This window comes from Leifsonia sp. Leaf336 (assembly GCF_001423695.1).
Classification (GTDB): domain Bacteria; phylum Actinomycetota; class Actinomycetes; order Actinomycetales; family Microbacteriaceae; genus Leifsonia.
Window position 1 is genome coordinate 1,074,790 of the sequence record NZ_LMOZ01000002.1, and the last position, 53,942, is coordinate 1,128,731.

The following is a 53,942-nucleotide window of genomic DNA, read 5'->3' on the forward strand; positions in this document are numbered from 1 at the left end:
CGGCAGGCCGGGGTGCGTCGAGCTCCTCCGGCGACTCGACGCACAGCACGCTGCGGTCGCGCACCAGCTCGTCGTGCAGCCAGCCCCAGTACGGGCTGGCCTCGTCGAAGTGCAGCAGTGCGGGAACGGTCCGGTCGATCGGGTCGAGTTCGGGCGCGAGTCCTGCCACGGCGGGAACCAGCACGACCCGGCCGCGCATGTCGCCGTCGTTGACGAACCGGCGCACGGCGGAGAAGCTGCGCTCGTCCACGATCAGATGGGTGGCGGTCTCGCCGAGCACGGCCTCGACGGCGCGGCTCCAGTCTCGGCGGCCCGGCGCAACCTCGAACAGCTCGCCCGCGTACGGGAGGCTCTCCGCCGGGAGACCGACCGCCGCGGCGATCCGGCGGCGTCGCTCGTCGGCGTCCGCTGGCACGTTGCTGCGGCGCTGCTCGTACGATCGCTTCTCGGCCGAGACGGCGGCGATGGCCTTCTTGGCCGCGTCCACTCGGCCGGCGAGCTCGTAGCGCTCGGCCTTCAGCTCGTCGTCGGCAGCGAGGGCCGCCAGCGCGGCCTCCGCCTGCGCCTGTGCACCGGCCAGCTGCTCGGCGGAGGCGGGAGCGTCCAGCCCGGCCCGGGCGAAGAGCGCGTCGGCGGACGCCCGTTCCCTGGCTTGAGCCGCGAGGATCCGCTCGGCCAGCTCGAGCTCGCGCCGCAGAGCGACGGACGGGTCGCCGCCGAGCGCGGCCAGGCGCGCCTGGGCGTCCTGCTGCGCGCGATGCGCCGCATGCTCGTCGGCCTCGGCGGTGCGTCGCAGCGTCTCCTGCTCCCGCTTGCGCCCGCGCACGGCGTCCACCTGGCCGGACACCCAGTCGCGGACGTGCTCGGCCAGCCAGACCCGCAGGCGCGGGTCGCTCTCGCCGTCGGCCGCGGTCAGCAGCTTGCGCTTGCCCGTGGCGTCGTCGGCCGCAGCGGAGAGCTGCTCGGCCCGGGCCGGGACGTCGGCCAGGATCTCCAGTTTGCGACGCGTGGTCTCGAAGACGTCGTAGAGGGCGGAGGCCTCCCGGTAGCTGCTGAGGGTCGTCTCCCAGCGCGACAGCGCGCGCGGCTCGGTGAGCACGAAGGACTTGAACAGCTCGTCGATCGAGAACACGCCCTTCGACGCCTGAGCGCGGCGCAGCAGAGTGAGCGCCTTCAACTGCGACTCGTCGCTGCCGCCGATGCCGAGCTCTTCGCAGAGCCGCACGCGCAGCTCGGGCTGCGAGGAGGTCACGAGGTCGCGTTCGGGGTGCACCAGTCGGCCGAGCGAGGCGCGGGTCAGCGGCGAGGAGCTGCCCGGCTCCTGCACGAGCTCGTTGAGGCGGCCGAGCGGGAACTCCCCGTGCGCCAGGAGGTAGACCGTCGCTGTGGTGACTTCGTCCTGCGTGGAGGTGTCCGGTCCGATCCAGGCGAGGCGGGCGGCGGTGATCGTCTCGCCGAGCTCGGTGCGCCAGGTGATCGCCGCACCGCTCGGGAACGCGGTGCCCAGCGGACGGAGGAAATGCGTCGTCGTCGTGTCGGAACCGGCGTCCTTCACTTCGTCGGTCTTGCCGCGCGCGTAGCTGTAGACCGTGCGCTCGGAGCGCTGCCGGGAGTCGTCGCGCGCCGCGCGGTTGAACTCCTGAGGGTTGGGCATGATGACCGCCGACATGGCGTCGAGCACGGTCGACTTGCCGCGGCCGGTCGGACCGAGGATGGCGATGCCGCCACGACCGACGGGCATGCGGTGGAGGCCGTCGTAGCCTCCCCAGTTCAGCAGCTGGACGAGCTCGATGCGGAACTGGCCACGGCGGACCAGGCCGTCGTCTTCGGGCAGGTCGTTCACTCGCCGTCCTCCTCGGGGGTGTCGTCGGCCGCGTCGTCATCGTCCTCGTCCGGCGCATCCTCGCCGGCGGCGGCGAGGAACATCCGCTCCAGGTGCAGCAGCTCGTCGGTGCCGATCAGCGGCACCACCGCCGGGGAGACCACGTACACGTCGGGATCCTCCGGAGTGGGCGTCAGCAGCTCGAGCCGGTCGAGGGCCGCGATCGCGGCGCGGATCCGCCGGTCGACCCGAACCTCGTCGTGCGAGGAGTCGCCCTGGAAGCGGCCGAGGAACTCGGCGACGTGGTCGCGGGTCACCGTGACGGGCTCGTCCTGCGCGTCGGCGTAGGCGTGCTCCTGGCGGAGCAGCACGAGCAGGAGGGACGCGTCGCGCGACAGCGGCTTCTCGCGGCGCAGCAGCACGGGGACGCCGTCTTCGCCGTTCTGCCGTTTGAAGGCGACCTCGTGCGCGAGGTCGAGGTGCAGGGTGAGGAAGAGCTCGTCGAGCCGGGCGCGGATGTCCGCCTCGTGGTCGAGCAGACCGCGCCACGCCTCCGGGTGCTTGGCGCGCGTGATGAACCGGCTGGTCAGCAGTGTGACGAGAGCGATCCGCGCCTCGCGGGGGAGGGCGTCGCCCGCCATCCGGTCGCCGAAGGCGTCCGCACCGGTGGTGTCAGCCTCCTCACGGCCTTCCGTCATCGTCTCCGTGGCGCTCACAGTCCGTCCGCCTCCTGGTCGGCCGCGTCCCGTCCGAAGACGAGGAGCGGCATGGTCACTTCGCGTGCGCCGGCCGTGATGTCGAGCGGCACGGTCTGCACACCCTCCGCCACGGCGCCGTTCTCGGCGCCGAGCTCGATGAGGCTGACCGCGAGACCGAGCCGGCGGTACTCCGCGGGCGTCGCCGCGTAGACGTCGGCGCCGGTCACGGTCTCCGCCCCGGCGAGCAGGGAGTCGATGGTCTCGCGCACGGCCGCCGTGCTGGTCGCGACGGCCAGCCGCAGCGCCTCGCGCTCGTCGTCGGGCAGCGGATCGTCGTTCTCGGTGATCGCGACGCCGACCTCCGGACGCCCCCGGTCGCGCCAGAGCTGGGCCTGGGTCACGTCGACGAGGTCCCAGCCGCCGATGCCGAGCAGCTCGCCGTCGATGAGCGCGGGCCCCGGTCGGCGCTCCGTCCAGAGCGCTCCGGCGTCCAGTGCGCGGGCCGCCAGTGCGAGGAGGCGGGCGTGCCGGTCCGAACCGGTGCGGCTGAGGAAGCGCCGCAGCGACGACGTCCAGCGCACGTAGGTCTCCTGCACGCTCTGCTCCTCGGCGAGCAGGGAGGTGATCAGGGTCTCCAGCTGTGCGCGCTGGCGTTCGGTCAGGTCGGTGATCTCGCCCGGCCGCGCGAGGACGCGCTCGATGTCGGCGCGCATCGTCTCCAGCTCGCGGGAGGACAGCATGGCGGCGAAGCCGCGGTAGGCGCGGCCCTCCGGCGTCTGCTCGAGCAGGTCGTTGTCGCGCAGGAACCGATCGACGAGCGCGCCCTTTCCGACCGTCTGGGAGGATGCCGCCCTGGCGACGTCGCGGTGCCGCTGCTCGACCATCGCCCCCAGCTGGCGGAAGTCCTCCGGGAGGGTCGCCGTCAGCCGCAGCACCTCGCGCACCTGTCGCGACACGGCCTCCGGTGTCGCCACCGACGCCCCGTGCCGCGCGATGTCGTCCCGGCGCCGCTGCAATTCCGCGATCTCCCGGTCGAGCCGGTCGAGCTGGGACTCGGCCGTGGGATCGGTCAGCGCGGCCAGCTGGTGGACGGCGTTCGCGATGCTCGCGAAGCGCGCCTCCGAGACGGCGCTGTCGGGCTCGGCCAGCTCGCGCACGATCCGCAGCGCCTGCAGCGAGAACTGCGAGAGGCGGTAGCGCGCGCGTCCCTCGCCGGCGCCCGCGCGGGTGCGGACCAGCCAGCGGCTGTCCACCCAGCTGCGGCAGTACTCGGCGGGGGAGGTGCGGGTCGTCTCCGGCTCGGCCGGCTCGCGATCGTAGTCGAGCTCCTCGAGGGCGTCGGCGACCTTCTGGTGGAACCAGTCGGCCGAGACCGTGCCGTCCGCGTATTCCAGGTGACGCGAGAAGAGAGGAAGCACCCAACGGCCGTTATAGCTGCGCAGCAGAGCCCAGGTGGGATGGTCCTCCCAGACTGCGGCGACGCGTGCGCCGTCGAGGGCCTCGTCCATCATCCTCCGCCTGGAAAGATCCGCCTGGAAAGAAAAATCGGCCCGGACCTGGGGATTTCTCCTCAAGTCCGGGCCATCTGGTTGCGGGGGCAGGATTTGAACCTACGACCTCTGGGTTATGAGCCCAGCGAGCTACCGAGCTGCTCCACCCCGCGGCACAAGAAATGACTCTAGCACGGCCGGAGGGCGGTGTGAAATCCGCTGTCGGCCCGGGCGCGTCCGGGGGGCCTAGACCGCGCGTCCCACTAGAGTCGACGCAGGACCCAGGAGAAGCGTATGGCGAATTCGGCACAGAAGTACCGCGTGTGCGTGATCGAGGACGACCCCGATGTCGCCTTTTACATGAAGACCGTGCTCGAAAAGCGCGCAGACGCGCAGGTCGTCGCCGTCACCGATCCCTCCATCGCTCTCGACACCATCGCCTCGTTCGACCCGGACGTCGTCATCACCGACATCGAGATGCCCGGGATCTCGGGCATCGACCTCCTGAGGGAGGTGCGCAGCCGGCATCCCGGCCTGCCCGTCGTGGTCATGACGGCGCACGTCTCGGTCGACTACGCGGTCTCCGCGCTGCGCGCGCAGGCCGACGAGTTCCTGACCAAGCCGATCGCGTCCTCCGAGCTCGTCGCCATCGTGAACCGGCTCGCGGAGGAGGGGCGCACCAAGCGCGCTGCGAACCAGCAGCAGGTGGTCCTCGCCATCGGCGCGCACCCCGACGACGTCGAGATCGGCGTGGGCGGCATCCTCTCGGCCCACCGCGACGCCGGCAACCAGGTCGTGATCCTCACCCTCTCGCGCGGCGCGCGCGGCGGCGACGCCGACGACCGGCAGCACGAGTCCCTCGCCGCGGCCGAACTGCTCGGAGCGCGGCTCTTCCTCGAAGACCTCGAGGACACCCGCATCTCGGCCGCCGACCCCACCGTGAGCATCATCGAGCGCGTCGTCGCCGAGGTGCAGCCGGACATCGTCTACACGCACTCCGCGCACGACCGGCACCAGGACCACCGCGCGGTGCACGCGGCCGTCAACGTCGCCACGCGCAACGTCCGCACGGTGTGCTGCTTCCAGAGCCCGTCGGCGACGATCGACTTCCGTCCCACCCGGTTCGTGCCGATCGACGGGTTCACCGAGGCCAAGCTGCGCCTCATCGACTGCTTCCGCTCCCAGACCGAGCTGCGCACGTACCTCGACCACGACTTCGTCCTCGCTACCGCCCGCTACTGGTCGCGGTTCGGCGGCGGCACGAACTGCGAGCCGTTGGAGGTGATGCGCGACACCGCGGACATCTCCGTCCCGGCGTCCGCCATCCAGACCGACGCCCGAATCCGAAGGAACCAGGAATGACCGCATCCCTCACCCGCGTACTCGTCACGGGCGCAGGAGGCCCGGCCGGCATCGCCGTCATCCGCTCGCTGCTCAAGCGCGACGACGTGGAGGTGCTCGCCGCCGACATGGACGGCTGGGCGAGCGGGCTGTACCTGGTGCCGGAGTCGGCCAGGCGGATCGTCCCGCCCGGACGCGCTCCGTCCTTCGTCGACGAGGTGATCGCGATGTGCGCCGCCGACGGCATCGACGTGCTGTTCTCCACGGTCGACGTGGAGCTGCCCGGCCTCGCCGCCCGGCGCGGCGAGCTCTCCGCCGCGGGCACCGCGCTGGCGGCGCCCAGCCACGCCACCCTCGTGACCTGCCTCGACAAGTACCGATTGGCGCAGGCGGTGGAGGGCAAAGCGCGGATCCCGGAGACACGGCTGCTCGACCGTGACGGCGTCGGCGCGGAGTGGGTGTTCCCCGTGATCATCAAGCCGCGCAGCGGAGCCGGGTCGCGCGGAGTGCGCCTGATCGCCGACCGTGCCGCCCTGGAGGCGCTGGGGGAGGACCAGAGCGTCCTCATCCAGGAGAACCTGCCGGGCGAAGAGTTCTCGGTCGACGTCCTCGCGGGCCTCGACGGCTCCGTGATCGCGGCCGTGCCGCGCTCTCGCGAGCGCGTCGACTCCGGCGTCTCGATCGCCGGACGCACGGTTCGCAGGCCCGAGCTGTCGCAGACCGCCGCCGACGTCGCCAGGGCCATCGGCCTGACCGGGGTCGCCAACGTCCAGCTCCGCTACAGCAGCGACGGCGTTCCCGCCCTGCTGGAGGTCAACCCGCGTTTCCCCGGAGCGATGCCGTTGACGATCGCCGCCGGTGTCGACATGCCCTCGCTGCTCCTCGACCTCGTGCTCGGGCGTCCCGTCCCCTCCGCCGTCGACTTCGCGGAGCTCGCCAACGTGCGCTACCTCGAAGACGTCTTCCTCGACCCGGCAGACGTGCTCGTCTCCGAGAACGCGGCCCATTCGGAGGGACCGGAGGAGTGACCGACCGTCTGCATGCGCTGCTGCGCGGCGACTTCCACGTGCACTCGACCTTCTCGGACGACGCCAGGAGCACGCTCGCGGAGAACATCGCGGCCGCATCGGCGGCGGGCCTCACCCGGGTGCGCCTGACCGACCACGTGCGCGCCTCCACCACCTGGGTGCCCGAGTTCCTCGCGGCGGTGGCAGCCGCGCCCGTGCCAGAAGGCCTCACCGTGCTCACGGGCGTGGAGGCCAAGCTGCTGGACGCGTCCGGCGCGGTCGACACTCCGGCGGACCTCGTCGTCGGCGCGGGCGGTGTCGATGCGGTCGTGATCGGCGACCACCAGTTCCCCGGCACCGACGGGCCGTGGTCGCCCGACGAGACGCGTCGCCGGATCGCCGACGGCCTGTCGGCCGATGACGCGCTCGACCTGCTGATCGAGGCGAGCATCCGGGCCATGGAGCGCACCAGGCACGCGCAGCTGGCGCACTGGTTCTCGATCCTCCCCAAGGTGGGGCTCGCCGAGGATCAGCTCGGAGCGGATCGCCTCGCGGCCTGGGCGTCCGCCGCCGCGGCGACAGGCACCCTCGTCGAGGTGAACGAGAAGTGGGCCTGCCCCGGGACGGAGGCCGTGCTGGCCCTCCGGGACGCCGGAGCGCGTATCGTGGCGTCCACCGACAGTCACGACGCGGCCGATGTGGGCCGCTACGACCGTGTGACCGCGGTGCTCGACGCCGTGGAGGCCGCCGAACGGGAGGAGCGCCGATGAGCCCCGTCGACCTGACCCGCGTGCAGCGGGAGGAGCTGCAGCGCGAGATCGACCGCAACCGGCGGTGGGAGCTGCGCCTGCCGCTCTACGGAGGCATCGCCCTCGTCGTGATCGCCGCCGTCATCGTGGTGCGACTGGTGTTCTTCTCGTGACCGCCGCCGCCACCGACGCCAAGCGCATCGTCATCGCGGACGACGACGCCGACATCCGCCAGCTGATGGTCATCGCCGCCAACCGTGCCGGTGTCGAGATCGTCGCCGCCGTCGACAACGGCCGGTCCGCGCTCGACGCGGTCGTCGGGGGCGGGATCGACCTCGCCGTCCTCGACATCTCGATGCCCGGGCTCAACGGCGTGGAGGTCGCCGAAGCGATCCGCGGCGACGACGCGACCAAGGGCACGCTCATCCTGATGGTGTCCGCCTCCGTGCAGCTGCTCACCGATCACGGCGTCGTCGCCGACCGGTCCGACAGCTTCATCATCAAACCGTTCAGCCCGCGGGCGCTCTCGGAGCGCATCCGCTCGATGCTCGGCCTGGGAGAGCCCGCATGACCATCGATCGCTGGCTGGGGCGGATCCCGCTGGACTCGCCCTCCGTCCTGCTCAAGCTCGTGCCGACGCTCGTCGGCTTCACGATCGCCCTGGCGCTGACTTTCATCCCCGGTGTCGTGACCGCGCACCTCCCGGTCTTCATCGTCGGCGCGAGTCTCGTGATGATCGGGGCGCTCCTGCTGTCGGTGCTGGTGCCCTGGCCGCGGCTCGACGCCAGGTGGGCGGTCGCCGTGCCGCTGGTCGCGATGATCGCGATCGGGCTGATGCGCATCGGGACGGGCGGCTCGACCTCCTCCATCGGCGTGATCCTGCTGCTCCCGTTCGTGTGGATCGCGACGGAGGAGGGCCGGCGGAACATCGTCATCGCCGCCATCGGCATCTTCGCCGTGCTCCTCGGCCCGATCGTGATCGATCACGCCGCGACGAGTCCCGCGGATCTCCTCCGTGCCTTCTTCTCACCGGTCATCTACCTCATCGTCGCCGCCGTGGTCAACGAGATCGCCCACCGGTCCCGCGTGCAGCTGGCGGCCTCCCGTGCGGTCGCCGCCCAGCGCGAGGAGCTGCTGGAGCAGGCGCAGCGCAGCCAGGACGAGCTCCTCCTCAACGAGGCGCGCCTGAAGACCGCGAACCGGCTCATCCAGAGCATCTGGAACGCCGTGACCGAGCAGTCGGTGATCGGCACCGACCTCGACGGCGTGATCGACGTGTGGAACCCCGGCGCCGAGAAGATGCTCAGCCTGACCGAGAACCAGGTCGTCGGGCACGACCGGCGGGTCATCGAGTTCCATCTCGTGAGCGAGCTGGAGGACCGGCTGCGCGACATGGACGCGCGGTTCACGACGGTCACCAGCGTCGACGACTTCTCCGCCCTCGTCGACACGGTGCGGGCCGGCTACGCGGACGTGCGCGACTGGACGTACGTGCGGGCGGACGGCAAGCACGTGCCCGTCCAGGTCGCGGCCACCCCGCGGATCGACGAGAACGGTCACCGGGTCGGGTTCATCTTCGTTGCAACAGATATGACCCAGGCCCGCGAGTTCGCGCGCCTGAAGGACGAGTTCGTCGGACTGATCTCGCACGAGCTGCGCACGCCGCTCAGCTCGATCCTCGGCTACCTCGAACTCATGCGCGACGACGACGAGGCACCGCTCTCGGACGAGCAGTTGCAGTACCTCGGTGTCGCCGAGCGCAACGCGCACCGCCTGCTCCGCCTGGTCGGCGACCTCCTCTTCACCGCGCAGGTCGAGTCGGGGAGGTTCCCCATCGACATCAAGGATGCGGAACTGCGGTCCGTCGTCTCGGCCTCGGTGGAATCGGCGAGGCCCGGTGCGGCCGCCGCCGGCGTCGCACTGGTGATGGAGGTGCCCGACGAGCCCGTCGAGGTCCGCGGCGACACCGTCCGCCTCGGCCAGGCGGTCGACAACCTGGTCTCCAACGCCCTCAAGTTCACCCCCTCGGGCGGAAGCGTGACGGTGTCGCTGCGTCGCGACGGCCACGATGCGGTGGTGGCGGTGACCGACACCGGTATCGGCATCCCCGCTGTGGAGCTGAGCCAGCTCTCCCAGCGGTTCTTCCGCGCGTCGACGGCCACCCGCAACGCTGTTCCCGGCGTCGGCCTGGGCCTGACCATCACCAAGGCGATCGTCACCGCGCACGGTGGCCGGCTCGACATCGCGAGCGAGGAGGGCGTCGGAACGTCGATCAGCCTCCACCTCCCGATCGAGACTCCCGCTCCGGTGGCAGAGGCGGTGCCGGGCGCGGAGGCCGCGTCGTGAGCGCCGTCGGCATCGCGGTCGCCCAGTTCACGCCGGGCGACGATCGCGTGCACAACCGCGACCTGGTCGCCGGCCTGATCGCCGTCGCCGCGGCGCGCGGAGCACGTCTGGTCGTCTTCCCGGAGTACGCGTCGTACTTCACGGACCCGCTCGGGCCGTCGTTCGCTCGCAACGCCGAGTCGCTCGACGGCGAGTTCGTGCAAGCGCTGGGCACGGCCGCGCGCGAGCACGAGGTCTTCGTGATCGCCGGGCTGGTAGAGCAGACCGGGATCCGAGACAAGTTCGCCAACACCCTGGTCGCCGTCGGCCCCGACGGAACCACGCTGGCCGTCTACCGCAAGCAGCACCTCTACGACGCATTCGGCTCCACGGAGTCGGACTGGGTCGTGCCCGGCGACCTCGCACTTCCGCAGGTGTTCGAGGTCGACGGCCTCCGGGTCGGGATGCAGACCTGCTACGACCTGCGCTTCCCGGAGGTCACCCGCCGGCTGGCCGACGCCGGCGCGGAGCTGGTCGCCGTTCCCGCGGAGTGGGTGCGCGGCCCGCTCAAAGAGCACCACTGGTCGACGCTGCTGGCGGCGCGCGCCATCGAGAACACCCTCTATGTCGCGGCCGCGGACCACACCCCGCCGATCGGCGTGGGCGACAGCGCGATCATCGATCCGATGGGCGTAACGCTCGCGGGCTTGGGCGAGACGACAGGTGTCGCCGTCGCCGAGGCGTCGACGGAGCGCGTGGCGGAGGTGCGCCGCCGCAATCCGGCGTTGCAGCTTCGGCGCTACCGGGTGGAGCCGAACGACTGACCCTCCGCCTCGCGCCGGCAGCTCAGGACCGCAGGGCGCCGAGGCGAGCTGCGGCTTCCTCGAGGACCTCCACGCGCTTGCAGAACGCGAACCGCACCAGCGACGCCGTGCGGGCGGCGTAGTCGTCGCGGCAGAAGGCCGCCAGCGGCACTGCCACGACGCCGGCCAGCTCGGGAAGCCGACGGCAGAACTCGACCGCGTCGGAGTGACCGAGCGGCGCAGCGTCGGCGACGACGAAGTAGGTCCCGTCGCTCGGGAAGACGTCGAACCCGGCGGCGCGCAGGCCGGCCGACAGCACGTCACGCTTGTGGGCCAGCGCGGCCGCGATCCCGGTGAAGAACGTGTCCGGCAGCGCGAGCCCGGCCGCCATCGCCGGCTGGAAGGGCGCTCCGTTCACATAGGTGAGGAACTGCTTCACCGCCAGGATCGCCGTCACCAGCTCGGAGGGGGCGGTGAGCCAGCCCACCTTCCAGCCGGTCGTGTTGAACGTCTTGCCGCCCGAGGAGATCGTCACCGTCCGATCGCTCGCGCCGTCGAGCGTGGCGATCGGGATGTGCCGGGGGCCGAAGGTGAGGTGCTCGTAGACCTCGTCCGTGACGATGATCGCGTCGTGGCGCACGGCGAGTTCGACGACGGTCTGCAGCGTCTCGCGGTCCAGCACTGCACCCGTCGGATTGTGCGGCGTGTTCACCAAGATGACGCGGGTGCGGTCGGTGACCGTGCTGCGCAGGCGGTCGAGATCGGGACGGAACGAGGGAGGGTCGAGCGGAACCGTCCGGTGGACGCCGCCCGCGAGCGCGATCACGGCGCCGTACTCGTCGTAGAAGGGCTCGAAGGTGACCACCTCGTCGCCCGGCTCCAGCAGCGCGAGGAGCGTCGCCGCGATGGCCTCGGTCGCGCCCGCGGTCACGAGGACTTCGCGGTCGGGGTCGACCTCCAGCCCGTAGAACCGCCGCTGGTGGTCGGCGACGGCCTGGCGCAGCAGCGGGATGCCGATCCCGGGCGGGTACTGATTGGCGCCATCGCGGATGGCCGAGACCGCGGCGTCGAGCACTTCGCGCGGGCCGTCCTCGTCGGGGAAGCCCTGTCCGAGGTTGATCGCGCCGGTGCGCACCGCGAGCGCACTCATCTCGGCGAAGATCGTCGGGCGCACCGCGCCGTCGGCTCCCAGCAGTCCCGCCCCGCGGGCTGCCGCCCGCCACGCTCCGGATACCGTCATCGTCGCCCTCCCGTCGTTGCTGCGAATCTCAGGCTATGGCAGGCGCGGGCCTCCCTCACAACGCTTCCATTCGGTACGTTGTGGAGAGTCATCGGGAGGCAGAAGGTCGCCCACAGGACCCGCAAATAGAACGCTCAGGTTGGCCGCCCAAGCTGTCTAGTGCTTGGAAGGAGCACCACACCATGACCGACACCCCGATCACCCCGGACCCCGCGAAGCACCAGAACGACGCCGAGACCGAAGCGGTCGTGGATGCCGGTGCGGCGCAGGCCCCGGCACAGCCCGCGCAGCCCGAGACTCCCGCGCAGCCGCAGGCCCCGGCCGGCGACCACGGCTGGACCGCTCCGGCCGCGCAGGGCGCCGCCCCCGCGGAGGCGCAGCCCACCGCCGAGCAGCCGACGGCGCAGCAGCCGACCGCGCAGCAGCCGACCGCGCAGCAGCCGACCGTTCCGCAGCCCGCTTTCCCGCAGCAGGCCGCCCACCAGGCTCAGCCGGCCCACCAGACGCAGCCCACGCAGCCGGTCGGTCCGCAGCCGCCGTACGGCCAGACCGCGGCCCCGCAGCCGAACTACGGCAACGGAGCGTTCGGCCAGCCGAGCGCCTACGCGCAGGCTCCGTATGCCCAGGCGCACGCCGGTCAGCAGCCCCCGTACGCCACAGCTCCCGGCACGGCCACCGCCGAGAAGCCGGCGCGCAAGCGCAACACCGGTTTGATCATCGCGACGCTCGCCATCGGCGCGCTCATCGGCGGTGTCGCCGGCGCCGGCGCCGGAATCGGCCTGTACTCCGCCACCGGCAACAACGCCACCATCAAGACCGTGTCCGGTCCGCAGAACATCACCGTCAACGACGCCAACAACGCCTCGACGGTCACCGCGGTCGCCGCCAAGGCCTCGCCGAGCGTCGTCACCATCTCGGTCACGGCCTCCAGCGAGGGCGGCACCGGCTCCGGCGTGGTCCTCTCTTCCGACGGCTACATCCTCACGAACACGCACGTCGTCACCCTCGACGGCGCCGCCTCCGACGTCAGCATCAGCGTCACCGACAACGACGGCAAGATCTACACCGCCAAGATCGTCGGCACCGACCCGACCACCGACCTCGCGGTGATCAAGCTCGACGGCGCGAGCGGGATGACCCCGATCACGTGGGGCGACTCCAGCAAGCTCAACGTCGGCGACACCACCGTTGCCATCGGCGCGCCCCTCGGCCTCTCCGGCACCGTGACCGACGGCATCGTCAGCGCGCTCAACCGGTCGATCAGCATCGCGTCCTCCGCAGCGCCCAAGTCGAGCGACGGAAACGGCGGCGGAAGCACGCAGAACCCGTTCAACTTCGACTTCCCCAACCAGGGTGGAGGCTCGCAGCAGCAGGGCTCGAGCCAGAGCACGATCTCGCTCCCCGTCATCCAGACGGACGCTTCGATCAACCCGGGCAACTCGGGCGGTGCGCTGCTCGACAGCAAGGGCGAGCTGATCGGCATCAACGTCGCCATCGCGAGCGCCGGCGGCAGCAGCTCGAGCGGCAGCCAGTCCGGCAGCATCGGCGTCGGCTTCTCGATCCCGTCGAACGTCGCCAAGCGCATCTCCGAGGAGCTGATCAAGAACGGTTCCGCGAGTCACGGCCTCCTCGGAGCCTCGGTCGGCGACGCCAGCAGTGACACCAAGGCGACCACGGTCGGCGCGGCGATCTCCTCCGTCGTCTCCGGCGGCGCCGCCGCGAGCGCCGGGCTGCAGAAGGGCGACATCATCGTCAACTTCAACGGCCTGCCGATCACCGACGCCACCGACCTGACCGCCCAGGTCCGGGCCCTGGCCGCCGGCTCCAAGGCGGATGTCACCTACATCCGCAACGGTCAGACCAAGACCACGAGCGTGACGCTCGGCTCGCTCCCCGCCAGCTGAGCCGCTCGCCACGAGGAAGGCCGTCCCGCATCGCGGGGCGGCCTTCCTCCGTACCGGCCCGGGAGCTCGTCCCGGGGCCATGCCATCCCCGGCTGATAAGCTCTGCGAGGCCCGATCGACGAATGGAACAGATGCCGGACGACAGCGTGAACACCCTCCCCGGTGTGTCCTACGTGATGCCCGTCCTCAACGAGGCCACCCACGTGCGGGCCGCCGTGGACAGCCTCCTCGCCCAGGACTACACCGGGCCTTTCGAGGTCACCATCGCCCTCGGCCCCAGCATCGACGGCACCACCGAGCTCGTCGCAGAGCTCGCCGCCGTCGACAGCCGCATCCGCGTCGTCGACAACGTGGTCGGCTCGACGCCGGCCGGCCTGAACCTCGCGATCCGCGAGTCGCAGTATCCGGTCGTGGTCCGGGTCGACGCCCACAGCGTCCTCCCGCCCGACTACGCGCGCGTCGCGGTCGAGACCATCCTCGAGACCGGAGCCGACAACGTCGGCGGCCTGATGGACGCCCAGGGCACCACCCCGTTCGAGCGGGCGGTGGCGCGCGCCTACGGCAGCCGCGTCGGCCTCGGTGGCACCAAGCTGCACGTGGGAGGCGCTGCCGGCCCTGCAGAGACGGTGTACCTCGGCGTCTTCGATCGCGACCGGCTCCTGGAGGTCGGGCTCTTCGATGAGGAGATCAAGCGCGGTCAAGACTGGGAGCTCAACCGCCGCATCCGGCAGGCCGGAGGAACCGTCTGGTTCACTCCGCGGTTGCGCGTGGTCTACCGTCCGCGCCCCAACCTGTACCGGCTGGCGCGCCAGTTCTTCTCCACCGGGATCTGGCGCGGCGAGCTGGCGCGACGGTTCCCCGCCTCCAACGGCCTGCGCTACTTCGCGCCTCCGGTGATGGTGCTGGGCGTCGCCCTCGGCGTGCTGCTCGGGCTCGGCGGTGTGCTGCAAGCCCTGCTCGGTGCGAGTCCGTGGCTGCTCTGGGCGTTCGCCGTCCCCGTCGCGTATCTGCTCATCGTCATCGCCTCGGCCCTGGTCTGGGGTCGCCGCGACGGCTTTTCGTCGTTCCTCTGGTTTCTCGTAGTCTTGCCGTGCATCCATTTCAGCTGGGGGACCGGGTTCATCCTCGGATATCTCTCCCTCACCAGGAACATCACGGCACACACCGGAAGGTAGGCATGTCAGCAGCCGGACCCGCAGCGCACGGAGCGCGGCCGACGTCGATCGCAGAGCTCAAGGCGGTCGCGCAGCCGCCCGAGGTGCGCGGACGCCGCAACGCGGAGCACTGGACGGCGTCGCTGTACCTGCGCAACCTGTCGCCGTACCTCACCTGGTTCCTGCTGAAGACCTCCATCTCGGCCAACGGCGTCACCGGGCTGATGATCCTCACCGGCTGGGCCACCGCGGCCAGCCTGCTGATCCCCGGTATCGGCGGCGCCGCTCTCGCGCTGGTGCTCGGCCAGCTCCAGATGCTCGTCGACTGCTGCGACGGCGAGGTCGCGCGCTGGCGCAAGACGTCGTCCCCGGCCGGCATCTTCCTCGACAACGTCGGCCACTACACGACCGAGACGCTCATCGCGATCGCGCTGGGCGTGCGGGCGGCAGGGTATCCGTTCGAGGCGCCGCAGGACTTTCTGTGGACCAACCTCGGCACGCTCCTCGCTCTGGTCATCGTGCTCAATAAGGCGCTCAACGACATGGTGCGCGTGGCGCGCGCCAACGCCGGCCTGCCCAAGCTCGCCGACACGCAGGCCGCGTATGCGCCGACGCATGGGGTCGTCGCCAGGCTGCGCAAGGCCGCCCGCTTCGTTCCGTTCCACCGCCTTTACCACTCGGTCGAACTGACGATCCTGATCTTCCTCTTCTCGATCGTCGGCCTCTTCATCGGGGCGACGCTCGCCGACCGCATCCTGCTGTCGGTGCTGGTGCCGCTGTCCATCCTGGCCGCCATCGGCCATTTCGTCGCGATCATGACCTCCAAGCGAGTCCGTGGCTGACCCGACGGTCGGCGTCGTGGTGCTCACGCAGGGCACCCGGCCTGGCGATCTCGTGCGCGGCGTGGAGTCCGTCCTCCGCCAGGAGGGCGTGACCACCGAGGTCGTCGTCGTGGGCAACGGCTGGGATCCCGCCACGGCCGAGCCCGCTCTCCCGACTGGTGTGCGCTCGCTCGCGCTTCCCGAGAACCTCGGCATCCCCGCCGGGCGCAATCGGGGCGTTCCGCTGGTGGCGGGGGAGTACCTCCTGTTCCTCGACGACGACGCGGACATCCCGTCGCCGGGCTTCCTGCGCGACGCGATCGCCCTGCTGCGCCACGATCCGTCCATCGGGATGATCCAGCCGCGGCTGCGGGCCCGCGACGGCAAGCCGTCTCCGCGCCGCTGGATCCCGCGCATCCGCAAGGGCGAGCCCGAGCGCTCGTCGGCGGTGTTCTCGGTCCTGGAGGCCGTGATCGTGCTGCCGCGGGACGTGTTCGAGCGAGCGGGAGGCTGGGCGGATCCGTTCTTCTACGCGCACGAGGGCATCGAACTGGCGTGGCGCGTCTGGGACCAGGGCAAGCGGGTCTGGTACGCGGGCGATCTCGTCGCCGAGCATCCGGCCGTCTCGCCGACCCGGCACTCGTACTACTACCGTCTGAACGCCCGCAACCGGGTGTGGCTGGCCCGCCGCAACCTCCCGGCGCTGCTCGTGCCGCTCTACGTCGGGTCGTGGACGGGCATCCAGCTTCTGCGGTGGTTCCGCAAGCCGGCAGTGCTGAACGCGTGGTTCGGCGGCTGGCGCGAGGGCTGGGCCGCCGATCCGGGCGAGCGCCGTCCCATCCGGTGGCGGACCGTGGGGCGCATGACCGCGGCCGGGCGGCCGCCGATCGTCTAGTTCTCGGGCGCTGTGCGGCTCTCGGGCGTGGTCCAGTTCTCGGGCTGGGCAGGCGCCGCCGGACCTTCGATCGCGGCCTGACCGCCATCGGTTCGCGCGGACCGGTCGCGCCGGACGATCCTCCCCGGTAGAGCGCCCAGAGCCGTCCCGGCGCGGACCACGCGGCGGTTGGTGCTGCTGCCGAGCCGGTGCAGGGCGCCGGGCCCTTCGGCGGGCGTGAGCGCGACCGGGATCATCATCGGCGCGGGGCCGAACGCCAGCCGGGAGTTCGCGACGACCCGTCGGCCCAGGATGTTGTTGCCAGTACCGCCGATGACCGCGCCGATCCCGAACGGGATCGCACGGGCCACGATGGAGGCGCCGCCGCGCACCGCGAACTGCCGGATGAAGACGCCGCGGAGGCGGTCCACCAGAGGGCCGACGACCATCGACGGGAGCGTGGTCGTGACCAGCTCGCCCCAGTAGGCCGTGCGGGTCACTCCTGCGCCGGTGACCTGACCGGCCAGCTGACGCACCAGGTCGGAGCCCTCGCGTCCGAGCATCATGGTGAGCACCAACGCGCGGGCGCGCGCGGGGTCGTCCACCGCGATGCCATGCAGCTCGCTGAGCGACTGCGCGTAGAGGGCTGTGGCCTCCAGGAAACCGGCGGTTTCGAGCCCCGACAGCGCGAGAGTGATCCCGGTGCCGATGGCGGGGATGACCGCTGTCGCTCCGACCGCCGCGCCTCCCGTGGTCACCGCGGCGAGGTAGCGCCGCTCGAGGATCCTGGCCAGTTCGGCGGCGGAGGCGTCGGGGTGCCGGCGGCGGAGGCTCCGCAGGTGCGCGAGCACCACGGGCCGCTGGATCCCGAGGAAGCGGTCGAGCGTCGTGTCGACGGCGCGGGGAGTGTCGCCGCCGCGGGGCGGGCCGCCGGTCGGGGACACGAGGGGCTGGGGTCGCTTGGCCATCTTTACCGAGTGTAGGCCTCTGCGCGAGCGTCTCCAGGGCACTGGGCCGCTTCACAGGTGGGTCACCGCCTCCGGTTGCGTTCGCGTAGGAATTCCGCTGCCGGGAGCACCTCGAACCCCGCCGGGAGGTCGTCACGGGACAGCCCTCCCGTCAGGGCAGCCACGTCGACGCCGAGCACGCTGGCGATCCGAAGGATGGTCACCAGACTGGGGTTGGCGATGCCGCGCTCGATCTTGCCGTAGTTGGTCACGTGCATCTGGGCGAGCTCGGCGACGTTCTCCTGGCTGAGGCCCAGCTCGATCCGTGCCCTGCGTACTCTCTCGCCGAAGTGCGTTGCGGCAGGTGACGTGGAGTGTTTCATGATTCATGACTATCCGGTTGCGTATTCCTGAGCCAGAGCGATCGATACGTCGGTGCGAGTGCCTGAGGCCGAGACGTCGGAAAATGCTGGCACAGCGCCGGCGCCGGCCGCTCCGCGCGGCCGGCGCCGGCACGTCAGAAGCTCACCTGCCAGAGGTACTCGCGGCCGTCAGGCGGGAACCAGCGCACGACGAGGAGCGTGTCGCGCGCGGGGTCGCCGCCGTGCAGACTCGCGCGAACCGCTTCACCCGGCCTGACGGAGGAGGGCGAGCTCACCCGCAGGGAAGCGCTGCCCGAGATGCTCACGGTGACGCCGCGCAGTTCGTCGGAGCTCGTGTTGACGAGCCGGAAGTGGGGCGCGCCGCTGCGATCGACGGCCCAGGGCACGCGGTACGCGTAGCGGCGGGGACGGAGCGGGGGGAGAGGGCTGCGAAGGTTCCGAAGGTGTTTCATGCGGCAAAGTTAGCCACCCCCTCCGACGCTCGAAGCGCGAAATCGGGCCTAGAGACCCTTTCCGGGGACAACTCGCCGAAATTCTTTCTGTGGAGGACTTTCCTCGACGCAGAAAAGAGGCTCTGACCGGGTATTCGTCAGCTGCCGTAATCCTGGTTGTAGAGGTCGAGGACCTCCTCGATCGGGCCGTCCAGCACCAGGGAGCCCTTGTCGAGGTAGAGGCCCCTGGCGCAGAACCGGCGCAGGTCCTTCTCGTTGTGCGAGACGAAGAACATGGTGCGCCCCTCCGCCAGCAACTCCTCGATCTTCGCGTAGCACTTCTCGCGGAACGATCGGTCACCGACCGCGAGCACTTCGTCGACGAGCAGCACAGGCTCCTCCAGCTGCGAGATGACCGAGAAGGCGATGCGCACCTTCATCCCGCTGGAGAGATGCTTGTACGGGGTGTCGATGAAGTCGCCGATCTCGGCGAACTCGATGATCTCGTCGAAGCGCGACTCGATCTGCGCCTTGGTCATGCCGTGCAGTCCGGCGGTCAGGAAGACATTGTCGCGGACCGTGAGATCGTCGACGAACCCGCCGGTGATCTCGATCAGCGGGGCGACGCCCTCCGTCACCCGCACGCTGCCCTCGTCGGGGAGCAGCACGCCGGCGACGAGCTTCAACAGCGTCGACTTGCCCTGGCCGTTGCGCCCGACCACGCCGATGGCCTCGCCGGCCTCGACGCGGAACGTGACGTTCCGCAGCGGCCAGAAATCGTCGGGCCGCGAGCGGCGCTGGCGGGAGCCGAACAGGTCTTTGAACGACCGTCGCGCTCCGCGGTTGCGCTTGAACCGCACGCCGAGGCCGGTGACATCGATGACGGGCGCCACCTAGATCTCCTTCAGGATGTCGCGCTCGAAGCGCTTGAACACCAGCCAGCCGACGCCGAGCAGGATCAGGGACATCAGCGTCGCGACGATCACCAGGTACCAGTCCAGCTCCTCCGGGAAGAAGGCCGAACGGTACAGGCTGAAGATGCCGGTGAGCGGGTTGAACGCCGACCAGAAGTGGAGGGAGAACAGCGTCTCTGTCTGCGCCCCGGGGTGCGCGGCGACGTACGCTGCGCAGTGCTTGGCCGCGACTCCGGCGCCGCAGCCGCCGGGGAGGTCGCGCGCGCTGTAGATGATCGGCGACGCGTAGAAGAGGAACCGCAGCGCGAGCTTGACCGCCCGCTCGAGGTCGCGGAAGAAGACCACCAGGGGAGCGACGATCAGCCCCACGCCGACCGTCAGAACGATCTGGATGAGGATCGCGAGCGGGAACAGCAGGATGTCGACGTTGACCTTGGCGCCCGTCGCGATCGCGAAGATCGCCAGAACGGGCAGCGACAGCAGGAACTCGATGCCCTTGGAGGCCACGATCCGGTTCACCCAGATCGTCCGGGGGATCATCGTCGAGCGGATGAGCTTCGCCTCGCGGATGAACGCCCTGGTGCTGTCGGAGACCGCGCCGTTGAACCACATCCACGGCAGGAGGGCCGCGAGCAGGAAGACGATGTACGGGTTCTCACCGACGCTGCGGTGGAAGATGACCGTGAAGACAAACCAGTAGATCGCGCTCATCACGAGCGGATCGAGGATCGACCACAGGTAACCCAGCGCGCTGGTCGAGTAGCGGACGCGGAGATCGCGGCGCGTCAGCAGCCACAGGGAGTGGCGATAGCGCGCGAAGCGCGTCCGCTGCGCGGGGCGCACGTCGACGGAGGTACTGGTCACGGGAACCTATCGTATTGATCGCAGGCTGCGTGTTCGCATCACGCCGCCATGACGACTCTACGAGAAGTCGACTAGACGAACAGGTTCGCGCGCTCCAGGTCCTCCTGGAAGTCCACCTCGACGGCGTACAGGTCGGAGATGTCGACCGGCTCGACGAGCATGCGGTCCTGGCCGATGGCCAGCTCGATGCCGCGCTCGAAGTAGTCCTGGTCGGCGACGCGCTGCAGCTGACGCAGCAGGGCCGGCTTGTCGGCGCTCGAGACGTAGTTGATGCCGACCGCTTCTCCGAGGCCGCCCTTGACGGTCTTCGACAGCTCGTGGATGTAGCCCTCGGGCCCGGTCGTGTACTTGACCTCCTCGTCGGCGACCGACGAGGTGTTGACGGTCACGAAGGTCTGGTCGCGGGCGACCGTTGCCGCGGCGCGCACGAGCACGGCCGGGTCGAAGACGACGTCGCCGTTCATCCAGAGCACGCCGCCGGGGCCGGACGCCTGGAGGGCGCGCATGAGGCTCTTGGAGGTGTTGGTCTGGTCGTACTGCTCGTTGTAGACGAACTCGGCGTCCGGGAACGCCTCGATGATGTGCTCCAGCTTGTAGCCGACGACGATCGTGACCGTGACGTCTTTGCCGAAGGCCGCGTGGATGTTGTCGAACTGCTGCTGCATGATGGTGCGGCCGTCGCTCAGCTCGGTCAGCGGCTTCGGAAGGCTCCGGCCGAGCCGGCTACCCATGCCTGCTGCGAGGATCACTACCTGGGTCGTCACAATCATCTCCTTGAGTCTGCGCGAAAACTTCGGTGTAGTTGCAGCGAGCGGAGGCATCCGGCGCCAGACCGCTCCTCCCGGGATCGTTCTCCGGGAGTTTATTCGCGCTTTACGTGAATCGACACGCCTTCATGCCTCCGCCAGAATACCGGCGGCCCTCTTCCGGGGGCAGGGGTTGACGGTTGTTGTTGTGGGGTCGTTATGTTCCTCACAGGTGATTCCTAGGCGTCGAGATGTCCCCCTGAGACCGGGCGGGGGGTACGCAACCTCGACTGTCTTGGTACGGTGGCGTGGTGAGTTCCGAGCGCGTACAACCCGGCCCTATCGAACCGGAGACCGACGTGCCCGAACCGCGGGGGGACGACGAGGGGGAGTCGATGGCGGAGGCCACGGAGAGCGGGATCGAGAAGGCGTCGCCTGCTGCGCGACCCGTCCGCAAACGGACGCAACCGAAGACGGCAGCGGCGTCCGCGGCGCCGAGCACGCGCACACCGACACCGCGCAAGCGCGCCGCGCCGGCCAAGCCCCGTGCGCCCAAGGCGACCCCTGAAGCAGGCGGCGCACCGGGTGCGGAGCGGCCCCCCGCCGTCGAGCCTACTGCAGCACCCGTGCCCGTCGTCGACGCACGCCCGAGCGTGCTCACCGTCCACGGGCTCAGCAAGCACTACGGGGCGACCGTGGCCGTCGACGACATCTCGCTCGATGTGCGCGAGGGCTCGTTCTACGGCATCGTCGGCCCCAACGGAGCGGGCAAGACCACCACCCTGTCGATGATCACGGGCCTCCTGCGCCCCGACGAGGGCCGCATCGTGGTCCACGGCGTCGACGTCTGGACCGAGCCGGTGCGCGCGAAGCACGTGATCGGCGTGCTGCCCGACAAGCTGCGCCTCTTCGACCGCCTCACCGGTGCGCAGTTCCTCCATTACGCCGGAACACTGCGCGGGCTGTCCGCGAAGACGGTGCGCACCCGCACGGCCGACCTCGCCGTCGCCTTCGGGATCGAAGACGCCCTCGACCGCCTGGTGGCCGACTACTCGGCGGGCATGACGAAGAAGATCGCCCTGGCCGCTGCCATGATCCACTCGCCCCGCCTGCTCGTGCTCGACGAGCCGTTCGAGTCCGTCGACCCGGTCTCGGCCGCCAACGTCATCGACATCCTGCAGCGCTACACCGCCGCCGGTGGAACCGTCGTGCTGTCCAGCCACGGCATGGACATGATCCAGCGCGTCTGCGACAGCGTGGCGATCATCGTGCGCGGAAGGGTCCTGGCGGCGGGCACCATCGACGAGGTCCGCGGCGAGCAGACGCTCGAGGAGCGGTTCGTGGAGCTCGCGGGCGGGCGCAAGGCAGCGGAAGGCATGGAGTGGTTGCACAGCTTCTCGGACTGAAACTCCGTCTGATGGGCAACGCCTTCCGGCGCAGCCCCTGGCAGGTCTTCGGCCTGGTGCTGGGGGTCGCCTACGGCGTCGTGACGGTCGTACTGGTCATCGGAGCACTCGTGGCCGCACGCCTCGCACCCGTCGTCGCCGATGTGCACAGCGTTCTGGTCGTGATCGGCTCGATCGTCGTGGCGGGCTTCCTGCTGCTGCCGCTGGTGTTCGGGATCGACGACACGCTCGACCCGCGGAAGTTCGCTCTGTTCGGTATCCAGGACCGCGCCCTCGCTCTCGCCCTCGGGCTGTCCGGTTTGATCGGCATCCCGGCCATCGTGCTGTTCATCTGCGCCCTCGCGACGGTGATCACGTGGTCGCGCGATCCCGGCGCGGCGATCCTGGCGGTGCTGTCGGCGATCATCGTCGTGCCGACGTGCGTGCTCGCCTCGCGGATCTCCACGGCGATCGCTTCGCTGTTCGTCTCGCCGCGGAGGTCGAAGGAGGCCGGCGGCGTCGTGGCGATCCTCGTCCTGGTGCTGATCGCGCCGGTGCTCGCCCTGCTGCTGACCGTCGACTGGGGCCGCGACGGCCTCGGCACACTGAGCGCTTTCGCCGGCTGGCTGCAGTGGACGCCGCTGGGGGCCGTCTGGAGCATGCCGGGCGCCGCGGCGGACGGTGCCGGGGGAGCGGCTTTCGTGCAGTTCCTCATCGCGGTCGCGACCGTCGGCGTGCTCTGGCTCGTCTGGCGCGCGCTGGTCTCGCTGGTGGTAGTCGCGCCCGAGCGCGAGACCCACGTGCGCGAGCACCACGGCCTCGGCTGGTTCGGCCGGCTGCCGGGAGGCCCGACGGCCGCGATCGCCGCGCGGTCGATGACGTACTGGGGTCGTGACTCGCGCTACTGGGTCGCGCTGGTGACCGTGCCGGTCATCCCGATCTGCGTCATCGTGGCCCTCACCCTGGCCGGAAACCCGCTCCACTTGGCCGCACTCGTCCCGCTGCCGCTGGTGTGCCTGTTCCTCGGCTGGACCATCCACAACGATGTGGCGTTCGACAGCACCGCGATCTGGCTGCACCTGGTGTCCGGCACGCGCGGGTTCGCCGACCGCCTCGGGAGGATGTTCCCGCCGGTCCTCGTCGGCATCCCGGTGATCGCCGTCGGTTCGGTGGTCACCGCCGCGGTCTACGGCGACTGGGCCGTGCTCCCCGCCATCGCAGCGCTGTGCGGCTCGATCCTGGTCATCGGGCTGGGGCTCTCGAGCATGTTCTCCGTGCTCTTCCCCTATCCGGCGACCAAACCGGGCGACAGCGCCTTCACGCAGCCCCAGACCTCCGGCGCCTCGTCGGCGATCGCCCAGGCGCTGAGCTTCTTCGCCATCATCATCCTCGCCTCGCCCGCCATCGTCTTCCTGACGCTCGGCCTGATGGTGAATCCCTTCTGGCTGGGCGTCTCGCCCGTGGCCTCGGTCCTGGTCGGCTTCGCCGCACTCGGCGGAGGCGTCTGGGCGGGCGCCCGGCTCTTCGACAAGCGCGGTCCCGAGCTCATGGCGTTCGCCAACCGCAACGACTGACCGCGCCGCGGTCGAGCCCGCGTCGAGCCGGCGCGCGTTTAGACTGGAACGATGAACGACGCCAGCATCCTCGAGCCGGGCGGCGAGCCCGGAGGCGGCGGCCTCACCACGCTGGAACGCGACCTCCAGGAGACTCCGCAGATCTCCGAGCCGGGCGATCACGAGCGCTTCTCGCACTACGTCAAGAAGGAGCAGATCCTCGAGTCGGCGATGACCGGCAAGCCGGTCAAGGCCTTGTGCGGCAAGATGTGGACTCCCGGTCGCGACCCGGAGAAGTTCCCGGTCTGCCCGACCTGCAAAGAGATCTACGAGAAGTTGCGCGACGAGTAGGCGCCGGCGCTCGCAGCGCCCGCCTCACGCGAAGATGGTCGGCAGCACCGGGTCGCCGCGCCCCAGCCGGAACGCCTGATCGGGAAGCTCCCGCATCGCGCTCTCGCGGTGCTCGCGCGCGCGCTTCGTGCCCTCCGGCCCGAGGTGCTCGCGGTGGACCTCGCCGTCGGTGATCAGCGGCACGAGCAGGTCGCGCCCGGTGTCGTCGGGCGCGTCACCTGCCTCGACGATGTGCACCACCTCGGCGACGGCGCGCCCGGAGGGGTCCAGCCGGCGCACCGGGTGCTTGCGGCCGCCGATGCTCGGCTTGCCGTCGGACTTCTTGGCCACCGCCACCCAATCGCCGGCGTCGTCGCGGTGCGCGACCAGCTTGTAGACCATCCCGGAGGCCGGTGAGCCCGAGCCGGTCACGACCGAGGTTCCGACGCCGTAGCTGTCGACGGGGGAGGAGGACAGCGCGGCGATGGTGAACTCGTCCAGGTCGTTCGTCACGGTGATGCGCGTGTTCGTCGCGCCCAGCCGGTCGAGCTGTTCGCGCACCCGGCGCACCAGTTTCGGGAGGTCGCCGGAGTCGAGCCGGATCGCCCCGAGCTCCGGCCCTGCGACTCTTACGGCGGTCTCGATGGCCCGCTCCACGTCGAAGGTGTCGACGAGCAGCGTCGTCCCGGGCCCCATCGCGGCGACCTGCGCGCGGAAGGCGTCCTCCTCATCGTCGTGCAGCAGCGTGAAGGCGTGAGCGGCCGTCCCCATCGTGGGAACACCCCAGGTGCGGCCGGCCTCCAGGTTCGAGGTCGCGCTGAAACCGGCCAGGTAGGCCGCGCGGGCCGCCGCCACGGCGCTGCGCTCGTTGGCCCGGCGCGAGCCCATCTCGGCGAGCGGCCGGCCTGCGGCGGCGGTGACCATCCGGGCCGCGGCGGAGGCGACGGCCGAGTCGTAGTTGAACACGCTGAGGATGAGGGTCTCGAGGATCACTCCCTCGGCGAAGGGGGCATCGACGATCAGGAACGGTGACCCGGGGAAGAACACCTCGCCCTCGCGGTAACCCCGGATCGTGCCGGAGAACCGGTAGTCGGCCAGCCAGTCCAGCGTCTCCTGGCGCACGACCTGGTTGTCGCGGAGGAATTCCAGCTCGGCGTCGCCGAAGCGGAACCGCTCGATGAGCTCCAGGAGCCGGCCCGTTCCCGCCAGGATCCCGTACCGTCGCCCCGCGGGGAGATGCCGGGTGAACGCCTCGAAGACGCATTCACGGTCGTGCGTGCCCTTCAGGAGGGCGGCGTCGAGCATCGTGAGCTCGTAACGGTCGGTCAGGAGCGCTGAGGACTCGGTCACGCCTCCACCTTAGCTTCGGGCGCGGGCGGGTAGGCTGGGGTGCTGTGACGGATGCGCCGATTGGGATCTTCGACTCCGGGGTCGGCGGGCTCACCGTCGCCCGCGCGATCCGCGATCAGCTCCCGAACGAGTCGCTGCTCTACGTCGGAGACACAGCGCACTCCCCGTACGGTCCGAAGTCGATCGCCGACGTGCGCCGCTATTCGCTGGAGGTCCTCGACTTCCTGGTCGACCAGGGCGTGAAGCTGCTGGTGATCGCCTGCAACACGGCCTCCTCGGCCATGCTGCGCGACGCCAGGGAACGGTACTCGGTGCCCGTGATCGAGGTGATCCAGCCGGCTGTCCGGCGAGCGGTATCCGCCACCCGCACCGGCCGGGTCGGCGTCATCGGCACCGAAGGCACGATCTCGTCACGCGCGTACGAGGACGCCTTCGCCGCGGCGCCGTCGCTCCAGTTGTTCACGCAGGCGTGCCCACGCTTCGTCGAGTTCGTGGAGGCGGGGATCACCAGCGGCGACGAGGTGCTGCGCGTCACGACCGAATACCTCCAGCCCCTCCGCGACGCGGACGTCGACACCCTCGTGCTCGGCTGCACCCATTACCCGTTCCTCAAGGGCGCGATCTCGTACGTCATGGGCGAGGGCGTCTCGCTCGTCTCGAGCGACACCGAGACCGCCAAGGACGTCTACCGCACGCTGGTGAGCGGCGGCCTCGAACGACACGAGGCGACCCCGCCGACCATCCGATACGAGGCGACCGGCCTCGACGCCGACAACTTCCTGCGCCTCGCGCACCGGTTCATCGGTCCGGAGATCTCCCGGGTCGACCTGGTGCAGACGGGCGTGATCGACCTCCCGCTGTGATCGCGGCCAGCCGGCCCGACCACGACCATCACCGACCCTCGAGGAGACAACCGTGACCGAGACCACCCGTGCCGACGGCCGCACGCCCGACGGCCCGCGCCCCGTGACCATCGAGCGCGGCTGGAGTCGTCAGGCCGAAGGCTCCGCGCTGATCTCGTTCGGCAACACCCGCGTCCTGTGCACGGCGTCGTTCACCAACGGCGTGCCGCGCTGGATGGCAGGCAAGGGCCGCGGCTGGGTGACCGCCGAGTACGCGATGCTGCCGCGCTCCACGAACGAGCGCATGGACCGCGAGTCGGTCAAGGGCCGGATCGGCGGCCGGACGCACGAGATCAGCCGCCTGATCGGCCGCAGCCTCCGCGCGGTCGTGGACATGAAGGCCCTCGGCGAGAACACCATCGTCATCGACTGCGACGTGCTGCAGGCCGACGGCGGCACGCGTACCGCGGCCATCACCGGCGCCTACGTCGCGCTCGCCGACGCGCTCGAGTGGGGACGGGAGCACCGCTTCATCGCCCAGAAGGCCACCCCGCTCATCGACTCCGTCTCCGCCGTCTCCGTCGGCATCATCGACGGCGAGCCGATGCTCGACCTGGCCTACGTGGAGGACGTCCGGGCCGAGACCGACATGAACGTCGTCGTGACCGGCCGCGGTCTCTTCGTCGAAGTGCAGGGCACGGCCGAGGGCGCCCCGTTCGACCGCCGGGAGCTCGACTCGCTGCTCGACCTCGCGCTCGGCGGCACGTCTCAGCTGGCCGAGATCCAGCGCGCCGCCCTCGCCTCCGACGCGCTCGGAATCGAGGGCTGATGGTGCGCGTCGTCCTCGCCACGCACAACCGCCACAAGGCGCTGGAGTTCCAGCAGATCCTCGGCGACGCCGTGCCCGGGCTCGAGATCGTCGGCTACGACGGCCCGGAGCCGGTGGAGGACGGCGTGACGTTCGCCGAGAACGCGCTGATCAAGGCGCGTGCCGCTGCGGCGCACACGGGGCTCCCCGCCCTCGCCGACGACTCCGGCATCTGCGTGGACGCCATGGGCGGCGCCCCCGGTATCTTCTCGGCGCGCTGGGCCGGCCGTCACGGCGACGCGCTGGCCAACCTGAGCCTCCTTCTGGATCAGCTCGCCGACCTCCCCGACGGCGCCCGGGGCGCGCACTTCACCGCGACCCTGGCGCTCGTGACGCCGGAGGGAGCCGCGACCGTCGTCGAGGGCCTGTGGCCAGGGTGTATCGCTCGGGTGGCCGGGGGCTCGCACGGTCACGGGTACGACCCGATCTTCGTACCGGAGGGACACGACGCCACGGCGGCCGAGCTGGGGCCGGATGTGAAGAACGCCGAGAGCCACCGTTCGCGCGCGTTCGCCGCGATCGTGCCTGCGCTGAAAGAACTGGTGGCAGCCGGCTGAACCCGGCCGATCGACCCGGCCGGTGAGAATGAGAACGGCACTCATTCCTATCTAGCCGGATCGCTGGCGGGCGCCCGTGACTTCGACATACCGTAGAAGAACCATGAGTCACGACCACGGGCACTCCGCCAACCGCAACCGACTCCTGATCGCCATCGGGATCGTCGCCGCGGTGCTCGTCGTGGAGGCCGTTGGCGCGTGGCTCAGCGGATCGCTGTCGCTGCTCGCCGATGCCGGTCATATGCTGAGCGACCTCACCGGCCTGGTGGTGGCGTTGATGGCCACCATCGTGGCCGCGCGCCCCGCGACCGACCGGCAGACGTTCGGGTTCCGTCGCGCTGAGGTGTTCGGTGCGCTGATCAACGGGCTCATCCTCGTGGTGGTCGCCGTCTTCGTCACGATCGGCGCCATCGGGCGGCTCGTGTCGGGCGAGGCGGACGTGCAGTCGGGGACGATGCTGATCGTCGCCGCCATCGGCCTTGTCGCCAACTTCGGCGCGCTGCTGTTGCTTCGGCCCTCCGCCGGGCACTCCATCAACATGCGCGGCGCCTACCTGGAGGTGTTCGGCGACCTGATCGGGTCGGTGACGGTCATCGTGGCGGCCGTGGTGATCATGCTCACCGGATTCCAGGCGGCCGACGCGATCGCGTCCCTCCTGATCGCCGCGTTCATCGTGCCGCGCGCCGTCCTGCTGCTCCGCGACGTGGTGCGCGTTCTCAGCGAGGCGGCTCCGGCCGACACGGATGTGGCGGAGATCCGCGATCACATCCTGGGGACGAAGGGCGTCGTCGCCGTGCACGACGTGCACGTCTGGGCGATCACCTCCGGAGCGCCGGTGTTCTCCGCCCACGTGGTGGTGGAGCCGGGCGTGTTCCGCTCAGGTGCCACCGGCAAGCTGTTGGACGAATTGTCCGGCTGCCTGGCGAAGCACTTCGACGTGGAGCACTCGACGTTCCAGCTCGAGCCGGCCGAGCACGCCGCCCACGAGGACGAGTTCCACCGCTGACGCGGCCCTCCGCCGAGGTCGCCGGGCTCAGACGTCCGGCGTGGGACGCGGCTCGGTCGGCTCGGCGGCGGCGGCTTCGAGGCGCTTCTTCTTCGCCTTGCGCAGCGACTGGAAGTAGTGGAAGAGCGTCGGGATGAGCGTGATGACGACGGCGCCGATGAGGATGACGTCGATGTAGTTCGAGACGAACGCGGCGACCGGCGGGATGTAGCCGATCACGTAGCCGAAGAGCGTGAGGCCCGCACCCCAGATCAGAGCGCCGATGGCGTTGTAGACCGAGTACTTCTTGTAGTTCATGTGACCGACGCCGGCGGCGACGGGGGCGAACGTGCGCACGATCGGCACGAAGCGGGCGAGGATGACCGCGAGCGCGCCGAACCGGTCGAAGAACGCGTTGGTGCGCCGCACGTTCTCCATGCTGAACAGACCGGTCTCCCTGCGTTCGAACACGCGAGGGCCGGCCTTGTGCCCGATCAGGTACCCGACCTCCCCGCCGAGGAACGCCGCGAAGGCGATCGCGAGGCAGACCCACCAGATGTCGACCCCGAAGACGAGGGAGGTGTGGGTGAGGAGACCGGAGATGACCAGCAGGGTGTCGCCCGGAAGCAGGAAGCCGACCAGCAGACCGGTCTCGGCGAAGACGATGCCGCACACGACGAGGAGAGCCCACGGGCCCGCAGCCGAGATGATCGTGTGAGGGTCGAGCCACGGGATGAGGCCGGCGTGATGGATCACGTGTCTCCAGGGTTTCGATGTCGGATTCACGCCGAGTTTAGTGGGCGGAACCTGCACGAAGCGTGCGAATCCGGGAACGGCCGTCGAGGTTCACACTGTGGTCCCGCTCGATGGCAGCCGTGACCATCCTATGGAGGGGCCGCACGCCGGCGATCCGGTGCGGGAGAAGGGACTCGAACCCTCACGCCGTGAAGCACAGGAACCTAAATCCTGCGTGTCTGCCAGTTTCACCACTCCCGCGTCGCGCGTCGGCGAACCGCCGCGCGGCTACGACAATAGCTCATCCACGCGCGGGGCCACCTCGCGGCCGAGCAGGTCGATGGCGCGCAGGATGTGGTCGTGCCCGAGAGTTCCGTTGCTCAGCTTCACATCGAACCGGGTGAGGCCCAGGCCGCGAGCCGCGTAGGCGATCTTCTGCGCGACGGTCTCGGGGGAGCCGACGACGAGAGCGCCGTCCTCCGCCGCTTCGTGCTCGAAGCGCGCGCGAGTGGCGGGAGGCCAGCCGCGCTCCCGGCCGATCCGGTTGGTCATGGCCTCCCAGTGCGGCCAGAGCAGGTCCTTGGCCTCCTGGTCGGTCTCGGCGACGAAACCGGGGGAGTGCACGCCGATCGGGAGGGTGGTGTCGTTGCCGAATTGCTCCAGGGCCTTCTTGTACAGCTCGGTGAGTGGCTGGAACCGCATCGGCCCTCCGCCGATGATCGCGACCATGAGCGGGAGGCCGTAGCGTGCGGCGCGAACGACCGACTCCGGGCTGCCGCCGACGCCGATCCAGGTCTTCAGCAGGCCGTGCTCGACCGGAGGGAACACGGACTGATCGGTCAGCGGCGGACGCAGGGCGCCGCTCCAGGTGACGGGCTCCTGCTCGCGGAGCGCCGCGAAGAGGTCGAGCTTCTCGTCGAACAGCTCCTCGTACTGCGCGAGGTCGAAGCCGAACAGCGGGAACGACTCGATGAACGAGCCGCGGCCGAGGATGACCTCCGCGCGGCCGTTCGAGACGCCGTCGAGCGTGGCGAACCGCTCGAAGACGCGGACGGGGTCGTCCGAGCTCAGCACGGTCACCGCCGAGCCCAGGTGGATGCGCTCGGTCTGCCCGGCGATCGCTGCGAGCACGACCTCCGGAGCCGACACCGAGAAGTCGCGCCTGTGGTGCTCGCCCACGCCGATGAAGTCGAGGCCGGCCTGGTCGGCCGCTATGCCCTCCGCGACCACGTTGCGCAGCACCTGCGCGTGCGACAGCGGCGCGCCGTCGTCGTCCAGCGTCACGTCGCCGAACGTGTCGATCCCGATCTCCAGCCGTGCGGCCATGTCCGTCCTCCTGCTCGATGCGTTTGCATACGAACCGAACGGTACAGCAGGCGCCGCTATTCCGGCAGGCCGTCGACGGCCCGTGGCTTCGGCGGGACGTAGCGCGGAATGAAGCGCGCGAGCAGGCCCGCACCGACGAGACCGAGCAGGCCCATGACCCCGCTCGCGAACGCGATCGACACCAGCGCGGTCAGCAGCGAGACGACGAGCGGCGCGACCGCCTGACCGGCGTCGCCGGTGAAGCGCCACGCGCCGAGGAATGCGGCCGGGTTCTCTTTCGGCGCGAGATCGGCGCCGAGTGTCATGATGATGCCCGACCCGATGCCGTTCGCGAACGCGAGGAACAGCGAGACGCCGATGAACCAGGTCACGGCGGCAGGGAGGTCGTGACTGAACGACAGGACGAGGAAGCCGATGCTCAGCCCGAGCATGGAGGGCACGACACTCCACATCCGGCCGAACCGGTCCATGAGCTGACCGCTCGCGTAGAACAGTGCGAAGTCGACGGCGCCGGCGATGCCGATGATCAGGGCAGTGTTCGACTCGCTGAGCCCGAGCGAAACCGCCCACAGCGGAAGCAGGACGGTCCGCGCGGAGCGGACGGCGGCGACGAGCGAGATGCCGGAGCCCATCCGCGCCAGCACACCGCGGAACGCCCAGATCGTCGGGAAGAGTCCGCGGGTGCGCTCGTCCGCGTCCTCCTCGCCGGCGGTCAGCGGCTCGCCGTCGTGACCCGGGGAGGTCGGCGCGGGGCCGAACATGCGCTCGGGATCGGGAAGCACCAGCAGGACCACGACGGAACCCAGGCAGCTGATGATGAAGATCCAGAAGACCGACTGGGTCGAGCCGGTCAGCGCGATCACGCCGGACGCGACGAGCGGGCCGACGAACCAGCCGGCGCGGAAGATCCCGCCGAGCGTCGAGAGCGCCCGCGCCCGGTAGCGGACGGGGACGTAGGTGGTCATGAACGCGTGCCGGGCGAGAGCGAACACCGCCGTGGCGAGGCCGACGACGAAGATGCCGACCATGAGCACCCAGTAATTCGGCGCGAGCAGGCAGACGACGACACCGGCCACCGCGACGACAGCGGCGCCGATCATCGCGGCGCGCTCGCCGACGCGCGAGACCACCCAGCCGCTCGGGATGTCGCCGGCGACCTCGCCCAGCATCAGCATCGAGGCGATGAAGCCGGCCATAGCCAGGGTGGCGCCGAGATTGCCGGCGGCGATCGGGATGATCGGGATGATCGCGCCCTCGCCGATCGAGAACAGCAGCGTCGGGAGGAAGGCCGCGAGTGCGACGGCGCGCAAGGAGAACGGTCGCTCGTCGGAAGTCATTTGCTTAACACAGTACAACTGTCGGGCGGGCGCGCCCCGGCCGGTAGGCTGGAGGACGCCATGATCGAACTTGACCTCTCCCCGCAGATCGCGGACCTCCGCTCGACTCTCGCCGACATCGTCGCCGTCGTGAACGTGGAGAAGCTCCGCGCCGACATCGCCGACCTCAGCGAGCGGGCCGGAGCGCCCGACCTCTGGGACGACACGGCGAACGCGCAGAAGGTGACCAGCGAGCTCAGCCACCGGCAGGCGGAGCTCGGCCGCATCACCTCGGTCGAGCGGCGCCTCGACGACCTCGAGGTGCTCGTCGAGATGGCCAATGAGGGCGACGACGAGGAGTCCGCCGCGGAGGCCCGCACCGAGCTGGAGGCCCTCCAGAAGACCCTGGGCGACCTCGAGGTGCAGACACTCCTGAGCGGCGAGTACGACGAGCGCGCGGCGATCGTCACGATCCGCTCCGGCGCGGGCGGCGACGACGCGACCGACTTCGCCGAGATGCTGATGCGCATGTACCTGCGCTGGGCGGAGCAGCACAAGTACCCGGTCAAGGTCATGGACACCTCCTACGCGGAGGGCGCGGGCATCAAGTCCGCGACTTTCGAGGTCGACGCCCCCTACGCGTTCGGCACGCTCTCGGTCGAGGCCGGGACGCACCGGCTCGCCCGCATCAGCCCGTTCGGCTCCGCCGACAAGCGCCAGACGTCGTTCGCCGCGGTCGAGGTCATTCCGCTGATGGAGGAGGCGACCGCGGTCGAGGTGCCGGAAGGCGACATCCGCGTCGACGTGTTCCGCTCCTCCGGCCCCGGCGGTCAGTCGGTCAACACGACCGACTCCGCCGTCCGCATCACCCACCTCCCGACGGGCATCGTCGTCTCGATGCAGAACGAGAAGTCGCAGATCCAGAACCGTGCGGCCGCCATGCGCGTGCTGCAGACCCGACTGCTCCTCCTCCAGAAAGAGGAGGAGGCGGCCAAGAAGAAGGAGCTCGCCGGCACCATCACGGCGAGCTGGGGCGACCAGATGCGCTCGTACTTCCTCTACGGTCAGCAGCTCGTCAAAGACCTGCGCACGGGCTACGAGTCGGGCAACCCCGCGTCGGTGTTCGACGGCGACCTCGACGGGTTCATCGCAGCGGGCATCCGCTGGCGAGCGGGTTCGAAGGACGACGAGTGACGGTCTTCCGCCTCCCGGCGGCGTTCACCCGCTCATAGCCCGCGTTGCGGCGACTGTCAGGCTTGCGGTGCGTGGGCATGTCGCTACTGTGGATCGTGAAAGTGTTGCTTAGTCTCTAACAGTCATGATCCGGTTCGAACACGTATCCAAGCAGTACGCGGGCACGGCGCGCCCAGCACTCAACGGCATCAACCTGGAAGTGCTGCGCGGCGAGTTCGTCTTCCTCGTCGGTGCGTCCGGCTCGGGCAAGTCGAGCTGCCTCCGGCTGATCCTCAAAGAGGAGCGGCCGACGAAAGGCGCGATCCATGTCCTCGGGCAGGATCTGGGGTCGATCTCCTCGCGTAAGGTGCCCTACTTCCGACGCAACATCGGCGTCGTCTTCCAGGACTTCCGGCTGCTGCCGAACAAGACCGTCTTCCAGAACGTGGCGTTCACCCTCCAGGTGATCGGCAAGTCCCGCGGCTTCATCCAGGAGGCCGTGCCGGACGTCCTGAAGATGGTGGGACTCGACGGCAAGGCGCAGCGCCTCCCTCACGAGCTCTCGGGTGGTGAGCAGCAGCGCGTCGCGATCGCGCGCGCCGTGGTCAACAAGCCGCAGATCCTCCTCGCCGACGAGCCCACCGGAAACCTCGACCCCGCCACCAGTGCCGGGATCATGTCCGTGCTCGCGCAGATCAACGCCGGAGGCACCACGGTGCTGATGGCCACGCACGAGGCGGCGATCGTCGACCAGATGAAACAGCGCGTGATCGAGCTGGTCGGAGGCCAGATCGTGCGCGACGAACGTCACGGCGGCTACGGCGTCACCACGTCGATCCCGCTGCCGCGCCCGACGGCGGAGGGCCTCGCCGTCCCCGTCGAGACGTCGACCGGCGTCGTTCCGGCGCCGGTGGCGCCCGCGGTCCCCGTCGCGGCCGCGGCGCCGCCCGCACCGTCGGCCGCTGAGCCGATGACGCGCCCGCACACTCCGGTGTCGAATCCCACGGGGCCGGTCACCGTGGGCGGTGCGACCGGGCCGGTCCAACCCGTGTCGGCTCCCGTCCAGGCCGTGCCCGCCCCGGTCCCGGCCACGGTGCCTGCGGCCGGCGGCGAGGAGAACCTCCCCGACCACCTGAACTTCACCGCCAACCTCGACCTGAGCGGACTGCGCGACGCGTCCGACCGTGACGGCGAACAGAATGTGGGACCCACGAAATGAGATTCGGGCTCATCTGGTCGGAGGTCGGCAACGGCCTCCGCCGCAACCTCTCGATGGTCGTCTCCGTCGTGCTGGTGACATTCATCTCGCTGACCTTCGTCGGCACCGCCGCGCTTCTGCAGCTGCAGATCGCGCAGATGAAGACCTACTGGTACGACCGTGCCCAGGTCGCGGTGTACATGTGCACCGAGACCGACAACTGCCCTGGTGGCGCCGCGACCGAGCAGACGGTCGCCTCCGTCAAGAAGCAGCTGGAGTCCCCGGAGCTCGCGCCCTACATCCAGAAGTTCTACTTCCAGGACCAGAAGCAGGGCTACGAACAGTTCAAGCAGCAGTTCAAGGGCAATCAGATCGCCGACTACGTCACGCCGGACATGATCCCGCAGACGTTCTGGGTCAACCTCAAGAACCCCAACCAGTCGGACGTGCTGACCGAGACGCTGTCGAGCTCGCCCGGAGTGCAGAGCGTCGTCGACCAGCGCAGCTACCTCGACCAGATCTTCAACATCCTGAACGCGGCCAGCCTGACCGCGATCGGCATCGCCATCCTGATGCTCGTCGCCGCCGTGCTGCTGATCGCCACGACGATCCGCCTGTCAGCGTTCTCGAGGCGTCGCGAGATCGGCATCATGCGCCTGGTCGGAGCGTCGAACCGCTTCATCCAGACCCCGTTCATCATCGAGGGCGTGATCGCGGCGTTGATCGGCTCGATACTGAGCTGCGTCGTGATCTGGCTCCTCGTGCAGTACTTCGTCCGCGGATTCCTGAGTCCCAAGATCCCGTCGATCAACTTCGTCGGCATGGATCAGGGCTGGCTGGTGATCCCGCTGCTCATCGTGGTGGGCGTCATTCTCGCCGCGGCCTCCGCCAACTTCGCGATCAAGCGGTACCTGAGGGTCTGACCCGTATAGACTGGTCTGCTGCCCGGCGACGTGCCGGGCAGCACCATCTTCGACGTCAGGAGCAGCTGTGCCCAGGGAACGTGGCCAGAAGGTCGTGGCCACCAATCGCCGAGCGCGCCACGACTACACCATCGAGGACACCTACGAGGCGGGCCTCGTCCTCACCGGCACCGAGGTGAAGTCGTTGCGCGAAGGGCGCGCGTCGCTCGTCGACGGCTATGCGTTCGTCGACGGCGGGGAGGCCTGGCTCGACGCCGTGCACATCCCGGAGTACCTCGACGGCACCTGGAACAACCACGCGCCTCGCCGCAAGCGCAAGCTGCTGCTGCACAAGGCCCAGATCGTCAAGATCGAGAACAAGGTCAAGCAGGGCGGCTACACGATCGTGCCGCTGTCGATCTATTTCAGCGACGGCCGCGCCAAGGTCGAGATCGCGATCGCCAAAGGCAAGCGCGAGTACGACAAGCGGCAGGCGCTGCGCGAGCGCCAGGACAACCGCGAGGCTGAACGGGCGATGTCCAGCAGGCGTCACCTCGGCGAGTGACCCTCGCGTGCGGCGTCCTGTCGGAAGCGGATGGCAGGATGAGCACATGAGCACGCACGACGAGGGGACGGGCGGCCGGGTGACCGACGCCGTGGCCGAGCGGATCCCCGTGAACGGCACGTACAACTTCCGCGATGTGGGCGGCTATCCGGTGCCGCAGGGAGTGGTGCGCAACGGCAAGCTGTTCCGGTCCGACGGCCTGGCCCGCCTCGGCGACGCAGGGCGGCAGACGCTGCAGGAGCTCGGCGTGCGGGTCGTGATCGACCTGCGCGACGACTTCGAGACGGAGGTGATGCCCGATGACGTCGACGGCCTCGGCCTCCAGCGCCTCCACTTGCCGGTGTTCGAGGGCTCGGGGGCGTCCGCATCGACGATCGGAATCACTCTGGTCGGGCTGTACGAGAAGATCCTGCTGCAGCACCGCGACGTGGTCGTCCGGGCGCTGCGCGAGATCGCCGACACCGGCGAGGAGGCCGTGGTCGTGCACTGCACGGCGGGCAAGGATCGCACCGGCATCGTCATCGCCCTCGCGCTGAGCGCCGTGGGCGTCGACCGTGAGACGGTCGTCGCCGACTACGCGGCGACGCAGGCCAATCTCGACGGCGAGTGGCTGGAGGGAATGATCGCGCTGGTGAAAAGCCACGGCGTGGAGGTCACGCCCGCGTTGCGGGTCATCCTCGGCGGGAGTCCTCCGGCTGCTCTCGAGGAAGCGCTCGATCTGCTCGACCGCGAGTTCGGGGGAGTCCGCGAGTACCTTCTCGACTCCGGGCTGAGCGAGATCGAGCTGGCGAAGCTGCGGTCCGTGTTGGTGGAGGCGGTCTGAGCGATGGGCGGGCGTGGGCATTCACATCCAAGCCATAACCGCCTCCCAGCCGGAATGCGGCTGGATCAGGTGTTCTTGTGAGCATGGACGACACCCGGCCCACTGAGCCGATCCCGCCGCAGCAACCGCCCTACGGGCAGCCGCAGCCGCCCTACGGGGCGCCGCAGCAGCAGTACGCGCCCGGTCAGCAGTACGCTCCCGGCCCGCAGCGTCCCGTGGCTCCGGCGACGGCCGAACCGTTCTACAAGCGCCATGGACTGGCCTTCGCGATCTCCACCCTCGTGCTGGCCGTCATCCTGCTGATCGGCATCGCCGGAGCCGGCGTGTTCGCCGTGGGCTCTGTGCTGTTCCACCGGGGCTTCTCCGTCTCGCACGAGCTGCCGGGCGGTGGCCAGATGCCGGTTCCGGGGCCAGGCCAGGGCGGCAAGAACGGTGGAGGCCAGAACGGGCAGAACGGCGGAGGCCAGAACGGCCGTCAAGACGAAGGCCCGATCGCCAAGGGCGTGGTTCGCGGCAGCGTCACCACGATCGACGGCTCCACGTGGACGATCACGACGACGCGGGGCGTGTCCCTCACGATCGAAATCTCCTCGTCGACCGCCTACGGGGCTCCCGGCCAGACGCAGACGGCCTCCGACTTCGCTGTCGGCGACGAGGTCATCGTCATCGGAACGCGCTCCGGCACGACGGTGACGGCCGCGCGCATCCTCAAGGTCTCCGATCTCCCGATCCGGCCGCCGTCGTTGCCGGGTTCGACCGCGACCCCGGGCGCGACGCCCGGCAACTGAATGCCGCGGTCGGGCGTCAGCTCGCCGCGAACCGGGCGTGCACCTGCACCGCGACGGTGATGTCCTCCGGTTTGAGCGCGAGCGTCGCGCCTCCGAAGTCCGCGCTCATCGCGCGGGCGGCCAGCGGCACCGGCTGGCCGGGTGCGGGCCCGTCGCCCAGCATGCCCGGGTCGCTCAACGCGAGCGGCCGCACGCTGCTGAGGCCGAGGCTCGTGGCGTAGACCGTCGCCTTCGCCACCGCGTTCTCGACGGCCCGACGCCGCGCCTCCTGCGTGATCGACTGCCGGCGGGCCTCCGTCAGCGTCCACGTGACGCCCTGGATCGTCACGCCGTCGAGCATCGACACCACGCCCACCCAGTCGGACAGCGCGGTGGGCTCGCTGAAGGTCACCTCGATACCGACCTCCGCATGGTAGATCGGAGTGAGCCGGCGCCCGTCCTGGTTCCACGGGCGGTCTCCCCAGACACGCAGCTGGTCCGACGACCAGGCGGTCACCGGACCCGTCTGCGGGTTGTGCAGTTCGCGGAGCTCGGAGAGGAGGGACGCGTGCCGCTGCGTCGTCAGCGCGAGCGCCTCGTCGCGTTGCTCGCCCTCATAGCCGACCGTGACCCGGACGGCGCCGCGCTCGGCCGGGTGAGTGAGTTCGAACTCGCCCTGGACAGTGATGATCGTGTCGGCCATCCATCGATGCTGGCATAGAACCGGGGCCGGTGTTGTTGTAGGATGAGAAGCTCGCCGCCGCGTGCGGCGAATGCATCTGGACAACTCAACAGCGCGTGATGACGACCCGGCCTCGCGGCCGTCGCATGGGGATGATCGGTTTCGACATTGTCTGCGAGAGTGTGAGAAGCGGGTCGAGGATGCATGGTTATCTCGTTAACGATCCATGCGAAAAAATAAGTGCCAATAACAAGAGCACTGTCTCGGCCAAGGCCGACTTCGCCCTCGCGGCGTAAGTTCCCCTTCGCCATTTGAAGAGACCGTCAGACCGGGAACTGTCTTCTACCCGGATCCTGGCGTCAGCTAGAAGACTTGCTTCTGCGTTGAGCATCAGGGCGCAGAGGGACTCCAACTGATACTGAGCCCGTCGGAGCAGGTGCCAGTGGCAAGTTCCGGGGCTGAGAAAGCGATTTCACTGGCTACGCCCGTAGAAGGCACATGACCACAGCAGTGGACGGGGGTTCGATTCCCCCCATCTCCACCAATCGGTCGTCATCGCGCGTTGTTCGAGTTTCCAGCGCCCACCCGACTCCACGCGGGTCGTCGGCGCACTCATCGCTGGCGGATTCCGCGGTGGCGCGTACCGTGCGCACCATGAGGGATGCTCGCCCAGCGGTGATCGTGTGCACGTACGTCATCCTCGCTCTCGGCGTAGCCTCCCTGGTCTGGGTGTGGCTCGCCACGGCCGCGGGAAGCAAGGCGGCGTTTCCGCTGGTGGTGTTCGGTTTCGTTTTGATCGCGATGGCGATCTTCTTCTTCGTCGCCCTCGCGAAGGACCCCACCAGGCGGCCGCCTTCCCAGCCTCGCTCCGGGCGGGTGGCGACGACGCACACGCTGGCTTCGATGTCGGGGAGGAGGAGCGGCACTCGGTCGTGTTCACCTTTGACCAGATGCGGGGCTGGCTCACCATCCGGGTGCACGGCAAGCTGCTGCTCAAGCGGTTCATCACGTTCAGCTTCCGGCTTCGTTCGGAGTTCGAGTTCGAGGTCGGCGAACGGGAACGCCACGACGTGCGCATCGAGAAGACCCGGCGCCTCATGTTCGCGTTCGCCAATCCGCAACCGATTCGCGCGTTCGTGGACGGAAGGCTCGTGGCGCAGGTGGATGGAGTCTCGTGACCTGAGCAGGGAGTCGCGACATCGCGGATTCCTGGCGGCGGCGGCACAAGCAACGGAGTAGCCTGCCTTCGGGCGGTGAACGATGCTGCATTCGATTCTGATCCTGGTGCACGCGGGCACGGCGGTGACCGCCTTCGTGCTGGGCTGCCTGCTGCTCGCCACTCTGCCGACATCGGCCCATGCCGCACGGTTCGTCGCGTTCTTCTGGTGTCTGATCGCGTCGATGACCCTGCTGGTCACCGTCGTGGCGGTCGACTGGATACAGCTGAACGTGACCAAGCGCATCGCGTTCGGGGTGCTCTGCGCTCTCGCGGTGTACCTGGTGCTGCGCGTCCTCCAAGCCCGGTCGGTGCTCGTGCGCAAGCCGCCGAACTGGCGGAAGGCGTTGATCGGGCACGTCGGCTTCGTGATGATCTCGCTGTTCGACGGGTTCTGCATCGTGTCCGCGATCGACCTCCGGCTGCCTCCGTGGCTCATCGTCACGGTCGCCGTCCTCGGCGTGGTGATCGGGGTGGTGGTGATCCGTGCCCTGGTGCGGCGGGATGCGGCAGCGGCGCCGGCCGAAGCCGCCTAGCGGGCAGAACGGCGGCCTCGGCTGGTCGTCCGCTGCGTGCGCGAACTCGAGCAGCAGGTGCTGATCCGGCCCCGCGCGTCGGCGGTTCTACAGGTCGCGCGTCGCGCGGATGAGCGCGCTCATGGTCCGGTGCAGGTTGCGCAGGTCGTCCGGAGTCATCCCGAGCCGCTCCATCATCGTGGCCGGGATCGTCTCAGCGTAGGAGCGCAGCTCACGCCCCGTGTCGGTGAGCGTGATCTCGACGACGCGCTCGTCGGAGTCGGAGCGGCGGCGAGCGACGTAGCCGAGCGCCTCCAGCCGCTTGAGCAGAGGGGAGACGGTCGCCGGCTCCAGTGCGAGGAGGTCGGCGAGCCGGCGCACGGAGAGAGGCTCGTTCTCCCAGAGGGCGAGCATCACGAGGTACTGGGGGTGCGTCAGGCCGACGGGCTCGAGCACCGGGCGGTAGGCGGCGATGACCGATCGCGACGCGACCGCGAGCGCGAAGCAGACCTGGCTCTCGAGGGCCAGAGGGTTCGCAGTGTCGGCGGTGTCGGTCATGGGCAGTGGATGCGGGTCGAGGTGCGGGAGTCGGCGAACCGCTCGATGACATGCTGGTCGAGGGGCTTGCCGCATATCGGGCACGCCGCGTCGGCCCGGCGGATGTCGGGGCCCTCCGGGTGCCCGGCGCCGAGCTGCGCGGGGCCGGTGAAGGTGCGGACGACGTCGTTGGCGCGTTCGTAGAAGCGCCAGAACCGGCCAGCCATGGGATCCTCCCGAAGGTTCACGTAAGTGCTTAGTGCACTAACCATTATTGCACTAATTGCGAACGTGCGGGTGCTTTCGAGACTGCGACGACCATGGCTGCCGCCCGGTCCGAGCGTCTACCATGTGGGAATCATGACAGGACCGGCGCAGGCGGCAGAGGATCCCCAGGCCTTCCTGCTGGGACTCATCGAACGCGTGCGGAACGCCCTCCCTCCGGTGTTCGTCGAGCGGGTGCTCGTCGTCGAGCGCCGGCGCACGTTGAGCGACCGCGTGTCCGGGAGGCCAGGCGCGATCACGAGGATAAGCCTCCTCGGGCGGCAGGAGACTTTGACCCTGGGTTACGAGCCGGGCCCGCACTGGGCCGGGGAGGCGGAGCTCGTCTACCGCGGAGCGACCGTCGTCAGCCGGCCTCTGAGCCTCGGCGATTGGCTCACCGCCTTCGCCGAGCGCGTCGCCGCGCTGGAGAGCGAGGTCGCTGGAGACGCCGCCACGTCGTCGCTTGCCCTCCAGATGCTCGGTCTGGAGCCTCCGGGTTCGGAGATCCGCGTGAGGGAGGCCAAGGTCGACGCCGACCTCCGCACGCTGCCGGCGCGGCTGCGCCGCCGCCTCCCCGCTGAGGCGATCGCCCAGGTCGGTCGCATCGGGGAGCTGCTGGTCGACGCGCTCGACCGCGTGGAAGGGCAGGGCGAGCCGGAGGTCATGGTGCGGCGCACCGCGACCGTCTACCTCCCCGACACGCTGCGCGCCTACCTGGTGCTGCCTCCCGACTGGGCGGTCCGGCATGTCCTCCCCGACGGGACGACGCCGGCGCAGACCCTTGTCGCTCAGCTGGGAGAGCTCGAGGCCGCCGCGAGGCGGATGCGCGACGCGGCGGCCGAGCACGACGCCTCGGCGCTGCTGGTCAACGGGCGGTTCCTGTCCCAGCGGTTCGGGCTGTCGCGGCTCGACCTGCCCTGAGCAGACAGGCCGAGCCCGACCCCGCGCCGTCAGTTCGCGCTGTTGTGCGAACGGTCGAGGTAGCTGCGCGACCGCTCGACCTGCTGCTCCAGCGCATCGACGGTCTTGGCCATGCTCTCGACCGCCTTCACGCGGTAGCCGTCGATGGCATCCATCGTCGCGAACACGTTGTCGAAGGCGTGCTGGAGAGTCTCCAGGCTGACGCCGGTCGAGATTGCCTCCTCGTGCACGCGGGCCGTCTGCTGGCGCAGGAGTTCGCCGGTGCGGTCGATCATGGCGTTGGTCGCATCGTTCAGCGCGCTGATCTGGTCGAGGACGAGCTCCTGGTTGCCGAGCGCCTGCGCGACGATGATCGCCGTGCGGAGGGCGGCGACGGTCGTGGTGCGGGCGCGCTCGACCCCCTTGATCAGTTCGAGGTTGTTCTTGCGGATCGCGTCGAGCGCCAGATACCCCTGCACGGAGACGGCGATCTGCGTGGTGAGGTCCTGCCGGCGTTGGCGGATGGGGAACAGCGCGTCCGCCAGGAGGGAATCGGCGCGTTGCGGGTCGGTCGTGCGCACCTTCGCCGCCTGCGCTTCGATCGACTCGTCGAGGGCCTTGGCGAGCGCGGCGTACTCGCCGAGCTTGCCCATCGTGGCCCACAGGTTGGTGCGTTCGAGGTCGATCGCGGCGTTGTCCTTGAGGAGGGCGTCCTGCCCGGAGATGAGCGCCGTGATGATCGCGTCGAGCTGCTTCTGGGCGGGCTGGTAGCGCTCGAAGTACCGCATGAGCGACTTGCCGCCGGGGAGGCGCCCGAGGAAACCCTTGGCGCCCGCGAGGTTCGCGTGGCCCGGGTCGAGCTCGGTGATGGTCGTGCGCAGCTGCTGCAGCGTCTGCGCCACCTGCGTCTGCGGATCCGACGGGCCGCCACGGCCGCGGGCGGCGGCGAGCGACGACTCCGGCCTCTGCAGCATCCGGTTCGACACCTCCGACGACGAGCGGATCTCCTGCACGCCCATCCGGGCGATCTCGTCGACCTTGCGTGTGAACTCGGGGCTGCCGGGCTCCACGGAGGAGAGCCCCGCGACGAACTCGTTCGCCTTGGCCTGGAGCTCGGCACGCTTGTCGGGTGGCACGGCGACCATTCCGACGGCCTGGTCGCCTCCGACCTCCGGCACGGCGGCAGGAGGCGTGAGCGACACGCCTTCTGGCGGCCCTTCGGGCGCCGTCAACGGCTGGTTGAGGTCGAGCTCGGACATCGGCGACTCCTCCCGGTGCGTGGGCACATCTTCCCCCGTGCACCTGAGTCCCACACTAGAACAACGGTGGTGTTGCGCAGAGGGGGTCGGAGGCCGAGCTCAGTGGTGTCTCACAGGGTCGGCGACGTCGCCACGACCCAGTCGAGGGCGACGCCCAGCGCCGTCAGCACCGAGACGTGGCCCTCGCGCGGCCGCAGCCAGAGCTCGCCGCGCCGGAGCCGCTCGAGCATCCACCCGGCGTGCGTCGCCGGGACGACGCGGTCTCTGCCGCCCTGCACGAGGAGGGTGGGGGCCGCCACCGCGCCGAGCTCGACTCCCCAGGCCGATACGAAGGCCACGTCGTCGTCGACCTCGCCGTCGTGGCCGGCCGCTGCGCCCGCCCCGGCGTCGGCGCCGAGAGCGGCCCAGGCCTCCTTGAGCACCTCGTAGTCGCGGGACGTGAACGACTCGGGCTCGAACTCCGCCGTCTCGGCGTACGCTGCTCGCGCCGGGCGTCCAGCGAGGGCCGCTCGGAGGCCTCCCGGATCGGCCATGCCGGCGAACCAGTCGACGTCGCCCCAGTACGGCGCGATGCCGGCGAAGGTCACGACCGCGGTGGCGCGCTGGGGCGCGAGGGCGGCGCAGGCGAACGCGTGCGGGCCGCCCCCGGAGGCGCCCATCGTGGCGAACCGGTCGATGCCGAGCGCGTCGAGAACGGCGAGCACGTCGGCGGCGGCGTCGGCGACGCTGCGGCCGGGCAGCGGATCCGAACCCGGATACCCGGGACGCGCGCACGATACGACGCGGAGGCCCCGGGCCGCGGCCTCGGACGCCACCGGCTCGATGACTGCTCCGGTCTGCGGCGTGCCGTGGTGCCAGACCAGCACGGGTGCGTCGGCCAGAACCGGGGAGTCTTCACCCCCTCCGGTGTCGAAGTAGCGCACCTGCCGACCATCGGGTCGCGTGATCGAACCGGCGGGCGACGTGCCGGCGCTCAGCCCCGCCACGCGTCCACCTCCTCCTGCAGCGCGGTCTTGCGGGCGTCGGTCGCGAACGACGCGTCGATCGACGTGCGCGCGAACCGCTCCGCCTGGTCGGCGTCGGCGCCGAGCGCATCCCGCACGGCGAGGTAGTTGTGGCCGACGTAGCCGCCGAAGTAGGCGGGGTCGTCGGAGTTGATGGTCACCCGCACGCCGGCGGCGTCGAGCCGCAGCAGAGGGTGGTCGGCCAGGTCGGGCACTGTCCGCAGGCGCACGTTCGACAGCGGGCACACCGTGAGCGGCACGCCCTCTGCGGCGAGCCGCGCCATCAGCTCCGGATCCTCCGCGGCGCGGGTTCCGTGGTCGATCCGTTCGACGCCGAGCAGGTCCAGCGCCTGGCGGATGTAGGCGGGCGGTCCCTCCTCGCCGGCATGCGCCACCGCGTGCAGCCCGGCGTCCTTCGCCCGGGCGAAGACCTCGGTGAACAGCTCGGGCGGGTAGCCGACCTCCGCGGAGTCCAGGCCGACGCCGAGCAGCCGATCCGGCCGGGTGAGCGCGGCGCTGAGCACCGCCTGCGCAGACTCGACCGGCTGGTCGCGGAGGAAGCACAGGATGATCCCGCTCGTGATGTCGAGATCGCGCTCGGCCTCCGCCAGCGCCCCGCTGATGCCGTCGACGACGGCCTCCAGCGCGACGCCGCGACTCACGTGCGCCTGGGGGTCGAAGAACAGCTCGACGTGGCGGAGGCCCTGGGCGGCGGCGGTGCGGAGGTAGCGCCGGGTGAGCTCGGCGAAGTCGTCCTCCGTGCGCAGGACCGCCATCGTGGCGTAGTAGAGGTCGAGGAAGGACTGGAGGTCGGAGAACTCGTACTGGGCCACGAGCTCGTCGACAGAGGCGTAGGGGAGTGCCACACCGTTGCGGCCGGCGAGCTCGAAAGCGAGATCGGGCTCCAGGGTGCCTTCGATGTGGAGGTGGAGCTCGGCCTTCGGCAGAGCGAGCAGAGCTTCGTCGGAGGGCAGCGCGGTCATGCCTCCGATCCTCCCACCGATGGAGGCGTCATCCGACACCCGGAGGACGCGACGGCGACCGGAGGCTCGCTACCGTCGGAGGATGACCTCCCTCGTTCGTCGTCGTGTCACGCTGATCGTCGTCGCTGTCGCGGTCGTCGTGGCCGGGCTCACCGTGCACGAGCTGACCGATGGCTGGGCCGGCGCGTTCGCCGGGGATGCGCTCTACGCGGTGCTGATGGTCGTGCTCGTCGCCCTCGTGGCGCCGCGCGTGCCGAGCCTGGCGGCGGGCGGTATCGCGCTCGCCGTGTGCGTCGGGGTGGAGCTGCTGCAGCTCACCGGCGTGCCCGCGCAGCTGTCGGCGGCCATCCCGGGCGTCGAGCTCGTGCTCGGGTCGACGTTCCAGGCGACCGACCTGGTCGCCTACGCGATCGGTGCGACGATCGCGACGGTGCTCGACCTCGTCGTCAGGAGACGCGCAGGAGGATCTTCCCGAGGTGGGCGGACGACTCCATCCGTCGATGCGCCTGGGCCGCATCCGCGAGCGGGAACACCGAGTCGATGACCGGGTGCACCTCGCCGGCCTCCAGCAGCGGCCAGACGTGCTCGCGCACGGTCGCGATGATCGCGACGCGTTCGGCGAGAGGGCGTGCTCGCAGAGTCGTCCCCTGGAGGCGGGCGCGCTTGCGCATGAGGAGGCCCATGTCGACCGCGGCGGGGGTGCGGTCGCGGACGGCGATGGACATGATCCGGCCGCCGGTCGCGAGGGCCTCGAGGTCGCGGGCGATGTAGGCGCCTCCGACGATGTCGAGAACGACGTCGGCGCCGCGGCCGTCGGTGAACGCCGCGACCGCCGCGACGAAGTCGTCGGTGCGGTAATCGACGGCCGCTTCGGCGCCGAGGGAGCGGCAGAACGCCGCCTTCTCCGGGCTGCCCGCCGTCGCGATCACATGCGCCGCGAGCGCGCGGGCCAGCTGGATCGCCATCGAGCCGATGCCGCTGGAGCCGCCATGGACGAGCAGCGTCTCGCCGGCGCCCAGGGCGCCCAGGTCGAACACGTTCGACCAGACCGTCGCGGCGACTTCGGGGAGGCCGGCGGCCTCCACCGGGTCGACCCCGGCGGGGACCGGGAGCACCAGGCCGGCGTCGACCGTCACGAGTTCGGCGTAACCGCCTCCGGGCAGGAGAGCGCACACGAGGTCTCCCTCGTTCCAGAGACCTGGTTCGACGTCGTCGCCGACTGCGTCGATGACGCCCGACACCTCCAGCCCCGGCCACTCGGGCGCACCGGGCGGCGACGGGTAGTGGCCGCGACGCTGGCTCAGGTCGGCGCCGTTGAGCCCCGCCGCGATCACCCGGATGCGCACCTCTCCCGGCCGGGGCTGAGGGTCCGGGACCTCGGCGAGCGTCAGGACCTCCGCGTCTCCCGGCTGCGCCGCGATCACGGCGCGCATCAGCGCACCGCCGTTCGGCCGGGGCCGGAGCGGCGCCCGAGCACATCCCGGATCTTGACCTTGCTGGAGTACTCGATCGAGCCGTACCGGAACAGCCGCACGGCCAGTCTCAGCACCACGAACGAGAGCGCGAACAGCTCGACGATGATGATGATCGCCTGCCAGAGCGGCAGCGAACCGAACGCGTTCAGGATGAGCGCGGTGATCGGAGCGGTGTATGGGAAGTACGCCAGGATCTGGACGATCGGCGCGCCCGGCGTGCTGATGGCGTAGCTCGAGGCGTACAGCGGGATCACCACGGCGAAGACCACGACGGAGAAGAACGGGGCGGCGTCCTTCGCGGTCGGCATCACCGCGCCCACGGCCACCAGGGTGCCGGTGAACAGTGCGAAGCCGCCGATCGTGATGAGTGCGCCGATGATCATCTTCTGCGGGTCGAAGACGAGACTGCTGAGATCGAAGTTCGGGATGGCGAGCTGATCGCGGAAGAACAGATAGCCGACCACCACGGGCAGCGCGAACACCGCGATCTGGATGAGACCGATGGCGAACAGCGAGATCACCTTGCCGACCAGGAGGTTCGTCGGGTTGATCGTCGTCAGGATCATCTCAGTGACCCGGTTCTCCTTCTCCTCCAGCGTGGAGTTCAGCATCTGGTTGCCGAGGAAGACGATGACGACGAAGAACGCCGCCAGGAAGATCAGGGCGGGCAGGATCGCCTCGAAGCCGGGCGCGACGGCGCCGTTCTTGAAGGTGGTCGTCGCGGTGTTCGTCTCGCCGCGGAGGATGGCGACGTCGACCGGGCTGTCGAGCTTCTGCTCGACGCTCGCCGAGAGCAGCGACTGCGCGACGGCCGAGTATTTGCTGTTCTGGAACACGCCGGCGTCGGCTCCGTAGACCTTGATCGTCTGCTTGGCGGGGTCGGCGGGGTAGTCGAAGAAGGCGGGCGTGCCTCCGATCTGCACCTCCTCGACGCCCTCGGAGCTGCTGGCGATCTCCTTGCCGCCGTAGCTGTGCGCGATCGTCGGGTCGACGAGGCCGGACGCGTCGACGTAGAGGAAGTCGAACCGCGCGTTCTTCTGCTGGTCGGCGGTGTTGGCGCTGGAGACGTTGGCGGAGATGATGAGCGTGCCCAGCCCGAAGACCAGGATCGGCAGGATGAGCGTCACCGCCCAGAAGCTGCGCTTCTTGATGGTGCGCGTGAACTCGAACGCGATGACGGTGGAGAGGTTGTGTCGGGCCATGGTCAGTCCTCCTCGCGGCTCTCGGCGCCGTAGACCTCGACGAAGATGTCGTCGAGCGATTTGCGGGTGGGGGCGAAGCGGGTGATGTGGAGGCCGGCGTCGACGAGCGAGCGCAGGATCGCCGCGGTGTCGGCGTCGTTCGCGACCTCTAGCTCGGCGTGTCCGCGCTCGTCCTTCGCGATGCGGTAGGCGGGGGAGGCCGGCACGGTGCCGTCGTGGTCGACAAGGACGACGGTGCCGCCGAACTGCTCCTGCACCTCCGAGACAGTGCCGTAGGCGCGCGAGACGCCGTCCTTCAGGAGGATGACCCGGTCGCAGAGCCGTTCGACCTCCTCCATCTGGTGGGTCACCATCATGACGGTGGAGCCCGCGCGCTTCTGATCGTCGATGATGTCCATCAGCAGGCGACGGTTGACCGGGTCGAAGCCCTTGGTCGGCTCGTCGAGGATGAGCAGCTCGGGCTGGTTCATGATCGTGACGCCGAGCTGGACCTTCTGCTGCTGGCCGCCGGACAGCTTGTCGAGCCGCACCTTCTCCTTCTCGCCGATGCCCACCCGCTCCAGGTATTCGCGGGACCAGCGGCGCGCCGCTTCGGTGCCGAGGCCCTTGAGCCGGCCGAAGTAGACCATCACGTCGATGACGGACTCCTTCTTGTAGAGGCCGCGCTCCTCCGGCAGGTAGCCGAGGCGTTCCCCGGTCTCCGGGCTGAAGTCCTTGCCGTCGATGTGGAGGACGCCGGCGGTCGGCTGGTAGATGCCGAGCAGCGCCCGGATCGTGGTGGTCTTGCCCGAGCCGTTGCTGCCGAGGAAACCGAACGTCTCACCGCGCGCGATGTCGAAGGAGAGGTCGCGGATCACTGTCGTGCGGCCGAAGTCCATCCGGAAGCCGGCGATGTGGACGAGGGGCTCGTCGATCGGTGTGCTCACACGGTCGAGCCTAGGGGGCACCGGGGTGTTGCGTCCGGGTTCTCGACGGCGTATCTTATTCAACACAAATGTTGATAAACGAAATTGTTGGATGAAGCCATGGATGAGACCGACCCTGCAGCCCGGCAGCGGCTCGACCGTGCGTTCCAAGCGCTTTCGGACTCGGTGCGCCGGGCGATCGTCGCGCGGCTCAGCACCGGTCCCGCGACCGTGAACGAGCTCGCCGAGCCGTTCGCGATCACGACACAGGCCGTGTCCCGCCACATCCATGTGCTGGAGGAGGCGGGGCTCGTCACGCGCAGCCGCGACGCGCAGCGCCGGCCGGTGCACCTGTGCGCCGGCGCGCTCGAGGAGCTCACCTCGTGGATCGACCGCTACCGATTGATCGCCGAACAGCGATTCCGCACCCTCGACACCGTGCTCGGCGACCTCGCGGCCGCCGGGACCTCCACCCACCAGAACGCGAACCAGGAGTGAGAGAAAATGAGCAACGACGTCACGATCACCGCCCCGGAGGGCCTGCCCTTCATCGACATCGAGCGCGAGTTCGACTATCCCGTCGAGCTGGTGTTCCGCGCGCACAAGGAGCCCGAGCTGTTCAAGCGCTGGCTCGGCCCGCGCGGATACGAGCTGGAGCTGGAGCAGTTCGACTTCACGACGGGCGGCCGGTATCGCTACGTGCACACGGTCGGTGGGGAGTCCTACGCGTTCAACGGCGTCTTCCACGTCGTCCGCGACAACGAGTTCGCCATCCAGACCTTCGAGTTCGAGGGCTACCCCGACGTCGTGAGCGTGGAGTCGATCCGCTTCGGGCCGCTGGAGGGCGGACGCAGTCGTCTCCACATCCATGCCGTGTACCCGACTCTGGAGGCCCGCGACGGTTTGGTCGCGTCGGGTCAGGCGAAGGGCGTCACCGAGGGGTACGAGCAGCTGGACGAGGTGCTCGCCGGCGTGCAGGGCGCGTCCGTTGAGGGCGCGTCGGCCTAGGCGAGCGCCTCCAGGAGGGCGTCGTGCAGCAGCCCGTTGGAGGCGAGCGACGACCCGTTGCCCGGTCCCGGCTCTCCGGTCACCGACGTGAACCTGCCCCCGGCCTCCTCGACGATCGGGATGAGCGCGGCGAGATCGTAGGTCTTCACGTCGAACTCGCCCACGGCGTCGAGAAGTCCCTCGGCGAGAAGCATGTACGACCACATGTCGCCGTAGGCGCGGTCGCGCCACACCCGGCGGGTCAGGGCGATGAGCCGTTCGAGGTACCCGGCCTGATCCCACTGGGCGATGCTCTGGAAGCTGATGGATGCGTGCTCGAGGTCGGCGACGGCGGAGACGCGGATCGGGCGCGGCTGGGCGCCGGGGGCATCGGTCGTCCAGGCGCCGTCGCCGGTCTCCGCCCACCAGCGCTTGCCGAGCGCGGGGGAGCTGACGACGCCAACCACAGGCTTGCCGTCGATCGCCAGCGCGATGAGCGTGCCCCACACGGGAACCCCGCGCAGGTAGTTCGAGGTGCCGTCGATCGGATCGATGATCCACTGCCGGCTCGCGTCGCCCTCCGTGCCGTACTCCTCGCCCAGGATGCCGTCGCCGGGCCGCTCGGTGGCGAGCGCCTCCCGGATTGCCCGCTCGACGGCCAGGTCGGCTTCGGTGACGAACGTGCGATCGGGCTTGGTGTCGATGTGGAGGCCGCGCTCGCGGAAATGCGCGGACGAGATGCCGTCGGCGAGGTCGGCGAGCCGCAGCGCGAGCGCCAGGTCGGAGGAGCGGGGCCGGTCGATGTCGCGTGCGTCGGTCACGCCAGGAGCCTAGCGGCCCAGCACCCGGACACGCCCGGGCCGCACGCTCGACCGGGCCCGATTGGCGAAGCTGCCGAACCGGATGCTAATGTTGAGCCTCGGTTCGGGAAACCGAATCAAATGCGCCTCTAGCTCAATCGGCAGAGCAATTGACTCTTAATCAATGGGTTCAGGGTTCAAGTCCCTGGGGGCGCACCCAACACCGCAGGTGGCGAGAAGCCCCCGATTCCTTGGAAACACTGGGATCGGGGGCTTTTTTGCTGTTGAGGGGCTGTGAACGACGAGGCAGTTTGCCCACATTTGATTTGCCGCCCTCGATCGGCCGCATAGCTAATCGATCAAACGCGATCGGCGCAATCGACGGGCGAGCATTTTCTCCGCACCTATGGTGGCGGTGTGGTCTCTGAATCGGGGTCGGAGCCGGCCGGCGGCGTCTGCGATGACTGAGTTCGTGCGCCTTCCCGCGCAACCGCCGCGTAAAGCGTCGCTCGGGTGGCCGTGGTGGGCGCTCTTCGTCCAGACACTGATCGCGGGGGGCGTCCTCGTCGTGCTCGTCGTCACGGATGTCGTGCTGGTCGTCTCCCGGATGGTCCAATCCACCCTTGCCACCGTGACGTCGCCCACAGAAGCGGACGACGGAGCGATGGGGATCTTCGGCATCCCGATTCTGGTCGGGATCGTCGTCGGGTTGCCGACCGTCGCGATCGTGAGCGGCGCCGTCCTGCTCGGACTGCCCATTCGCCTGATCGCGGCCGCGAGGGTCTGGGTCGTGCAGCACTGGTGGGTGCCATTAACTTGCGCATTGCTCGGGGTCGCGGTCTTCGTGGGAGCGGAAGTCTTTCGACCGGACACATGGTCGACGCCAGCGCCGTTCTTCGAGCCGTCATCGGTGCTGGTCGGTGTTGCGATGCTTCTCGTCGCCGTCGGGCTCACCAACTTCTGGCGGCCGAGGAAGCGGCGGCCGCCGCGTGCCGGTGGCCCATGGCCAGGTGGGACCCTGGTGCGCGTGATCAAGGATCCCGGGTGCGATTGTCCATGGAAGCAGGAGTCCGGGACGATCGATGGCACCTTCGTGCCGTCCGTGATCGACCATCCTCTGGCCGAGTTTGGCGCGCCGGTCTCAATGTATCGGCGTCATCGGCTCTTCGACAGTGAGTGAGGGGGAAGAGGGCGCACCGTGACTTTTCTGTGCGGGGCGACCCGCTGAACGAGGCCCGGTCTGGCAGGATCAACCTGAAATGGAGAAAGCCGACCCTTCCCGCGCCGATCAGCCGGATGCCTCGACTAGTGAGCCCCGGGACGGACGCTTATCCCTTTGGGGTGTGGTGCTGGTTTGGGCTGGGCGGGCGCTCGTTCTAATCACTCTTGCTGCGGTCGTCGCCAGTCGTGTGACCTATCCGACCTGGGCGGCTGAGGGATGGGATTCGAAGGGGGAGCCGCGAAGCTGGCTGCCCAACGCCACGCTTGGTCTCGTTCTCGTGGCGGCGCTTTTCGGTCAGTGGCTCAGCGGTCTCGCGGCGCCACCTAGCGCGGCGTGGCGCGAGGGCGATGATCTGATTGCTACCACCGTTGTCGGACGTCGTCGTATTCGGGTGCCGGGAGCTAGGGTGGTGCGGTTTAGGGTTCTCGGACGCGGTGGGGCCGTTCACGGAGCATTCGTGATTCGCGGCTTTCGGGTGTTGATTCTGCTCGGGTCGTCCTCGGACGGTGTCCGCTCCCAGATCGATCGTCTCGTTGGGCGGCGCGTGCCTGACACTGTTGGTCGCGTCGGCATGGAGTATCTAGTCGGCTTCCTATGGTTGCTTCAGACATCTGCCGTTGTGCTCGTGCTGCTCGGATTGACCACATGGTGGATCGGGATATTTCGCTCCTGATGAAAATGGCGCGAACAAATAGGAACCTTCATCAGCACCGAGGACAGCTATGCAGCGTGAAGTGAGCGACAGTGGCCGGATGAATTTGACGAAGCGCGCGTCCTGGATCGTTCGGTTTAGTCAGACGAATCAGTACAACTGGATCGTTTTGGTGTTTATTGGCTCAGCGATCGGGGTGCTCGGCGTATTGAGTTTGATAGCAGGCAAGGTTCCTGGATCTCTCTTCGCCTTGTTTTATGGAGCGATCACCGCTGGACCGGCCGCCTGGCGGGTGAGGCGTGCCACACGCATACCGGCGCAAGAATTGCAGTCTGAGGCCGACGCGGCATCGTGGGAAGAACCGCAACCGTGAGGTCACGCACAACATGTCTCTCTATTCCGAGGCGGTCGGCGGTCCCACGACACCCGTGGATTTGGGGGTCGGGGCATGGGTGTTCTGCCCTGCGGAAGTTCACGCGCAGCCCTCATCGCGCCAGGCGTACGCGCGAGCTGGTTCGACGACGAGGTTGCCGCAGTCATGTCCCCGAGCGAGAACGTCGGAGCGGGTCACAGAGGCCGTCATGCGGGAAATCCCAGACCGGGAGACGCCGGACGCGGATTCTTCGCCAATCATTCGTGAATGACGGTGGGCTTCTAGTTGTCCGAGCTGCTATCCCTGCCCCTGGTCCCACAGCCGCCAGCCGGAATCCGTCCGACGGAAACAGAGCGACCAGGGTTCGGTTCCCGCCTCCATCGATCCGTCGGTGCTGGCTGTGATGGTGACCATGTAGGCCTCGCAGTCGCTGTCGCTGGGGGTGGTGCCCTCAGGCACGTAGGAGATCAATCGCGGGTCGTCGCACCACGCCCACGTGTTCGCCGATGTGAGGGCGCGCGTCATGCCGCAGTCCTGACTCTTCGCGGCCTCCATATACGTATGAGCGACGGTGGGCAGCGACGCGCTCCTGCCGGGCACGACGCCTCGCGGTGGAGTGTTGTACAGAGCATTCGCCAGCACGGGCACGCAGGCAAGACCGACAACGACCGCCACCCCGACCATCACGAGCTTGAGACGGGATCGCGCGGCAGCCGAGTCGCGGAGGGATGGCATGACGCGAACTTAGCACCTCCGCTCGCCGGGACGTCCATCTGCGCTTCGCGTGGGTTCGCGATGTCGAGGGAGCGGAAGTCTTCCGCTCCACCACGATGCGGCCAGCGCATTCGCTCTTCTTCGAGCCCTCATCGTTCCTGGTCGGTCCAGTACGCGCCACCTGAACGGGGGTATCCCTTCGAGTGCCATTTCGTAGATCGCAGGGGTCCGTTGCCATACTCTAAATCTCGCACCGGCGCGCCCGACGTCCGGTCGACAGGGGATGTGCGTACGCGCCAGTCTGGGCAGACGGCCGCGCCGGCCGTCGGAATGATGGTCGTGCTTGGCCAGGACCCGCTTTCGCGGCCACCGCCGTCCCGATGGAACGGGGGAGCAGGAACTCATGAGTGCGCGTCACATCAGGGTGATCGGTGTGCTGGCAGCCGCGGCGATCGTGGTGACCAGCGGCCTGCTGGCGACGTCCGCGCAGGCGGACGACATTCCCGACGCGTCGCCGACAGCCTCGCCCGCCCTCTCGCCGACAGATCTGCCGCCGATCGACAGCTCGCCGTTCTCGGGCTCCAGCCTCACTCTCGACTGCGGCAGCCTGCGTGACGGCTACTACAGGTCGGCCCAGGTCACGACCTCCGCGACCTCGTGGCTGAGCCCGAACACGGCGTATCAGCTGGGGACGGGTGCAGGATACCCGTTCGGAGGTACGGCGCCGACGAGCCCGGTGGACTTCGTCACGGACGCGAACGGGCACGCGACGATCTCCGCGACGATCACCGGAACGTTCCAGTCCGGTGGAGGCTACGCCCTCAGCGCGTGGCAGGCAGGCGTCAACCGAGGGGAGGGCGGGGTCACCGCGAGCACCTGCCCGAGTGGTGTGACCGCCTCCGGCACGGCGACCGCTGCTCTCGACTGCCCCGTTCGATACCTGACCCCGCAAGGGGAGGGCGCCACCGCTGTCGTGCTCAGTGTCGACCTCCAGGGTTTCGTCGCCGGGCAGCAATACACGGTCTCGTTCGTCAACACGACAGCTGCGCTCGGCTCAACCGGCA

58 protein-coding genes, 3 tRNA genes and 1 other RNA gene (2 of these 62 only partly in view) are annotated in these 53,942 nt (G+C 69.5%); 35 read left to right on the top strand and 27 right to left on the bottom strand.

Going from position 1 to position 53,942, the window contains the following annotated elements; all coding sequences use genetic code 11:
- The 4 genes from ASF88_RS13925 to ASF88_RS13940 all read right to left on the bottom strand — a co-directional run.
- On the bottom strand, positions 1-1,843 hold the 5' portion of the coding sequence (locus ASF88_RS13925) for an ATP-binding protein (protein WP_055919503.1). Its footprint begins 1,574 nt before the window's first position; only the first 1,843 of its 3,417 coding nucleotides appear in the window; it begins with the start codon at positions 1,841-1,843; its stop codon lies off the left edge, out of view.
- Positions 1,840-2,538 carry a DUF4194 domain-containing protein gene (locus tag ASF88_RS13930; RefSeq protein WP_055919506.1) on the bottom strand — a complete coding sequence of 233 codons (699 nt, stop codon included), beginning with the start codon at positions 2,536-2,538 and terminating at the stop codon, positions 1,840-1,842. Before ASF88_RS13930 ends, ASF88_RS13925 begins: the two co-directional genes overlap by 4 nt.
- Positions 2,535-4,028, bottom strand: coding sequence for a DUF3375 family protein (locus ASF88_RS13935; protein ID WP_055919509.1), 1,494 nt, complete (start codon positions 4,026-4,028; stop codon positions 2,535-2,537). The genes ASF88_RS13930 and ASF88_RS13935 overlap by 4 nt, the downstream gene beginning before the upstream one ends.
- A 78-nt stretch (positions 4,029-4,106) precedes the next feature.
- A tRNA-Met gene (locus tag ASF88_RS13940) sits at positions 4,107-4,183 on the bottom strand.
- Positions 4,184-4,304: 121 nt separating this feature from the next.
- On the opposite strand from ASF88_RS13940, the gene ASF88_RS13945 reads away from it, so the two are divergent.
- Genes ASF88_RS13945 through ASF88_RS13970 form a run of 7 tightly spaced genes read left to right on the top strand, consistent with a single transcriptional unit; the run spans position 4,305 to position 10,256 of the window.
- Complete coding sequence (locus ASF88_RS13945; protein WP_055919516.1) at positions 4,305-5,372, top strand: response regulator; 1,068 nt, start codon at positions 4,305-4,307, stop codon at positions 5,370-5,372.
- On the top strand, positions 5,369-6,379 hold the full coding sequence (locus tag ASF88_RS13950) for an ATP-grasp domain-containing protein (RefSeq protein WP_055919519.1): 1,011 nt from the start codon (positions 5,369-5,371) through the stop codon (positions 6,377-6,379). Before ASF88_RS13945 ends, ASF88_RS13950 begins: the two co-directional genes overlap by 4 nt.
- Positions 6,376-7,128 (top strand): PHP domain-containing protein, encoded by a 753-nt coding sequence (locus ASF88_RS13955; RefSeq protein ID WP_055919521.1) that lies wholly within the window; start codon positions 6,376-6,378, stop codon positions 7,126-7,128. Before ASF88_RS13950 ends, ASF88_RS13955 begins: the two co-directional genes overlap by 4 nt.
- Positions 7,125-7,280, top strand: a complete 156-nt coding sequence (locus ASF88_RS20465) for a hypothetical protein (RefSeq protein WP_157498351.1) — start codon at positions 7,125-7,127, stop codon at positions 7,278-7,280. Before ASF88_RS13955 ends, ASF88_RS20465 begins: the two co-directional genes overlap by 4 nt.
- Positions 7,277-7,678, top strand: coding sequence for a response regulator (locus ASF88_RS13960; RefSeq protein ID WP_235493450.1), 402 nt, complete (start codon positions 7,277-7,279; stop codon positions 7,676-7,678). The genes ASF88_RS20465 and ASF88_RS13960 overlap by 4 nt, the downstream gene beginning before the upstream one ends.
- Positions 7,675-9,453, top strand: a complete 1,779-nt coding sequence (locus ASF88_RS13965) for a sensor histidine kinase (RefSeq protein WP_055919524.1) — start codon at positions 7,675-7,677, stop codon at positions 9,451-9,453. Before ASF88_RS13960 ends, ASF88_RS13965 begins: the two co-directional genes overlap by 4 nt.
- Positions 9,450-10,256 (top strand): carbon-nitrogen hydrolase family protein, encoded by an 807-nt coding sequence (locus ASF88_RS13970; protein ID WP_055919527.1) that lies wholly within the window; start codon positions 9,450-9,452, stop codon positions 10,254-10,256. The genes ASF88_RS13965 and ASF88_RS13970 overlap by 4 nt, the downstream gene beginning before the upstream one ends.
- A gap of 22 nt (positions 10,257-10,278) precedes the next feature.
- On the opposite strand, the gene ASF88_RS13975 is transcribed toward ASF88_RS13970, so the two are convergent.
- Positions 10,279-11,475, bottom strand: a complete 1,197-nt coding sequence (locus tag ASF88_RS13975) for a pyridoxal phosphate-dependent aminotransferase (protein ID WP_055919530.1) — start codon at positions 11,473-11,475, stop codon at positions 10,279-10,281.
- A 182-nt stretch (positions 11,476-11,657) separates the two neighbouring features.
- Between ASF88_RS13975 and ASF88_RS13980 the strand changes: the two genes are divergently transcribed.
- From ASF88_RS13980 to ASF88_RS13995, 4 genes are all read left to right on the top strand, one after another.
- Positions 11,658-13,379, top strand: a complete 1,722-nt coding sequence (locus tag ASF88_RS13980; protein ID WP_055919535.1) for a S1C family serine protease — start codon at positions 11,658-11,660, stop codon at positions 13,377-13,379.
- Positions 13,380-13,510: 131 nt separating this feature from the next.
- Positions 13,511-14,554 (top strand): glycosyltransferase family 2 protein, encoded by a 1,044-nt coding sequence (locus ASF88_RS13985; protein ID WP_055919538.1) that lies wholly within the window; start codon positions 13,511-13,513, stop codon positions 14,552-14,554.
- A gap of 2 nt (positions 14,555-14,556) precedes the next feature.
- Positions 14,557-15,375 carry a CDP-alcohol phosphatidyltransferase family protein gene (locus ASF88_RS13990; RefSeq protein ID WP_055919542.1) on the top strand — a complete coding sequence of 273 codons (819 nt, stop codon included), beginning with the start codon at positions 14,557-14,559 and terminating at the stop codon, positions 15,373-15,375.
- Positions 15,368-16,249 (top strand): glycosyltransferase family 2 protein, encoded by an 882-nt coding sequence (locus ASF88_RS13995; RefSeq protein WP_055919545.1) that lies wholly within the window; start codon positions 15,368-15,370, stop codon positions 16,247-16,249. The genes ASF88_RS13990 and ASF88_RS13995 overlap by 8 nt, the downstream gene beginning before the upstream one ends.
- Here ASF88_RS13995 and ASF88_RS14000 read toward each other — a convergent pair.
- From ASF88_RS14000 to ASF88_RS14025, 6 genes are all read right to left on the bottom strand, one after another.
- Positions 16,246-17,196, bottom strand: coding sequence for a hypothetical protein (locus ASF88_RS14000; RefSeq protein WP_055919549.1), 951 nt, complete (start codon positions 17,194-17,196; stop codon positions 16,246-16,248). The genes ASF88_RS13995 and ASF88_RS14000 overlap by 4 nt on opposite strands.
- A gap of 62 nt (positions 17,197-17,258) precedes the next feature.
- On the bottom strand, positions 17,259-17,558 hold the full coding sequence (locus ASF88_RS14005; protein ID WP_055919552.1) for a helix-turn-helix domain-containing protein: 300 nt from the start codon (positions 17,556-17,558) through the stop codon (positions 17,259-17,261).
- A 134-nt stretch (positions 17,559-17,692) separates the two neighbouring features.
- Positions 17,693-17,944: a hypothetical protein gene (locus ASF88_RS14010; RefSeq protein WP_235493452.1), complete on the bottom strand. Its 252-nt coding sequence runs from the start codon at positions 17,942-17,944 to the stop codon at positions 17,693-17,695.
- Between the two features lie 203 nt (positions 17,945-18,147).
- Complete coding sequence (locus tag ASF88_RS14015) at positions 18,148-18,882, bottom strand: ABC transporter ATP-binding protein (RefSeq protein ID WP_055919555.1); 735 nt, start codon at positions 18,880-18,882, stop codon at positions 18,148-18,150.
- Positions 18,883-19,767, bottom strand: a complete 885-nt coding sequence (locus tag ASF88_RS14020) for an ABC transporter permease (RefSeq protein ID WP_442915029.1) — start codon at positions 19,765-19,767, stop codon at positions 18,883-18,885.
- Between the two features lie 71 nt (positions 19,768-19,838).
- Positions 19,839-20,531 (bottom strand): phosphocholine cytidylyltransferase family protein, encoded by a 693-nt coding sequence (locus tag ASF88_RS14025; RefSeq protein WP_055919558.1) that lies wholly within the window; start codon positions 20,529-20,531, stop codon positions 19,839-19,841.
- Positions 20,532-20,872: 341 nt separating this feature from the next.
- Between ASF88_RS14025 and ASF88_RS14030 the strand changes: the two genes are divergently transcribed.
- From ASF88_RS14030 to ASF88_RS14040, 3 genes are read left to right on the top strand one after another with little or no spacing between them, the layout of a single operon-like run.
- The gene (locus tag ASF88_RS14030; RefSeq protein ID WP_235493454.1) at positions 20,873-21,919 is read left to right on the top strand and encodes an ABC transporter ATP-binding protein; all 1,047 of its coding nucleotides are present in this window, start codon (positions 20,873-20,875) and stop codon (positions 21,917-21,919) included.
- 11 nt (positions 21,920-21,930) lie between these two features.
- Positions 21,931-23,472, top strand: coding sequence for a hypothetical protein (locus ASF88_RS14035; RefSeq protein ID WP_055919564.1), 1,542 nt, complete (start codon positions 21,931-21,933; stop codon positions 23,470-23,472).
- Positions 23,473-23,523: 51 nt separating this feature from the next.
- Positions 23,524-23,802 carry a DUF3039 domain-containing protein gene (locus tag ASF88_RS14040; protein WP_055919567.1) on the top strand — a complete coding sequence of 93 codons (279 nt, stop codon included), beginning with the start codon at positions 23,524-23,526 and terminating at the stop codon, positions 23,800-23,802.
- A gap of 24 nt (positions 23,803-23,826) precedes the next feature.
- Here the strand turns inward: ASF88_RS14040 and ASF88_RS14045 are convergent, their stop codons facing one another.
- Positions 23,827-25,131 (bottom strand): nicotinate phosphoribosyltransferase, encoded by a 1,305-nt coding sequence (locus ASF88_RS14045; RefSeq protein ID WP_055919570.1) that lies wholly within the window; start codon positions 25,129-25,131, stop codon positions 23,827-23,829.
- A 44-nt stretch (positions 25,132-25,175) separates the two neighbouring features.
- Here ASF88_RS14045 and murI point away from each other — a divergent pair, with 44 nt between their 5' ends.
- The 4 genes from murI to ASF88_RS14065 all read left to right on the top strand — a co-directional run bounded on the left by murI (position 25,176) and on the right by ASF88_RS14065 (position 28,404).
- A complete protein-coding gene (gene murI / locus ASF88_RS14050; protein ID WP_055919574.1) occupies positions 25,176-25,994 on the top strand; it encodes a glutamate racemase in 819 nt (272 codons plus the stop codon).
- A 52-nt stretch (positions 25,995-26,046) separates the two neighbouring features.
- Positions 26,047-26,802 (top strand): ribonuclease PH, encoded by a 756-nt coding sequence (gene rph, locus ASF88_RS14055; RefSeq protein ID WP_055919576.1) that lies wholly within the window; start codon positions 26,047-26,049, stop codon positions 26,800-26,802.
- Positions 26,802-27,398, top strand: a complete 597-nt coding sequence (rdgB, locus tag ASF88_RS14060) for an RdgB/HAM1 family non-canonical purine NTP pyrophosphatase (RefSeq protein WP_055919580.1) — start codon at positions 26,802-26,804, stop codon at positions 27,396-27,398. Before rph ends, rdgB begins: the two co-directional genes overlap by 1 nt.
- A gap of 103 nt (positions 27,399-27,501) precedes the next feature.
- A complete protein-coding gene (locus ASF88_RS14065) occupies positions 27,502-28,404 on the top strand; it encodes a cation diffusion facilitator family transporter (protein WP_055919584.1) in 903 nt (300 codons plus the stop codon).
- Between the two features lie 27 nt (positions 28,405-28,431).
- Here the strand turns inward: ASF88_RS14065 and ASF88_RS14070 are convergent, their stop codons facing one another.
- The 4 genes from ASF88_RS14070 to ASF88_RS14085 all read right to left on the bottom strand — a co-directional run bounded on the left by ASF88_RS14070 (position 28,432) and on the right by ASF88_RS14085 (position 31,781).
- Entirely contained in the window at positions 28,432-29,139 is a 708-nt protein-coding gene (locus tag ASF88_RS14070; RefSeq protein WP_055919586.1) for a DedA family protein, read from the bottom strand.
- Positions 29,140-29,297: 158 nt separating this feature from the next.
- Positions 29,298-29,379: transfer RNA gene (locus tag ASF88_RS14075), tRNA-Leu, on the bottom strand.
- A gap of 27 nt (positions 29,380-29,406) precedes the next feature.
- On the bottom strand, positions 29,407-30,444 hold the full coding sequence (locus ASF88_RS14080) for an LLM class flavin-dependent oxidoreductase (RefSeq protein ID WP_055919589.1): 1,038 nt from the start codon (positions 30,442-30,444) through the stop codon (positions 29,407-29,409).
- 56 nt (positions 30,445-30,500) lie between these two features.
- On the bottom strand, positions 30,501-31,781 hold the full coding sequence (locus ASF88_RS14085) for an MFS transporter (protein WP_055919591.1): 1,281 nt from the start codon (positions 31,779-31,781) through the stop codon (positions 30,501-30,503).
- 60 nt (positions 31,782-31,841) lie between these two features.
- Here ASF88_RS14085 and prfB point away from each other — a divergent pair, with 60 nt between their 5' ends.
- The 6 genes from prfB (at position 31,842) to ASF88_RS14115 (ending at position 37,209) form a co-directional block, all read left to right on the top strand.
- On the top strand, positions 31,842-32,954 hold the full coding sequence (gene prfB, locus ASF88_RS14090) for a peptide chain release factor 2 (protein ID WP_055919593.1): 1,113 nt from the start codon (positions 31,842-31,844) through the stop codon (positions 32,952-32,954).
- Between the two features lie 124 nt (positions 32,955-33,078).
- On the top strand, positions 33,079-34,152 hold the full coding sequence (gene ftsE / locus ASF88_RS14095; RefSeq protein WP_055919596.1) for a cell division ATP-binding protein FtsE: 1,074 nt from the start codon (positions 33,079-33,081) through the stop codon (positions 34,150-34,152).
- Positions 34,149-35,054: a permease-like cell division protein FtsX gene (gene ftsX / locus ASF88_RS14100; protein ID WP_055919598.1), complete on the top strand. Its 906-nt coding sequence runs from the start codon at positions 34,149-34,151 to the stop codon at positions 35,052-35,054. The genes ftsE and ftsX overlap by 4 nt, the downstream gene beginning before the upstream one ends.
- Positions 35,055-35,121: 67 nt before the next feature.
- Complete coding sequence (gene smpB / locus ASF88_RS14105) at positions 35,122-35,598, top strand: SsrA-binding protein SmpB (RefSeq protein WP_055919602.1); 477 nt, start codon at positions 35,122-35,124, stop codon at positions 35,596-35,598.
- A gap of 46 nt (positions 35,599-35,644) precedes the next feature.
- Positions 35,645-36,421, top strand: a complete 777-nt coding sequence (locus ASF88_RS14110; RefSeq protein WP_055919604.1) for a tyrosine-protein phosphatase — start codon at positions 35,645-35,647, stop codon at positions 36,419-36,421.
- An 83-nt stretch (positions 36,422-36,504) separates the two neighbouring features.
- Positions 36,505-37,209: a hypothetical protein gene (locus ASF88_RS14115; RefSeq protein ID WP_055919606.1), complete on the top strand. Its 705-nt coding sequence runs from the start codon at positions 36,505-36,507 to the stop codon at positions 37,207-37,209.
- Positions 37,210-37,225: 16 nt separating this feature from the next.
- Here the strand turns inward: ASF88_RS14115 and ASF88_RS14120 are convergent, their stop codons facing one another.
- Positions 37,226-37,891 carry an SIMPL domain-containing protein gene (locus ASF88_RS14120; protein ID WP_055919609.1) on the bottom strand — a complete coding sequence of 222 codons (666 nt, stop codon included), beginning with the start codon at positions 37,889-37,891 and terminating at the stop codon, positions 37,226-37,228.
- A gap of 127 nt (positions 37,892-38,018) precedes the next feature.
- Between ASF88_RS14120 and ssrA the strand changes: the two genes are divergently transcribed.
- The 3 genes from ssrA (at position 38,019) to ASF88_RS14135 (ending at position 39,622) form a co-directional block, all read left to right on the top strand.
- Positions 38,019-38,414, top strand: a transfer-messenger RNA (tmRNA) gene (ssrA, locus tag ASF88_RS20155).
- A 187-nt stretch (positions 38,415-38,601) separates the two neighbouring features.
- The gene (locus tag ASF88_RS20825) at positions 38,602-39,048 is read left to right on the top strand and encodes a hypothetical protein (protein WP_157498352.1); all 447 of its coding nucleotides are present in this window, start codon (positions 38,602-38,604) and stop codon (positions 39,046-39,048) included.
- An 82-nt stretch (positions 39,049-39,130) separates the two neighbouring features.
- On the top strand, positions 39,131-39,622 hold the full coding sequence (locus ASF88_RS14135; protein ID WP_055919616.1) for a hypothetical protein: 492 nt from the start codon (positions 39,131-39,133) through the stop codon (positions 39,620-39,622).
- Positions 39,623-39,709: 87 nt separating this feature from the next.
- Here ASF88_RS14135 and ASF88_RS14140 read toward each other — a convergent pair whose 3' ends face one another.
- Together ASF88_RS14140 and ASF88_RS14145 are read right to left on the bottom strand one after the other, a co-directional pair.
- Positions 39,710-40,159 carry a MarR family winged helix-turn-helix transcriptional regulator gene (locus tag ASF88_RS14140; RefSeq protein ID WP_055919618.1) on the bottom strand — a complete coding sequence of 150 codons (450 nt, stop codon included), beginning with the start codon at positions 40,157-40,159 and terminating at the stop codon, positions 39,710-39,712.
- Positions 40,156-40,365, bottom strand: coding sequence for a hypothetical protein (locus ASF88_RS14145; protein WP_055919622.1), 210 nt, complete (start codon positions 40,363-40,365; stop codon positions 40,156-40,158). Before ASF88_RS14145 ends, ASF88_RS14140 begins: the two co-directional genes overlap by 4 nt.
- 133 nt (positions 40,366-40,498) lie before the next feature.
- On the opposite strand from ASF88_RS14145, the gene ASF88_RS14150 reads away from it, so the two are divergent.
- Complete coding sequence (locus ASF88_RS14150; protein ID WP_157498353.1) at positions 40,499-41,323, top strand: hypothetical protein; 825 nt, start codon at positions 40,499-40,501, stop codon at positions 41,321-41,323.
- Between the two features lie 29 nt (positions 41,324-41,352).
- Here ASF88_RS14150 and ASF88_RS14155 read toward each other — a convergent pair whose 3' ends face one another.
- From ASF88_RS14155 to ASF88_RS14165, 3 genes are all read right to left on the bottom strand, one after another.
- Positions 41,353-42,561, bottom strand: coding sequence for a toxic anion resistance protein (locus ASF88_RS14155; RefSeq protein ID WP_055919628.1), 1,209 nt, complete (start codon positions 42,559-42,561; stop codon positions 41,353-41,355).
- Positions 42,562-42,671: 110 nt separating this feature from the next.
- Positions 42,672-43,547, bottom strand: coding sequence for an alpha/beta fold hydrolase (locus tag ASF88_RS14160; RefSeq protein ID WP_235493455.1), 876 nt, complete (start codon positions 43,545-43,547; stop codon positions 42,672-42,674).
- On the bottom strand, positions 43,535-44,548 hold the full coding sequence (locus ASF88_RS14165) for an adenosine deaminase (protein WP_055919631.1): 1,014 nt from the start codon (positions 44,546-44,548) through the stop codon (positions 43,535-43,537). The genes ASF88_RS14160 and ASF88_RS14165 overlap by 13 nt, the downstream gene beginning before the upstream one ends.
- A gap of 82 nt (positions 44,549-44,630) precedes the next feature.
- On the opposite strand from ASF88_RS14165, the gene ASF88_RS14170 reads away from it, so the two are divergent.
- Positions 44,631-45,092: a ribosomal maturation YjgA family protein gene (locus tag ASF88_RS14170; protein ID WP_055919633.1), complete on the top strand. Its 462-nt coding sequence runs from the start codon at positions 44,631-44,633 to the stop codon at positions 45,090-45,092.
- Here ASF88_RS14170 and ASF88_RS14175 read toward each other — a convergent pair.
- From ASF88_RS14175 to ASF88_RS14185, 3 genes are read right to left on the bottom strand one after another with little or no spacing between them, the layout of a single operon-like run.
- Complete coding sequence (locus tag ASF88_RS14175) at positions 44,995-45,981, bottom strand: NAD(P)H-quinone oxidoreductase (protein WP_055919636.1); 987 nt, start codon at positions 45,979-45,981, stop codon at positions 44,995-44,997. The two genes, ASF88_RS14170 and ASF88_RS14175, sit on opposite strands and share 98 nt — an antisense overlap.
- Positions 45,981-47,225 (bottom strand): ABC transporter permease, encoded by a 1,245-nt coding sequence (locus ASF88_RS14180; protein WP_055919639.1) that lies wholly within the window; start codon positions 47,223-47,225, stop codon positions 45,981-45,983. The genes ASF88_RS14175 and ASF88_RS14180 overlap by 1 nt, the downstream gene beginning before the upstream one ends.
- A gap of 2 nt (positions 47,226-47,227) precedes the next feature.
- A complete protein-coding gene (locus tag ASF88_RS14185; RefSeq protein WP_055920512.1) occupies positions 47,228-48,103 on the bottom strand; it encodes an ABC transporter ATP-binding protein in 876 nt (291 codons plus the stop codon).
- A gap of 147 nt (positions 48,104-48,250) precedes the next feature.
- Here ASF88_RS14185 and ASF88_RS14190 point away from each other — a divergent pair, with 147 nt between their 5' ends.
- Together ASF88_RS14190 and ASF88_RS14195 are read left to right on the top strand one after the other, a co-directional pair.
- Positions 48,251-48,628 carry an ArsR/SmtB family transcription factor gene (locus tag ASF88_RS14190; protein ID WP_055919642.1) on the top strand — a complete coding sequence of 126 codons (378 nt, stop codon included), beginning with the start codon at positions 48,251-48,253 and terminating at the stop codon, positions 48,626-48,628.
- Positions 48,629-48,634: 6 nt separating this feature from the next.
- On the top strand, positions 48,635-49,138 hold the full coding sequence (locus tag ASF88_RS14195; RefSeq protein WP_055919645.1) for an SRPBCC family protein: 504 nt from the start codon (positions 48,635-48,637) through the stop codon (positions 49,136-49,138).
- Here the strand turns inward: ASF88_RS14195 and ASF88_RS14200 are convergent.
- Positions 49,135-49,938: an inositol monophosphatase family protein gene (locus ASF88_RS14200; RefSeq protein WP_235493456.1), complete on the bottom strand. Its 804-nt coding sequence runs from the start codon at positions 49,936-49,938 to the stop codon at positions 49,135-49,137. The genes ASF88_RS14195 and ASF88_RS14200 overlap by 4 nt on opposite strands.
- A gap of 122 nt (positions 49,939-50,060) precedes the next feature.
- Here ASF88_RS14200 and ASF88_RS14205 point away from each other — a divergent pair.
- The 3 genes from ASF88_RS14205 (at position 50,061) to ASF88_RS20475 (ending at position 52,164) form a co-directional block, all read left to right on the top strand.
- Positions 50,061-50,133: transfer RNA gene (locus ASF88_RS14205), tRNA-Lys, on the top strand.
- A 256-nt stretch (positions 50,134-50,389) separates the two neighbouring features.
- The gene (locus ASF88_RS14210) at positions 50,390-51,097 is read left to right on the top strand and encodes a hypothetical protein (protein ID WP_157498354.1); all 708 of its coding nucleotides are present in this window, start codon (positions 50,390-50,392) and stop codon (positions 51,095-51,097) included.
- Positions 51,098-51,861: 764 nt separating this feature from the next.
- The gene (locus tag ASF88_RS20475; RefSeq protein WP_157498355.1) at positions 51,862-52,164 is read left to right on the top strand and encodes a hypothetical protein; all 303 of its coding nucleotides are present in this window, start codon (positions 51,862-51,864) and stop codon (positions 52,162-52,164) included.
- A gap of 297 nt (positions 52,165-52,461) precedes the next feature.
- Here the strand turns inward: ASF88_RS20475 and ASF88_RS20480 are convergent, their stop codons facing one another.
- A complete protein-coding gene (locus ASF88_RS20480) occupies positions 52,462-52,899 on the bottom strand; it encodes a hypothetical protein (RefSeq protein ID WP_157498356.1) in 438 nt (145 codons plus the stop codon).
- Between the two features lie 382 nt (positions 52,900-53,281).
- Between ASF88_RS20480 and ASF88_RS20695 the strand changes: the two genes are divergently transcribed.
- Positions 53,282-53,942: the 5' portion of a hypothetical protein gene (locus ASF88_RS20695; protein WP_055919656.1), read on the top strand. The gene runs 491 nt beyond the window's last position; 661 of the gene's 1,152 nt are visible here — the first part of the coding sequence; its start codon is at positions 53,282-53,284; its stop codon lies off the right edge, out of view.

Excerpts from the sequence above, each read along its gene's own strand:
- ASF88_RS14180 (WP_055919639.1), bottom strand. The coding sequence starts at position 47,225 with ATGGCCCGACACAACCTCTCCACCGTCATCGCGTTCGAGTTCACGCGC.
- ASF88_RS14000 (WP_055919549.1), bottom strand. The coding sequence starts at position 17,196 with ATGGCCAAGCGACCCCAGCCCCTCGTGTCCCCGACCGGCGGCCCGCCC.
- ASF88_RS14065 (WP_055919584.1), top strand. The coding sequence starts at position 27,502 with ATGAGTCACGACCACGGGCACTCCGCCAACCGCAACCGACTCCTGATC.
- ASF88_RS14035 (WP_055919564.1), top strand. The coding sequence starts at position 21,931 with ATGGGCAACGCCTTCCGGCGCAGCCCCTGGCAGGTCTTCGGCCTGGTG.
- ASF88_RS14085 (WP_055919591.1), bottom strand. The coding sequence starts at position 31,781 with ATGACTTCCGACGAGCGACCGTTCTCCTTGCGCGCCGTCGCACTCGCG.
- ASF88_RS14080 (WP_055919589.1), bottom strand. The coding sequence starts at position 30,444 with ATGGCCGCACGGCTGGAGATCGGGATCGACACGTTCGGCGACGTGACG.
- ASF88_RS14140 (WP_055919618.1), bottom strand. The coding sequence starts at position 40,159 with ATGACCGACACCGCCGACACTGCGAACCCTCTGGCCCTCGAGAGCCAG.
- ASF88_RS14145 (WP_055919622.1), bottom strand. The coding sequence starts at position 40,365 with ATGGCTGGCCGGTTCTGGCGCTTCTACGAACGCGCCAACGACGTCGTC.
- ASF88_RS14110 (WP_055919604.1), top strand. The coding sequence starts at position 35,645 with ATGAGCACGCACGACGAGGGGACGGGCGGCCGGGTGACCGACGCCGTG.
- ftsX (WP_055919598.1), top strand. The coding sequence starts at position 34,149 with ATGAGATTCGGGCTCATCTGGTCGGAGGTCGGCAACGGCCTCCGCCGC.
- ASF88_RS20465 (WP_157498351.1), top strand. The coding sequence starts at position 7,125 with ATGAGCCCCGTCGACCTGACCCGCGTGCAGCGGGAGGAGCTGCAGCGC.
- ASF88_RS14005 (WP_055919552.1), bottom strand. The coding sequence starts at position 17,558 with ATGAAACACTCCACGTCACCTGCCGCAACGCACTTCGGCGAGAGAGTA.
- ftsE (WP_055919596.1), top strand. The coding sequence starts at position 33,079 with ATGATCCGGTTCGAACACGTATCCAAGCAGTACGCGGGCACGGCGCGC.
- ASF88_RS14135 (WP_055919616.1), top strand. The coding sequence starts at position 39,131 with ATGCTGCATTCGATTCTGATCCTGGTGCACGCGGGCACGGCGGTGACC.
- ASF88_RS14040 (WP_055919567.1), top strand. The coding sequence starts at position 23,524 with ATGAACGACGCCAGCATCCTCGAGCCGGGCGGCGAGCCCGGAGGCGGC.
- ASF88_RS14190 (WP_055919642.1), top strand. The coding sequence starts at position 48,251 with ATGGATGAGACCGACCCTGCAGCCCGGCAGCGGCTCGACCGTGCGTTC.
- ASF88_RS13985 (WP_055919538.1), top strand. The coding sequence starts at position 13,511 with ATGCCGGACGACAGCGTGAACACCCTCCCCGGTGTGTCCTACGTGATG.
- ASF88_RS14175 (WP_055919636.1), bottom strand. The coding sequence starts at position 45,981 with ATGCGCGCCGTGATCGCGGCGCAGCCGGGAGACGCGGAGGTCCTGACG.
- ASF88_RS14165 (WP_055919631.1), bottom strand. The coding sequence starts at position 44,548 with ATGACCGCGCTGCCCTCCGACGAAGCTCTGCTCGCTCTGCCGAAGGCC.
- ASF88_RS14155 (WP_055919628.1), bottom strand. The coding sequence starts at position 42,561 with ATGTCCGAGCTCGACCTCAACCAGCCGTTGACGGCGCCCGAAGGGCCG.
- ASF88_RS14170 (WP_055919633.1), top strand. The coding sequence starts at position 44,631 with ATGACCTCCCTCGTTCGTCGTCGTGTCACGCTGATCGTCGTCGCTGTC.
- ASF88_RS14185 (WP_055920512.1), bottom strand. The coding sequence starts at position 48,103 with ATGGACTTCGGCCGCACGACAGTGATCCGCGACCTCTCCTTCGACATC.
- ASF88_RS14115 (WP_055919606.1), top strand. The coding sequence starts at position 36,505 with ATGGACGACACCCGGCCCACTGAGCCGATCCCGCCGCAGCAACCGCCC.
- ASF88_RS13950 (WP_055919519.1), top strand. The coding sequence starts at position 5,369 with ATGACCGCATCCCTCACCCGCGTACTCGTCACGGGCGCAGGAGGCCCG.
- ASF88_RS14195 (WP_055919645.1), top strand. The coding sequence starts at position 48,635 with ATGAGCAACGACGTCACGATCACCGCCCCGGAGGGCCTGCCCTTCATC.
- ASF88_RS13980 (WP_055919535.1), top strand. The coding sequence starts at position 11,658 with ATGACCGACACCCCGATCACCCCGGACCCCGCGAAGCACCAGAACGAC.
- ASF88_RS14120 (WP_055919609.1), bottom strand. The coding sequence starts at position 37,891 with ATGGCCGACACGATCATCACTGTCCAGGGCGAGTTCGAACTCACTCAC.
- ASF88_RS13975 (WP_055919530.1), bottom strand. The coding sequence starts at position 11,475 with ATGACGGTATCCGGAGCGTGGCGGGCGGCAGCCCGCGGGGCGGGACTG.
- ASF88_RS13990 (WP_055919542.1), top strand. The coding sequence starts at position 14,557 with ATGTCAGCAGCCGGACCCGCAGCGCACGGAGCGCGGCCGACGTCGATC.
- ASF88_RS20475 (WP_157498355.1), top strand. The coding sequence starts at position 51,862 with ATGCAGCGTGAAGTGAGCGACAGTGGCCGGATGAATTTGACGAAGCGC.
- ASF88_RS13945 (WP_055919516.1), top strand. The coding sequence starts at position 4,305 with ATGGCGAATTCGGCACAGAAGTACCGCGTGTGCGTGATCGAGGACGAC.
- ASF88_RS13965 (WP_055919524.1), top strand. The coding sequence starts at position 7,675 with ATGACCATCGATCGCTGGCTGGGGCGGATCCCGCTGGACTCGCCCTCC.
- rdgB (WP_055919580.1), top strand. The coding sequence starts at position 26,802 with ATGGTGCGCGTCGTCCTCGCCACGCACAACCGCCACAAGGCGCTGGAG.
- ASF88_RS14150 (WP_157498353.1), top strand. The coding sequence starts at position 40,499 with ATGACAGGACCGGCGCAGGCGGCAGAGGATCCCCAGGCCTTCCTGCTG.
- ASF88_RS20480 (WP_157498356.1), bottom strand. The coding sequence starts at position 52,899 with ATGCCATCCCTCCGCGACTCGGCTGCCGCGCGATCCCGTCTCAAGCTC.
- ASF88_RS13935 (WP_055919509.1), bottom strand. The coding sequence starts at position 4,028 with ATGGACGAGGCCCTCGACGGCGCACGCGTCGCCGCAGTCTGGGAGGAC.
- prfB (WP_055919593.1), top strand. The coding sequence starts at position 31,842 with ATGATCGAACTTGACCTCTCCCCGCAGATCGCGGACCTCCGCTCGACT.